The 48,162-nt window shown below is 69.6% G+C and carries 45 protein-coding genes, 3 tRNA genes and 1 pseudogene; 22 read left to right on the forward strand and 27 right to left on the reverse strand.

The window, feature by feature from the left end:
* Positions 1 to 543 (forward strand): SLC13 family permease (locus tag QN152_08135; protein ID MDR7539483.1); only part of this gene is annotated, 543 nt, incomplete at its 5' end.
* Between the two features lie 259 nt (positions 544 to 802).
* Here the strand turns inward: QN152_08135 and QN152_08140 are convergent.
* Positions 803 to 1,546, reverse strand: coding sequence for a DUF881 domain-containing protein (locus QN152_08140; GenBank protein MDR7539484.1), 744 nt, complete (start codon positions 1,544 to 1,546; stop codon positions 803 to 805).
* Positions 1,547 to 1,769: 223 nt separating this feature from the next.
* On the opposite strand from QN152_08140, the gene groL reads away from it, so the two are divergent.
* From groL to QN152_08160, 4 genes are all read left to right on the forward strand, one after another.
* On the forward strand, positions 1,770 to 3,398 hold the full coding sequence (groL, locus tag QN152_08145; GenBank protein MDR7539485.1) for a chaperonin GroEL: 1,629 nt from the start codon (positions 1,770 to 1,772) through the stop codon (positions 3,396 to 3,398).
* A gap of 176 nt (positions 3,399 to 3,574) precedes the next feature.
* Positions 3,575 to 3,651 (forward strand) — tRNA-His (locus QN152_08150).
* An 84-nt stretch (positions 3,652 to 3,735) separates the two neighbouring features.
* The gene (locus QN152_08155) at positions 3,736 to 3,942 is read left to right on the forward strand and encodes a hypothetical protein (GenBank protein ID MDR7539486.1); all 207 of its coding nucleotides are present in this window, start codon (positions 3,736 to 3,738) and stop codon (positions 3,940 to 3,942) included.
* Between the two features lie 7 nt (positions 3,943 to 3,949).
* Positions 3,950 to 4,582: a histidine phosphatase family protein gene (locus QN152_08160; protein ID MDR7539487.1), complete on the forward strand. Its 633-nt coding sequence runs from the start codon at positions 3,950 to 3,952 to the stop codon at positions 4,580 to 4,582.
* Here the strand turns inward: QN152_08160 and QN152_08165 are convergent.
* On the reverse strand, positions 4,579 to 5,382 hold the full coding sequence (locus QN152_08165) for a sigma-70 family RNA polymerase sigma factor (GenBank protein MDR7539488.1): 804 nt from the start codon (positions 5,380 to 5,382) through the stop codon (positions 4,579 to 4,581). The genes QN152_08160 and QN152_08165 overlap by 4 nt on opposite strands.
* 186 nt (positions 5,383 to 5,568) lie before the next feature.
* On the opposite strand from QN152_08165, the gene QN152_08170 reads away from it, so the two are divergent.
* Positions 5,569 to 6,000, forward strand: a complete 432-nt coding sequence (locus QN152_08170; GenBank protein ID MDR7539489.1) for a cupredoxin domain-containing protein — start codon at positions 5,569 to 5,571, stop codon at positions 5,998 to 6,000.
* Between the two features lie 121 nt (positions 6,001 to 6,121).
* Here QN152_08170 and QN152_08175 read toward each other — a convergent pair.
* The 11 genes from QN152_08175 to QN152_08225 all read right to left on the reverse strand — a co-directional run bounded on the left by QN152_08175 (position 6,122) and on the right by QN152_08225 (position 16,002).
* Positions 6,122 to 6,197, reverse strand: a tRNA-Arg gene (locus tag QN152_08175).
* A gap of 46 nt (positions 6,198 to 6,243) precedes the next feature.
* Positions 6,244 to 7,551: a S41 family peptidase gene (locus QN152_08180; protein MDR7539490.1), complete on the reverse strand. Its 1,308-nt coding sequence runs from the start codon at positions 7,549 to 7,551 to the stop codon at positions 6,244 to 6,246.
* A gap of 19 nt (positions 7,552 to 7,570) precedes the next feature.
* Positions 7,571 to 8,554 (reverse strand): VWA domain-containing protein, encoded by a 984-nt coding sequence (locus QN152_08185; protein MDR7539491.1) that lies wholly within the window; start codon positions 8,552 to 8,554, stop codon positions 7,571 to 7,573.
* A complete protein-coding gene (locus QN152_08190; GenBank protein MDR7539492.1) occupies positions 8,551 to 9,618 on the reverse strand; it encodes a VWA domain-containing protein in 1,068 nt (355 codons plus the stop codon). Before QN152_08190 ends, QN152_08185 begins: the two co-directional genes overlap by 4 nt.
* Complete coding sequence (locus QN152_08195) at positions 9,597 to 10,502, reverse strand: DUF58 domain-containing protein (protein MDR7539493.1); 906 nt, start codon at positions 10,500 to 10,502, stop codon at positions 9,597 to 9,599. Before QN152_08195 ends, QN152_08190 begins: the two co-directional genes overlap by 22 nt.
* Before the next feature lie 38 nt (positions 10,503 to 10,540).
* Positions 10,541 to 11,536: an AAA family ATPase gene (locus QN152_08200; GenBank protein ID MDR7539494.1), complete on the reverse strand. Its 996-nt coding sequence runs from the start codon at positions 11,534 to 11,536 to the stop codon at positions 10,541 to 10,543.
* A 144-nt stretch (positions 11,537 to 11,680) separates the two neighbouring features.
* Positions 11,681 to 12,103, reverse strand: coding sequence for a prepilin-type N-terminal cleavage/methylation domain-containing protein (locus QN152_08205; GenBank protein ID MDR7539495.1), 423 nt, complete (start codon positions 12,101 to 12,103; stop codon positions 11,681 to 11,683).
* On the reverse strand, positions 12,100 to 14,127 hold the full coding sequence (locus tag QN152_08210; protein MDR7539496.1) for a DUF4900 domain-containing protein: 2,028 nt from the start codon (positions 14,125 to 14,127) through the stop codon (positions 12,100 to 12,102). Before QN152_08210 ends, QN152_08205 begins: the two co-directional genes overlap by 4 nt.
* Positions 14,128 to 14,225: 98 nt before the next feature.
* A complete protein-coding gene (locus tag QN152_08215; GenBank protein ID MDR7539497.1) occupies positions 14,226 to 14,804 on the reverse strand; it encodes a hypothetical protein in 579 nt (192 codons plus the stop codon).
* A gap of 141 nt (positions 14,805 to 14,945) precedes the next feature.
* The gene (locus QN152_08220; protein ID MDR7539498.1) at positions 14,946 to 15,380 is read right to left on the reverse strand and encodes a prepilin-type N-terminal cleavage/methylation domain-containing protein; all 435 of its coding nucleotides are present in this window, start codon (positions 15,378 to 15,380) and stop codon (positions 14,946 to 14,948) included.
* A 292-nt stretch (positions 15,381 to 15,672) separates the two neighbouring features.
* A complete protein-coding gene (locus tag QN152_08225) occupies positions 15,673 to 16,002 on the reverse strand; it encodes a hypothetical protein (protein ID MDR7539499.1) in 330 nt (109 codons plus the stop codon).
* A 128-nt stretch (positions 16,003 to 16,130) separates the two neighbouring features.
* On the opposite strand from QN152_08225, the gene QN152_08230 reads away from it, so the two are divergent.
* Complete coding sequence (locus QN152_08230; GenBank protein MDR7539500.1) at positions 16,131 to 17,369, forward strand: DUF1116 domain-containing protein; 1,239 nt, start codon at positions 16,131 to 16,133, stop codon at positions 17,367 to 17,369.
* Between the two features lie 21 nt (positions 17,370 to 17,390).
* Positions 17,391 to 18,221 (forward strand): cyclase family protein, encoded by an 831-nt coding sequence (locus QN152_08235; GenBank protein ID MDR7539501.1) that lies wholly within the window; start codon positions 17,391 to 17,393, stop codon positions 18,219 to 18,221.
* A 15-nt stretch (positions 18,222 to 18,236) separates the two neighbouring features.
* On the opposite strand, the gene thrC (QN152_08240) is transcribed toward QN152_08235, so the two are convergent.
* On the reverse strand, positions 18,237 to 19,490 hold the full coding sequence (gene thrC, locus QN152_08240) for a threonine synthase (protein ID MDR7539502.1): 1,254 nt from the start codon (positions 19,488 to 19,490) through the stop codon (positions 18,237 to 18,239).
* A gap of 356 nt (positions 19,491 to 19,846) precedes the next feature.
* Here thrC (QN152_08240) and QN152_08245 point away from each other — a divergent pair, with 356 nt between their 5' ends.
* Positions 19,847 to 20,680 (forward strand): cyclase family protein, encoded by an 834-nt coding sequence (locus tag QN152_08245; protein MDR7539503.1) that lies wholly within the window; start codon positions 19,847 to 19,849, stop codon positions 20,678 to 20,680.
* Between the two features lie 52 nt (positions 20,681 to 20,732).
* Here the strand turns inward: QN152_08245 and thrC (QN152_08250) are convergent, their stop codons facing one another.
* The 5 genes from thrC (QN152_08250) to QN152_08270 form a co-directional block, all read right to left on the reverse strand.
* On the reverse strand, positions 20,733 to 21,812 hold the full coding sequence (gene thrC / locus QN152_08250; protein MDR7539504.1) for a threonine synthase: 1,080 nt from the start codon (positions 21,810 to 21,812) through the stop codon (positions 20,733 to 20,735).
* A gap of 41 nt (positions 21,813 to 21,853) precedes the next feature.
* Positions 21,854 to 22,654, reverse strand: a complete 801-nt coding sequence (locus tag QN152_08255) for a transposase (GenBank protein MDR7539505.1) — start codon at positions 22,652 to 22,654, stop codon at positions 21,854 to 21,856.
* A 194-nt stretch (positions 22,655 to 22,848) separates the two neighbouring features.
* Positions 22,849 to 25,452, reverse strand: a complete 2,604-nt coding sequence (locus QN152_08260; protein ID MDR7539506.1) for an acyl-CoA dehydratase activase-related protein — start codon at positions 25,450 to 25,452, stop codon at positions 22,849 to 22,851.
* The gene (locus QN152_08265; protein ID MDR7539507.1) at positions 25,391 to 27,661 is read right to left on the reverse strand and encodes a BadF/BadG/BcrA/BcrD ATPase family protein; all 2,271 of its coding nucleotides are present in this window, start codon (positions 27,659 to 27,661) and stop codon (positions 25,391 to 25,393) included. The genes QN152_08260 and QN152_08265 overlap by 62 nt, the downstream gene beginning before the upstream one ends.
* Before the next feature lie 35 nt (positions 27,662 to 27,696).
* Positions 27,697 to 27,773, reverse strand: a tRNA-Pro gene (locus QN152_08270).
* Positions 27,774 to 27,917: 144 nt separating this feature from the next.
* On the opposite strand from QN152_08270, the pseudogene QN152_08275 reads away from it, so the two are divergent.
* A pseudogene (locus QN152_08275) lies at positions 27,918 to 28,418 on the forward strand (DUF885 family protein).
* Between the two features lie 273 nt (positions 28,419 to 28,691).
* Here QN152_08275 and QN152_08280 read toward each other — a convergent pair.
* Positions 28,692 to 29,339, reverse strand: a complete 648-nt coding sequence (locus QN152_08280; GenBank protein ID MDR7539508.1) for a hypothetical protein — start codon at positions 29,337 to 29,339, stop codon at positions 28,692 to 28,694.
* Positions 29,340 to 29,489: 150 nt separating this feature from the next.
* On the opposite strand from QN152_08280, the gene QN152_08285 reads away from it, so the two are divergent.
* Genes QN152_08285 through ligD form a run of 3 tightly spaced genes read left to right on the forward strand, consistent with a single transcriptional unit; the run spans position 29,490 to position 33,878 of the window.
* Positions 29,490 to 30,335 carry a Ku protein gene (locus tag QN152_08285; protein MDR7539509.1) on the forward strand — a complete coding sequence of 282 codons (846 nt, stop codon included), beginning with the start codon at positions 29,490 to 29,492 and terminating at the stop codon, positions 30,333 to 30,335.
* 22 nt (positions 30,336 to 30,357) lie between these two features.
* Positions 30,358 to 31,065, forward strand: coding sequence for a DUF72 domain-containing protein (locus QN152_08290; GenBank protein MDR7539510.1), 708 nt, complete (start codon positions 30,358 to 30,360; stop codon positions 31,063 to 31,065).
* A 2-nt stretch (positions 31,066 to 31,067) separates the two neighbouring features.
* Positions 31,068 to 33,878 (forward strand): non-homologous end-joining DNA ligase, encoded by a 2,811-nt coding sequence (gene ligD, locus QN152_08295; GenBank protein MDR7539511.1) that lies wholly within the window; start codon positions 31,068 to 31,070, stop codon positions 33,876 to 33,878.
* Positions 33,879 to 33,900: 22 nt separating this feature from the next.
* Here ligD and rdgB read toward each other — a convergent pair whose 3' ends face one another.
* The 4 genes from rdgB to QN152_08315 are packed head-to-tail and all read right to left on the reverse strand — an operon-like array spanning position 33,901 to position 37,841.
* Complete coding sequence (gene rdgB / locus QN152_08300) at positions 33,901 to 34,539, reverse strand: RdgB/HAM1 family non-canonical purine NTP pyrophosphatase (GenBank protein ID MDR7539512.1); 639 nt, start codon at positions 34,537 to 34,539, stop codon at positions 33,901 to 33,903.
* A gap of 9 nt (positions 34,540 to 34,548) precedes the next feature.
* Positions 34,549 to 35,283, reverse strand: coding sequence for a ribonuclease PH (gene rph / locus QN152_08305; protein ID MDR7539513.1), 735 nt, complete (start codon positions 35,281 to 35,283; stop codon positions 34,549 to 34,551).
* Positions 35,284 to 35,292: 9 nt separating this feature from the next.
* Positions 35,293 to 36,057, reverse strand: coding sequence for an MBL fold metallo-hydrolase (locus QN152_08310; protein ID MDR7539514.1), 765 nt, complete (start codon positions 36,055 to 36,057; stop codon positions 35,293 to 35,295).
* An 8-nt stretch (positions 36,058 to 36,065) separates the two neighbouring features.
* The gene (locus QN152_08315; protein ID MDR7539515.1) at positions 36,066 to 37,841 is read right to left on the reverse strand and encodes an N-acetylmuramoyl-L-alanine amidase; all 1,776 of its coding nucleotides are present in this window, start codon (positions 37,839 to 37,841) and stop codon (positions 36,066 to 36,068) included.
* Positions 37,842 to 37,949: 108 nt separating this feature from the next.
* Between QN152_08315 and QN152_08320 the strand changes: the two genes are divergently transcribed.
* A complete protein-coding gene (locus QN152_08320; GenBank protein ID MDR7539516.1) occupies positions 37,950 to 38,951 on the forward strand; it encodes a TIGR03617 family F420-dependent LLM class oxidoreductase in 1,002 nt (333 codons plus the stop codon).
* Between the two features lie 32 nt (positions 38,952 to 38,983).
* Here the strand turns inward: QN152_08320 and QN152_08325 are convergent, their stop codons facing one another.
* Positions 38,984 to 39,730: a DUF72 domain-containing protein gene (locus QN152_08325; GenBank protein MDR7539517.1), complete on the reverse strand. Its 747-nt coding sequence runs from the start codon at positions 39,728 to 39,730 to the stop codon at positions 38,984 to 38,986.
* Positions 39,731 to 39,903: 173 nt separating this feature from the next.
* Here QN152_08325 and QN152_08330 point away from each other — a divergent pair, with 173 nt between their 5' ends.
* From QN152_08330 to QN152_08365, 8 genes are read left to right on the forward strand one after another with little or no spacing between them, the layout of a single operon-like run.
* The gene (locus QN152_08330) at positions 39,904 to 41,442 is read left to right on the forward strand and encodes a fused MFS/spermidine synthase (GenBank protein ID MDR7539518.1); all 1,539 of its coding nucleotides are present in this window, start codon (positions 39,904 to 39,906) and stop codon (positions 41,440 to 41,442) included.
* A gap of 32 nt (positions 41,443 to 41,474) precedes the next feature.
* Positions 41,475 to 42,161, forward strand: coding sequence for a heme ABC exporter ATP-binding protein CcmA (gene ccmA / locus QN152_08335; protein MDR7539519.1), 687 nt, complete (start codon positions 41,475 to 41,477; stop codon positions 42,159 to 42,161).
* Entirely contained in the window at positions 42,158 to 42,820 is a 663-nt protein-coding gene (locus QN152_08340) for a heme exporter protein CcmB (protein ID MDR7539520.1), read from the forward strand. Before ccmA ends, QN152_08340 begins: the two co-directional genes overlap by 4 nt.
* The gene (gene ccsA, locus QN152_08345; GenBank protein ID MDR7539521.1) at positions 42,817 to 43,482 is read left to right on the forward strand and encodes a cytochrome c biogenesis protein CcsA; all 666 of its coding nucleotides are present in this window, start codon (positions 42,817 to 42,819) and stop codon (positions 43,480 to 43,482) included. The genes QN152_08340 and ccsA overlap by 4 nt, the downstream gene beginning before the upstream one ends.
* Positions 43,479 to 43,637, forward strand: a complete 159-nt coding sequence (locus QN152_08350; GenBank protein MDR7539522.1) for a hypothetical protein — start codon at positions 43,479 to 43,481, stop codon at positions 43,635 to 43,637. The genes ccsA and QN152_08350 overlap by 4 nt, the downstream gene beginning before the upstream one ends.
* Positions 43,634 to 44,029, forward strand: a complete 396-nt coding sequence (locus tag QN152_08355; protein MDR7539523.1) for a cytochrome c maturation protein CcmE — start codon at positions 43,634 to 43,636, stop codon at positions 44,027 to 44,029. Before QN152_08350 ends, QN152_08355 begins: the two co-directional genes overlap by 4 nt.
* Before the next feature lie 19 nt (positions 44,030 to 44,048).
* Positions 44,049 to 46,022: a cytochrome c-type biogenesis CcmF C-terminal domain-containing protein gene (locus tag QN152_08360; protein MDR7539524.1), complete on the forward strand. Its 1,974-nt coding sequence runs from the start codon at positions 44,049 to 44,051 to the stop codon at positions 46,020 to 46,022.
* Positions 46,023 to 46,039: 17 nt separating this feature from the next.
* Positions 46,040 to 46,576, forward strand: a complete 537-nt coding sequence (locus QN152_08365) for a cytochrome c-type biogenesis protein CcmH (protein ID MDR7539525.1) — start codon at positions 46,040 to 46,042, stop codon at positions 46,574 to 46,576.
* A 199-nt stretch (positions 46,577 to 46,775) separates the two neighbouring features.
* Here QN152_08365 and QN152_08370 read toward each other — a convergent pair whose 3' ends face one another.
* Positions 46,776 to 47,594: an HAD family hydrolase gene (locus tag QN152_08370; protein ID MDR7539526.1), complete on the reverse strand. Its 819-nt coding sequence runs from the start codon at positions 47,592 to 47,594 to the stop codon at positions 46,776 to 46,778.
* Between the two features lie 55 nt (positions 47,595 to 47,649).
* Positions 47,650 to 48,162: ABC transporter ATP-binding protein (locus tag QN152_08375; GenBank protein ID MDR7539527.1), on the reverse strand; the 513-nt coding region annotated here is incomplete at its 5' end.

Consider the following 48,162-nt stretch of genomic DNA (forward strand, 5'->3'; position numbering starts at 1 on the left):
GTGGTGCTGACGCTGGCCGGGATGCCGGTGGCGCTGGCTGCAGCGCTAGCCGCCGGCATCATCGTCCTGAGCGGCGGGCTGACCATGGAGGAGGCCTACCACGCCATCGACTGGCGCAGCCTGATCCTGATCGGCGCCATGATCCCGACCGGGGTGGTCATGGAGCAGACGGGCGCTGCATCGTTACTGGCCGCAGCGCTCATCCGCCTGATGGGCGGCAACTCCCTGGGCACGCTGGCTGCCATCCTCCTGGCGGCCACAGCCATCGGTCACTTCGTGCCCAGCCTGATCCTGCCCGTGGTCCTGGCGCCGCTGGCCATCGATGCCGCCTCTACACTGCACACCTCCGCGCTGCCCTTCGCCATGGCCATCATTGCCGCCACGGGGCTGGGGTTGCTCACGCCCTTCAGCAACCCGGTCATGCTTATGGTGATGGCGCCGGGGGGTTACCGCCTGCAGGACTACGTGCGTGCGGGGCTGCCGCTGGTCCTCCTCCTGCTGGCGCTGATGCTGGTCGTCCTGCCACTGGCCTACCCGTTCTAGCCCCGCGCCTTCCGGGCATCATTCCCCCGAGGGGAAGACTTCCCCCTCGTGACCGATTGACAGCAGGGGACGTCCTTGCCATACTGATTTCCCGTCTCGAAGAGGGCTTGACCGCAACGCCGGGGCGATACACCAAGACCACGCAACGCCCGCCCCGGCGCAAGGGCGGTGGTCTCTCCAGGACGGGATTCGGGACCGCGGTCACAACCGCCGGGAGGACAAGTAGACCCCATCCGGCGGGGCCGCGGTTCCGCCATGCTCACCGGGTCGTTGTGGGCCGCGCGTACCGGTAGCGCAGCCCCCCCTGATGTGCGGGCAGCCGGAGCCGGTCGCGGCGCTCCACGGTCACCCGCAGGCCGATCGAGCGCAGCCCCTCGACGAAGCCGCCCCTGAGGTTGAGCGCGGTCTGCAGCGTCAGGGGCTCGCCGATGGCGGCGATGACGAAGGGCGGCCGGACCATCCGCTCCCCCACCACCACAGCGTCGTCGCCATCACGAAACCCCGTAGTGGCCAGCACGCGCACGCCGTTCACTGCCACCGCCTCAGCTCCGGCGGACCAGAGTTCGTTGACCAGCCCCGCCAGGTCGGTTGCCCGGGTCTGCACGGGGAGGATCCCCCCAAGCACCCCTCCGCGCCGCAGACGCACCACCACGCCCGGTCCCTCTACCGGGGTCATGCCGAGGACCAGACGCAGCTGCGCCACCTCCTGAGCCATGGTCTCCGCCGCCCCCCGGCCCTCTCCCACCGCCCGCTGGTAGGACGCCACCCGCTCCCGCAGCCGTCGGATCTCCGCCTCCAGCGCCCGCCGCGCCTCATCCTGCTGCTTGAGCAAGGCGGCCAGCTGCTCCACGCGCTGGGTGGGCAGCTCCGCCTGGGCGCGTAGCGGCCGGCCGGCGCGCCACTGGGACACGGCGAGGAACCCGGTGATCACCAGGATGACGGCCAGAGGAATCTGCCAGGCGCGCATAGCGTTGCCCGCCACCTGATTCGACGCAATCGCCATCTCCTCCTGGAGGGGAGACCACGAAACCACAAGCAAGGGCGAGAAATTCGAAGCAATAATGCGAAATACACCAGACACGGCCCTGAAACCGCCTGAGGTGTCTCTGTGAGCCCTGTTGATTTCCCCATGCGCCCCTCGCACTATTAGGTAAGGAAACTAGCACTCCGCACCCGAGAGTGCTAACTCAGTATTTCCAACTTCACCGACAGGAGGGTTAGGGCAAATGCCGGCAAAGCTGCTGCTCTACGACGAAAACGCGCGCCGTGCGCTGGAGCGTGGTGTGGAGAAGGTTGCCAGCGCGGTGCGCGTGACGCTGGGCCCGAAGGGCCGCAACGTGGTGCTGGAAAAAAAGTGGGGCTCCCCCACTATCACCAAGGACGGCGTCACCGTGGCCAAGGAAATCGAGCTGGAGGACCCCTACGAGAACATGGGGGCGCAGCTGGTCAAGGAGGTGGCCAGCAAGACCAACGACGCCGCCGGGGACGGGACCACCACGGCCACGGTCCTGGCCTGGGCAATGGTGCGGGAGGGCCTGAAGAACGTCGCCGCCGGGGCCAACCCTATGCTGCTCAAGCGCGGCATCGACAAGGCGGTGGACCGCGTGGTGGAGCACCTGAAGAGCAGCTCCATCCAGGTGGAAGGGCATGAGGACATCGCCCACGTGGCCGGCATCGCCGCCAACGATCCCGAGATCGGGGAGATCATTGCCGACGCCATGGACAAGGTGGGCAAAGACGGCGTGATCACCATTGAGGAGGGCAAGGGCATCGAGACCACGGTGGAGGTCGTGGAGGGGATGCAGTTCGACCGCGGCTACATCTCCCCTTACTTCATCACCGACCCCGACAAGATGGAGGCGGTGCTGGAGGAGCCCTTCATCCTGCTCACCGACAAGAAGATCTCCTCCGCCCGTGACATCGTCCCCATCATGGAGAAGGTGATCCGCCACGGCAAGCCTCTGGTGGTCATCGCCGAGGACGTGGAAGGCGAGGCCCTGGCCACGCTGGTGGTGAACAAGCTGCGCGGCGTGCTGCACAGCCTGGCGGTGAAGGCCCCCGGCTACGGCGACCGGCGCAAGGCCATGCTGCAGGACATGGCTGTGCTCACCGGCGGCAAGGTCATCTCCGACGACATCGGCATCAAGCTGGAGAACGTGGAGATGGACATGCTGGGCCGCGCCGACCGGGTGAAGGCCGACAAGGAGGACACAACCATCATCGGCGGCAAGGGGGACCGCAAGGACATCCAGGGCCGCATCGCCCAGATCAAGAAGGAGATCGAGGAGACCACCAGTGACTACGACCGGGAGAAGCTGCAGGAGCGCCTGGCCAAGCTGGCCGGAGGGGTAGCCGAGATCAAGGTGGGGGCGGCCACCGAGACGGAGATGAAGGAGAAGAAGCACCGCTTCGAGGACGCCCTTAACGCCACCAAGGCGGCGGTGGAGGAGGGGATCGTCCCGGGCGGCGGTGTCTCCTACGTCCGCGCTCTGGACGCCCTGGCCAAGGTGGAAGCCCCGGGCGACGAGGCCATCGGGGTCTCCCTGGTCCGCCGCGCGCTGGAGGAGCCCGCCCGGCAGCTGGCGGCCAACGCCGGCGCGGAGGGCAGCCTGATTGTGGAGCGGCTGAAGCACGAGACCGGGCGGATCGGCTACGAGGTCCTCAAGGGCGAGTTCACCGACCTGGTCAAGGCCGGCGTGGTCGACCCCACCAAGGTGGTCCGCCTGGCCCTGCAGAACGCGGCCAGCGTCGCCGGGCTGCTGCTGACCACGGAGGCGCTGGTGGTAGAGAAGCGGGAGAAGAAGAAGGCCGCCCCGCCCACACCCGGTGCGGGCGGCATGGAGGAGGAGTTCTAACCCCCACCCCCCACTCCCCCGGGGGGCGGGCCAGTACGGCCCGCCCCCTGACTTTTGTGGTCGCGGGATTGCCCTGGCTGCGCAAGGCCCACGGCGGCGGTCACGGGCAGGCTCGTTCCGGCCTCCCGCGGCCATGGCCCGGTCCCTCCGCCACGTGATAGAATGAGCCGGACGCGGTGGCCGTAGCTCAGCTTGGAAGAGCGCCTGGCTGTGGCCCAGGAGGTCGCGGGTTCAAGTCCCGTCGGTCACCCCAGTGAACCACCGACGGGGCGTGGCACACGGGCTGCGCCTTTCGCATTCTTCTTCAGGACATGCCTTCCCCGGAGGCAGGTTTCCGATGGACCAGCGAGGGGCCATCGTCAACACCCTGGCCGGGCAGGACGGCTTCCTGCCGGAGAGCACAGATAGGGCCTTCACTTCCGAGGCGGACGCGGTGATCACCGCCACGGGGTTCACCGCACCCATGGGCGATCTGGTGGACCTGGGCCTGCGCAGGTACGGTCCGGGGAGTCCCTCCGGAGGGGTGTCCGGTTTCTGGCACTAGCTGCCCCATGCCTCGCATCCTGCTCATCCGCCACGGGCAGACGGAGTGGAACCGGCGCGGAATCTTCCGCGGGCGGGTGGACATCCCCCTCAGCCCCACCGGGATCAGGCAGATGGAGGCCCTGGCGGCACGCGTGGCCGCAGAACGTCCGGCGCGCGTCTACACCAGCCCGCTGCAGAGGGCTCTCACCAGCGCGCGGATCCTCTGCCCGCCGGATGCGCATCCACCTCGGGTAGTGGAGGACCTGACGGACATGAGTTACGGCGAGTGGGAGGGCAAGCCCGAGGAAACGGTTCGCGCCCAGTACCCGGATCTCTACGCCCGCTGGCTGGCCGAGCCCCACCGGGTCCGTCCGCCAGGAGGAGAGTCGCTGGCGGAGGTGCAGCAGCGAGTCGCCGCCGCGCTGCGGGAGATCGCCCGGTCCCTCCCGGCGGCCACCGTGGCCGTCGTGGCGCACCGGGTGGTGAACAAGCTGCTGCTCTGCGCCGCGCTGGGGATTGGAGCGGAAGGTTTCTGGCGCATCCGGCAGGATACCGGGTGCCTCAATGTGCTCGAGGGGGAAGTAGACCGCCTGGCGGTGGTCCTGCTCAACGACACCTGCCACCTTCAGGGCCTGGAAGGAGACGCGGCAGACTTCTAGCCACCCACTAGCGCCCGCAGCCGGGCCAGGGACTGCGCCAGGATTCGGGATACGTGCTTCTGGGAGATCCCGATGCGTCGGGCCGCCTCCCCCTGGGTCAGACCACCGAAGAAGAGGTAGTAGATCACGCGCCGCTGCAGCAGACTGAGGCGCTCCAGGGCCTGGTAGAGCACGATCTTGTCCTCAATGGGCAGGTGAAACGAGATGTAGGCACGGTGCCGGATGCGCCGGTGGTCGAACTGCACCTGCTCCTCATCGTCTGCGGCGTCCAGGGACACCGTGCGCACCGCCTCGCGCGTCTTCAGCAGCTCCCGCAGACCCTCCTCCCGGATGTTGAGGCGGACGGCCAGCTCCTCCAGACCGGGATACCGCCCTTCCTCGCTCAGTGTGTGGGCCACCTCGGCCTCAATCTGCCGGTTGAGGCGACGCAGCCACCGCGGCTGGCGGATGATGTCCCGCTGGTCGCGGAGGTAGTGGAAGATCTCTCCCCGGATGAGGTGGTTGGCGTAGGTCCTAAACTTCGTCCCCCGCGAGGGGTCGAAGAGCTCCAGCGCAGTGAGCAGGCCGATGTAACCCACCTGGCGGAGATCCTCCTCGGGGGCGCCGGCGGAGGCAAAGTCCAGCAGGGCCCGCTCGATGAGCGGCGCGTAGGCGGCGAGGATGCGCTCACGCAGCCCCGGGTCGCGCGTACGGGCATACTGCGCCGGGAGCAGCTCAGCCCCATGGGGGAGGTAGAGCCGCCAGAGGGCGAGGCGGTCCGCGCGCCGAGGTACTCGGGCTGCCTGCGCGACCGGTGTCATGAGAGGATCGGTGACCATGGGTATATGCCCGGCGCCGCAGCTGCGTAGACCCTTCGACCGGTGCCCTGCGGTTCCTGTCTGGGCCGCGCCCTTTGACACGGCCGTTACAGTCATTCCGTATCTGTGGATCGTCAACGACGGCCCCACGAGACCCGACACCCCACGAGGCCGGACTGGAGGGAGGACATGAGAGTTCGGGGGATCGCCCTGAGTCTGTGCGCCGGGGTGCTGATTCTTGCGGCCATCGCCGGAGTGCCGGCGCAGGCGCAGGCAAAGCGAGTGATCCGCGTAGTGGCCACATCCTACAAGTTCGAGCCGAGCCTGATCCAGGTGCACAGCGGTGAGACGGTGGTGCTGCAGGTGGTTAACGCAGATGCCGAGGGGCGCAACCACAGCATCGCCGCGCAGCTGTTCACGGTGGTGCCGGTGACCGCCCGCGGAGACGTCTTCCGTCAGGGTACCGCCGAGGGGCGGCGTTTCTTTGCCGTGGAGCCAGGCAAGCAGATTGAGGTGGAATTTGTGGCCAGCGTGCGGGGGTCATTCCCCTTCATCTGCGGCGTCTCCGACCATGCGGCCAAGGGGCAAGTGGGCGCCATCAACGTCCTGCCGCCCCAGTAGGTCGGGGCGGGTGATCGCCGTCCCCGCCTGACCAGGCTGTTGGGTACGAACGAGCCGCCCGGCGGCCAACTCTGGGCCCTCGTCAGCGCGGCTGGAGAGGCAGCAATGAGCTCAGCCGGGGTGGCGGGCCCGGAGGGAATCGAACCCCCGCCCAGCCGATTAGAAGTCGGCGGCTCTCTCCACTGAGCTACGGGCCCCTCGGGCCTTCACACAGTATACCATCAGCACCTGGGCCCCCTGGTCTCAGGCAGCCAGCAGCGCAAGGGCGCCCACCCGGGTCTCCAGCCAGCGCCGGGCTGTCTGGATGAGAGGGTCCTCGTCTGTGCCAAAGGTGGCCTCGTCCGTCTCCACTTCCACCTGTGGGACGATCCCACGGCCCTCCACCGGCACACCGCTGGGAGTGAGGTACTGCGCCACCGTCAGCTGCAGCACCGCGCCACCGGGGAGGCGCCGCAGCTCCTGCACCGTCCCCTTGCCGAAGGTGCGCCTGCCCACCACCAGGCGGCCGGCGTCCTGCAGGGCACCGGCTACCATCTCGGCCGCGCTGGCCGTGCGCCCGTCTACCAGGACCGCCACCGGCCCTGTGAACTTGAAGCCGCCGGCGCTGGCATCCAGCCGGGTGCGCCGGCCATCCCTGCCCACCAGTATCGTCACCGGCCCCTGCGGCAGAAAGACGCTGGTTGCGACCACGGCCTCGTCCAGAAACCCGCCGGGATTGCCCCGCAGGTCCAGGATGATCCCGAGCGCCCCGCGGCGTTGCAGCTCCGCGGCAACCGCAGCCACCTCCTCCCCCGCCCCCTCGGTGAACTCCTCCACCCGCAGGTAGCCCACCGTCCCCCACAGGCGGAACGCCGTCTGCCGCAACCCGATGAGCTCCCGCACCAGCGTGACGGTCAGCTCGCCGCCGGACCGGCGCACACGGACGACCACAGAGGTCCCGGGAAGGCCGCGCAGGCGGCTGACCACCTCCTGCGGTGGCATGGTGATGGTGGAGCGGCCGTCGATCTCCAGAATCAGGTCGCCCCGCCGCAGCCCGGCCCGCTGCGCCGGACTGCCCTCCACCACCTCCACGACCACCGGCGGGCGCACCTCCAGGTCCAGGACGACGCCCACCCCGCTGTAGCCTCCGGGCCTAACCTCCCCCCGACCGCTGCCGGGCAAGAGCAGCCGGGTGAAGGGATCCCCCAGCACCCGGAGCATCCCGTCGATGGCGGCATAGCCTGCCTCGCGCTCTGCCGCTGCCGAGCCCAGGCGCCGCCCGACGGCTATCACCGCGGCACGCACGGCCTCCAGGTCGCGGCCGTCCTGCCCGCTGAGGGTGATGGGCTGCGGCGGAAGCCCTCGGTTGCGCAGGTACGCCGCCAGCCCCGCCACCGCGCCCTGCAAGAGGTCGCGGGACGGCACCGGGCGCAGGTACTCCCGGGTGACGAAGAGATAGGCGACCTCGAAGGCGTCGGCGCCCACGTGGCCGCTCTGCGCGACGGCTGGAGCAACAGCCACCGCCCCCAGGGCACCCACCAGCAGGAGAGAGACGATCAGACAGCTCCGCATGCCTTCAGAGCGTAGGCCTTCAGGCCACCCGCCGCACTGCCAGGAAGGAAAGCAGGAGCGCGCTCACCAGGAGGACGCCCGCGCCTCCCGCGGCCAGACCGGTCACCTCGGTGGGGCGGCGCTCCCACCCGATTACTCTGCCCAGATGGCGGTAGGCCCGGCGCAGGGCAGCCGCCGAGGTCGTACGGAAGTACGATCCCCCGGTGATTTCCGCCACTTCCTTCAGGGTCTCTTCGTCCAGGCGCACCCAGATGGAGCGCCCTCCGAGATTGAGGAAGGTCCCCTCCGGCGTGCCCACACCAATAGTGTAGACCTTCACCTGCTGCTCTCGGGCGACCCGGGCCGCATCGTGTGGCAGCGCTCCCCGGTTGCTCTGCCCGTCGGAGAGGAGCACCACCGTCCCCGGCGGGAGCGGCCCGGCGGGCGGCGAGGCAGGCGTGGAGGGGTCAGCCGGGCGGGTGCGGCCGGGCAGCGCCCACACCGCCTCCAGCAGGCCGTCACCGATGGCGGTGGCGAACTCCGTGGCCAGGATGTCGATGGCGTCCAGCACTCGGGCGTGGTCGGCCGTGGGGGCAACGATCAGCGTGGCGTAGGAGCTGAACGTGACCAGGCCCACCTTCAGTCCTGCCGGGAGGGCGCGGACGAAGTCCTTGGCCGCGGCCTTCGCCGCTTCCATGCGGTTGGGGGAGATGTCCTGCGCCAGCATGCTCCGGCTGACATCGATGGAGAGGACCACCGTGTTCTTGGTGGAGGGCACCGGCAGCGGTGCCACCGGGCGGGCCAGGGCCGCCAGGAGGAGGGTCACCGCGCAGAGGTAAAGCAGGGCGGGGAGGTGCCGCCGGATGCCGCGGCCCCGGGCCATCGCCGCCGTCAGCAGCGGGACGTTGGGAAAGGCCACGGGGCTGGGCGCCGGCCGCCGCTGCAGGTGCAGGTAGCCCAGGAGTAGCAGGGGCACCAGGAGCAACCCCCAGAGCAACGCTGGCCAGAGGAAGGTCGGGGTCATGGCAGCCGCCGGAACCACAGCATTGAAAGCAGCCCGCCGCTCAGCATCAGTAGCCCCGCCGCCCCTGCCGCGAGCGAGGTCAGCTCGGTGCGCCGCCGCTCCCAGCCGATGGCCCGGCCGAGCTGCCGGTAGATGCGGCGCAGCTCTTCCAGGTTGGCCGCACTGAAGTATTCCCCGCCCGTCTGACGGGCCACCTCCTGGAGCAGTACGGGATTAAACGGCACCAGCACCAGCTGGTTCTGGTAGGTCATCACCGAGCCGCCCTGCTGCCCCAGGCCGACGGCGTAGATCTTCACCCTGGCCTCGGCGGCGAGTGCGGCTGCGGCACGGGGATCGGCCCCCAGGTTGGACACCCCATCGGAGAAGATAAGGATGGCCGCCGGCGGGAGGTCCTTCACCGAGGGGGGTGCAGTCGGCGGGCCTGGGGTCGGGGTTGGGGTCGGAGCGGGCAGAGGGGACGGGAACAGAGGGTTTGCCTGCGGCACCGGCCCGCGCAGCCGCTCCAGCCGGTCGCCCAGGAACTCCTTGCGCAGCGGCAGGACGCGCAACGCCTCCAGGATCGCCGAGCCCACCGAGGTGGCCTGCTGCGGTTGCAGTCGGTCCAGGGCCTCCACCAGCGCCTGACGGTCGGTAGAAGGGGGAACCAGCACGGTGCCGTAGTCGCTGAAGGCAACGAGCCCGATACGGGCGCCCCCGGGCATGGCCCGGATGAGCTCCCGCGCCGCACCCCTGGCCGCGTCCAGCCGGTTGGGCTTGACGTCCTCGGCGATCATGCTCTTGCTGGTGTCGATGGCCACCACCACCGCCGCACGATTCACCGGCAGGGGGATGGCGGCAATGGGCCGGGCCATGGCCAGGACCAGCAGCAGGACCGCCACCAGGTAGATGCCCACCGGGAGGTGGCGGCGCCAGGGGGGAAGGGGCGTGACCAGGTGCGCCAGGAGCCGGGTATCCGCCAGCCGCTCCCTCATCCGCTGCTGACGGCGCAGCACCCCCAGATAGGCCCACAGCAGCAGGGGCAGGGCCGCCAGGGCCCACAGCATCACCGGCCAGGTGAACGCCATCGTCCTCGCTGCCTCCGGTGGGTGATGAACTTCACCAGGGGGTCCACCATGGTCCCCGCGGTGGAGAGTTCCAGCGTATCCACCCTAGAGCGGCGCAACGTCTCCCTGATCTGCGCCTGCTGCCCCTCTACCAGCTCCCGGTAGGCGGCGCGCACGCGGCGGTCGGAGGTGTCCACCCAGGCCTGCTGGCCAGTCTCGGGGTCGCGGATGGGGATGAGCCCCACGTCGGGTAGCTCCTCCTCCGCGGGATCGCGCACCCAGACGGCGATGACATCGTGCCGTCCTGCCAGGTCGCGCAGCGGACCGTCCCACCCCGGCCGGGAGAGGAAGTCGCTTACGACGAAGACCAGGGAGCGGCGGCGCAGCATCCGGGCGGCATGGCCCAGGGCTGCCCCCAGGTCGGTGAGGCCCCCCTCCCCCGCCGCCGCCCGCTGCAGCAACTGCAGGATGCGCAGCGCCTGCACCCGCCCCGTCCGTGGAGGGATCACCGGCAGGTGGCGGCCGGGAAAAGCCAGGCAGCCTACCTTATCACCGTGTCGGGTGATGATGTAGGCGGCGACCCCCGCGAACTCCGCCGCCACCTCCCGCTTCAGGTGGCGGCGCGTGCCGAAGCCCATGGAGGGGGAAAGGTCGACCAGCAGCCAGGCAGTGAGCTCACGCTCCTCCAGGTACTGCCGGATGAAGAGACGGTTCATCCGGGCGGTGACGTTCCAGTCGATGCGCCTGACCTCGTCACCGGGCTGGTACTCGCGGACCTCGGCCAGGTCCAGGCTGGGCCCGTAGAAGACGCCCCGGTAGTCGCCGAAGAGGAACCCGTCCAGGCGGCGGACGACCTTGAACTCCAGGCGCCGGAGGACCTTCTCCGGCGTTTCCATCACAACCATGGCCACGCTCCGCCGGCTGCAGTCACTGCGCCCCGGGCCTAGCCTGCGGGCGGCGGTACCACCTCGCCGGCGCGCCCCTCGTACGGGTCGCCGATGTGCACGCGCGGTGCGCTGATGGCCTCCAGGATCCGCTCCACCAGCGCGTCCGGGCTGACCTCGTCGGCCAGGGCCTCGTAGGAAAGGACGAACCGGTGACGCAGCACTTCCGGAGCCACGTCCCGCACATCCTCCACCATGACGTACTCCCGACCCCGCAGCAGCGCCAGCGCCTTGGCTCCCAGGATCATGTTCACCGAAGCCCGCGGGCTGGCCCCGTAGGCGATGTACCTGGCGATCCCGGACAGCCCAAACTCCCCGGGGCGGCGTGTGGCTGCAGTCAGCGTCACCGCGTAGTCCATCACCTTGGGGTCGACGTAGATAGTATCCGCCAGCCGCTGCATGGCCATCAGGTCGTCGGCGTGGATCACCGGCTCCAGTTCGGGCAGGCTGGTAGTCACCCGCTCCACCACGTCCATCTCCTCGTGGTAGGAAGGGTAAGTGATCACCACCTTGAACATGAACCGATCCACCTGCGCCTCGGGCAACGGGTAGGTCCCCTCGCTCTCGATGGGGTTCTGGGTGGCCAGCACCAGGAAGGGCTCGGGCAGACGGAAGGTCTGCTTGCCGATGGTGACCTGCCGCTCCTGCATTGCCTCCAGCAGCGCCGACTGCACCTTGGCCGGAGCACGGTTGATCTCGTCGGCCAGGACCAGGTTGGCGAAGACCGGCCCCAGCTCCACGTCGAAGGTACCGGTGTGCTGGTTGTAGATGCGGGTGCCGATGAGGTCGGCCGGAACCAGGTCGGGGGTGAACTGGATGCGCTTGAACTGGCAGTCAATGGCCCGGGCGGTGGTCTTGATGGCCAGGGTCTTGGCCAGTCCGGGGACACCCTCGATGAGGACGTGCCCCCGCGCCAGCAGCGCCACCAGGATGCGCTCCAGCATCAGGTCCTGGCCCACGATGACGCGTTTGACTTCGTAGAGCACCTGCCGCATCGTGGCCGACGCCTGCTGGACGGCAGACAGTGGGGTGGTCACGGAACGCCTCCGAAGATTTGCCTCACTCTAACACTCCCCCCACAGGGGGGTCAAGGCGACCTCGATAGGTGGAACGCGCGGGGAGGCCAGAGGTTCCGCCGCTTAGGGGGTCTGGTAGGTGATGCCGCCGGTGGCGTTGACCGTCACCGTCCCCTCCCCGGTGCTGTTGCGCAGGGTGATGGTGTGGGCGGCGTCCGGCTGCCCGAAGGCGGAGAAGGTGACTAGGTCGTCGTCCGCGGCGGTAACCCCATCCGGCATGGTGGCGTTCTCCACGAACCCGCCGCCGGCGATCGTGTAGGCGGAAGAGTCCTCGACAAACGTGACCGTGTACGGGACCCTGGCCTCCTTGGCCCGCTCCTGGGCCTGCCGCAGTCCGGTGGCCACCTGCACGATCCCGTAGCGCAGCCGCTGCTTCGCCACGTGCCCCCGCCAGGAGCTGAAGGCCAGGCCCAGCAAGACGGCCACCAGACTCAGGACGACGATCAGTTCCAGGAAGGTAAATCCCGCCGCCCGATCCCGCCTCACGGACCGGCCTCCCGCCACACGGGGCGGACCCCGGCCAGACCCTGACTCCCCTGGAAGATCTCAAAGCGGTTGGTGGTGGGGAAGTAGGGGGGCGAGAAGCCACGGCTCATGCGACGGTCATAGCGGAACTCACGCCCGTAGCCGGTGCGCGGGTTGCCCGTGATCGGGTCAAAGGTTCCAAACGCCCCGTAGTACTCCTCGATGAGGCCTCCGATCAGGTAGACCGCCCCCCGGGGCGATCCCGAGTTGTAGTTCTGCACGTTCACCGAGCTGTTGTAGGAGTCGCTGGCGCTTCCGGCCATCAGGACGGCATGAATCTGCAGGTTGTTGGGCGCCGAAGTGGTGATGCGGATGTCCCTACCCGCGGAGTAGATCCCCAGGACGTTCAGCGGGTTATCGTTAGGGTCGGTCACAACCGGGGGGTCCTCGTAGCGCAGGTGGTTGGTGATGTCGATGCGCCCGGAGGCGGCGATGGTGGTCTGCTCCTTCTCCTCCAGCATCCCGGACAGGGAGAGGATGTTTCCCTCGACATAGATGATGGCGGCGTTGTCGCTGCCCGGTCCCTGCCAGCCCTTGGGCACACCGGAGAAGGTGCGGGTCTGGGGGAGCGACCAGGCGCTGTTGGTCACCGTCGTCGTCCCGGCCTGGCGGTCCACGGTCACGGTCACCGTCTGCGAGCCCTGGACCAGGGTGTATACGGCCAGGTTGTTGCTGGGACCGCCCAGGCTGAGCGTGAGCCTGTCCAGGTCGCCCTGGACGTAGATGCCTCCCCCCATGGGCTCGCCGTCCTCCGGATTCTCGTCGCCGTCCGTCTCCGCTACCGGGATGTAGATGCCGTTGGGCACCGGGTTGCCATTGTTTGTTAGCCCGGCGATGGCCCCCCTGATCTGAGAGTTGGTCACGGTGGAGGTGTCGTTGGGGTTGCGCCCGATAGAGACTCCCTTCTGGCTGTAGGCGTTGGTGGGCAGGGGAATGGCTGGCACGCCCCGGGTGAAGTTGGCCGGCGGGTTGTCCGCGTCGTCGGCGTAGTTGGTCGGGGTGCAGTCGGGCACCACCGGCGCGTCGCGGCGCACACCGCCCACCACGTTCTCGTTGGCGTTGAGCTCCCGGGGGTTGCCGTTGTTGTTGAACCAGGCCCGCGTGCTCACGCTGGTGAGGGGGGTGGTGGCGATGCGCGCGGGGTCGCAGGGGCTTCCGGAGTCAGGGGTGCCAAACTTGGGGAAGAAGGCGAAGCGGAACTCCCCGTTGGTGTGCACCGGCCCGTCAAAGCTGGTGCGGCTGGTGAACCAGATCGCGCCCCCGCCCGGCGTCAGGTGCACGTCGGTGAAGAGCGCGTACTGGGCGAAGTTCTGCCGCCGTATCCGGATGCTGAAGTCGCGGCTCAGGGTGACCCGGCGGCGAGCCCGCGGCGGCATCTGGCCGTCGCTGGTGATGCTGTAGGTGAAGAAGTACTCGTACTCGTCCGGGCCGAGCCTGTGGATGTAGCACTCCTCGCCGGGCAGGCAGGATGGGTGGGCCACCTTGCGCCGGGAGATGACCACCGTGGCCGTGTACTGCCCGCTCCCCAGGGCGTTGACCGGTGGTGGGCCGGCGGCCACCTCCAGCTTGCGGTGCGCCTGGGGGAGGTTCCAGTTCAGGTTGAAGGTGAGGGATTCAGTGGACGGGGTGGCCCCGATGGAGTAGCGCTGCCCGTCCAGGACGATGTAGTCAAACAGCCCGAAGGGGTTCTGCGCCGTCGGGTTCCCGCCGGCGAAGAAACCGAGCAGGTCGCCACCGCCCAGCGAGGAGTCCAGTGTGGCCACCCCGATGGGGTCGGCGTTCATCAGCGCCAGGAGGGCGGAACGGGCGCTCACCGCCCCGCCCTCGGCGATGTACAGGCTCTGCGCACCCGCCCGCCGCGCGGCGGTGAGGGCCATCTCCTTCCCCGTAAGATAGAGGACCAGCCCGCTCAGCACCGCCAGCACGAAGATCATCAGCAGCACCGAGGCGATGGCCAGTCCTCGCTGGTCACGCAGCCGGCTCATCCTTCCCTCGCCTCCGTGGAGGCCAGCGCCGGAGCACCCGGAGAATCGCGTGTGATTCTCGGGGAACCTCGCTGCGCCATGTTCTCTCGGGTAGACCCCTATCGCGCCCGCAGGGCGGCGTCGCTGGTGAACACCCGGCTGACCTGGTTCTGGGTGGTGGTCACGGTCAGGCGCACCCGGGCGATGGCTCCCACGTCCGGCGGCGTCGCTCCCAGCGGGGTCCCGCCGGCATCGAAGTACTCGAAGGCCACGCCGGGGCTCCCGTCCTCCTGCACCACCGAGTAGGCCAGCGCCTCCGCCGGCCCGGGCAGCCCCGGCCCGCCGGCGTCGGGGTCGACCTGACGGGTCATGGTCCTGGCCGCGGCGTCGTAGGCGAAGGTCACCGTGTAGGGGCTCGTTGCAGAGAAGGGCGTGTTCTGGGGGATGAGCAGGGTCACCGATGTCCCGCTGGCGGCGGTAACGGTCTGCGCCCAGCGAATCTCGTCCACCACGTTGTCCAGCGCCGCCCGCAGTTGCGCCTGCGTCTGCAGGAAGTCGTTGGTCACGCGGGCCGACTTCCCTCCGGTGGCGACCAACGCGTAGATTCCCCCTACCGCCAGGGCAAACAGCCCCAGCGCCATGACGATCTCGAGCAAAGTCGCTCCCCGGGGGCCTCGCCGGAGCTGCCTGGCGCTCACCGGGCCACCCTCCTTTCGCCCGTGCTGCCCGCGTACAGCATGCCGCACCGCCTCGGGCGGGGTGCCTGAAGGTCCGAAAAGCCGCCATGGATATATGCCCGGATGTGCCCGGCGGCAGACTCCCTGAAAAAGGGGGGGAGGCTACTGGTCATCGAGCACGGTGGTCAGGGTGACGAACGGCGTTATGTCCGCCGGCCGGTAGATCTGCACGCTGGCGGTGGTGAGCGTAAGGTTGTCGTCGCGGGTCACGTCGACCGCCACCTCAAAGACGTGCGGCGAAGGATTGACCACCCCGGCGTAGGGAGCCGGCAGCGGCAGCGGCGTCCGGGGCAGGTCGGTGTACCCCACCATCTCGTAGGGGTTGGCGCTGGCGCGGATCTGCTCCATGATCTGAATGGCCAGGGTCGTCGCCGCGGCGTTTTCATTGGAACGACCGGCGTGGGCCATGCCGCCGATGAACGCCTGCAGGACGAAGAGGGAGACGGCGGCGAACAGTGACAGCGCCACCATCAGTTCCACAAAGGTGAATCCGGCGCTGCGGGGGCGCTTCTGCGCCTTCGCCGGAAACGTGCTCATCCGCTCCCTCTCCCTGCCGCTTTCGCGCATGGCGTCACCGGCTGCGAACCTGCACGCCTGCCGAGTATGCTACAGACCCTATGCCCAGAGAGGCGGGCGTCTTAGACGAAAATGACCCCGACGCTCCTGCAGCTGGCGACCAAGCGGCCGGGCTGGCTGCAGGTGACGCCTCCGCTGCAGCAGTTGGCGCGTCGGCGTGACCTCGGCCCGGGCCGGGTTCACAGATCGAGCTGTGGCTTTGAGCGGCTGGTATAGCTGGCGGAAGACGAGGCGCGCATCATGCGCTGATCAGCTAGCGTGCGCCCGAGCTGCGCAGGGCAGAGAGCCGCCAGCGGCCCACCAGCGCCGCCAGCAGGGCCAGTACCGTCAGGATCAGCATCCCCGGAGCGACACGCCGGTAGAGGGGAAAGGCCAGCAGGTCGGCCAGCCCCAGGATCACTGCGGCGACCATCGCCAGCCGGGTCAGCCCATCCGCCACGACCAGGGTCAGCTCGGCCTCGCTCTGGCGCCGGGGACCCGCGGGCTCGGGACGGGTCCGCAACCGGCGCCGGCAGCGCCGGCAGACCAGCGCGCCCTGGGGATTCTGATAGCCGCAGTTGTCGCAACGCACCATGGCCGCCATCCGGAACACCCTGCCGACTGTACCACCCCCCTTCCTGAGGCGTCAACGCAGGCCCCGTCCTGCCCGACCACCAGGGATTCCCCCGCGGCGGGCGAAGTGTGCATTTGACCCTCTTTGAGGAGGCTGTCATGGCCATCGACCGGGCCAACCAGGAGGCGGTGGCGCGCATCCTGGAGGGCCAGCCCATCCTGACTGATGTCGCCCGGGCCGCCGACGTCATCTCGGGTATGGAGCAAAGCCTGATCCTGCACGCCGGTCCCCCCATCACCTGGGAGCGGATGTCCGGTCCGCTGCGAGGAGCAGTGATCGGCGGACTGTTGTATGAGGGGCTCGCCGGCGACGAGCGGGAGGCCGTGGAGCTGGCAGCGGCAGGAGAGGTGCGGTTTGCGCCGTGCCATGCCCACGCTGCCGTGGGGCCCATGGCCGGGGTGACCACGGCCTCGATGCCTGTTTACGTCGTGGAGAACCGGCGCTTCGGCAACCGGGCCTACTCCACGCTAAACGAAGGCTACGGCAAGGTCCTGCGCTACGGGGCTTACAGCCGGCAGGTCCTGGACCGGCTGCGCTGGATCAATGAGGTGCTGGGACCGGCTGTCGGCGAGGCCCTGCGGGCGATGGGCGGCCTGGACATGAAGAGCCTGATCGCCCAGCAACTGACTATGGGAGACGAGGGGCACAACCGGAACCGTGCCGGATCCGCCCTCATGGCGCGGATGCTGGCGCCGGCGCTGGCCGAAACCGGCCTGGATCGCCGGGAGCTGGCCCGGGTGCTGCGCTACTTCGCGGAGACCGATCTGGCCGTGCTCAATCCGGTCATGGCCACCTGTAAGGCCCTGCTCGACCCGGCCCACGGCATCCCCGGGAGCACCGTGGTCACTGCCATGGCGCGCAACGGCACCGACTTCGGCATCCGGGTCAGCGGGCTGGGTGACCGCTGGTTCACCGCGCCCGCCGAGATTCCGGTCGGCCTCTTCTTCCCCGGCTTCAGTCAGGAGGACGCCAACCCCGACATCGGCGACTCCACCATCACGGAGACGGCCGGAATCGGGGCTTTCGCCATGGCCGCGGCCCCGGCCATCGTCCAGTTCGTGGGGGGCACGCCAGAGATGGCCCTGGCCGCGACGCAGGAGATGTATGAGATCACGGTGGCGGAGAACCCGGCCTGGACCATTCCCGTCCTGGGCTTCCGGGGCACGCCCACCGGCATCGACATCCGCCGGGTGGTCAGGACCGGGATCACCCCGCGGGTGAACACCGGCATCGCCCACAAGGAGCCCGGGATCGGCCAGGTGGGGGCGGGACTGGTCCGCCCTCCCATGGCCTGCTTCGAAGCAGCCCTGGAAGCCGCGGCGCAGATGCGCACCTGACGTAAGGGGGGTGAAGACGATATGAACATGGTGGACCTGAGCAACGTGCGCGTCCTGGATCTCTCCCAGAACTTCAGTGTGGACTCGCCGCCGTTTGCCTACTACGACGGTCCGACGATCAAGTGGGTGAAGAAGCTGGCCTTTGAGGGGGTGAACGCGCAGCTCATCTCCTCCACCAACCACATCGCCACCCACCTGGACAGCCCGCTGCACTTCCACGATCCGGGTCCCGACGTCTCAGGGATCCCCATCACCCAGCTGGTCGGGCCCGCCTGCATCGTCGACCTGCAGCAGTTCGGTATCGGGGACTACGACATCTACGGACCGGAGCACTTCGAGCGGTGGGAGAAGACCTACGGCATCACCATCGCCCGCGGCGACATCCTGGTGATCCACACCGGTTACCACGCCTACTACAATGAGGACTGGTCCCCGGCCACGCGGGAGCACCACCCCGACGCCGGGCCCAACCTGCCCCGTTCGTTCCTGAAGCACCCCGGCCCCCGGGCGGAGTTCTGCCAGTGGGTGCTGGACCGTGGCATCCGCTGGCTGGCCGTGGACGCCATCTCCACCGACCATCCGTTCAACACCAACGTGCGCCGCGCCCGTCCCGACCTGGTGCCGGAGGTGGAGGCCAAGATCGGCATGCCCCTGGACGAGGCCTTCCCCTGGCCTCGGGACTACCAGGCCACGCACACGCTCCTGTTCCCCAAGGGTGTCTACCACGTGGAGAACGTGGGCGGGGAGATCGACCGGGTACTCAACCAGCGGGTCTGGGTGGGCTGCTTCCCCTTCCGCTTCAAGGGCGGAGAAGCCGCCTTCAGCCGCTTCGTCGCCTTCGTGCAGGCGTAGGGTCAGCCCCGGACCTTACCCTTCCACCGGGGCCGCGGCGCGTGCCTCCAGGGCGGGCAGCACCGCGGCCTCGATGTCGTCCAGGGTGGCCCGCACCCGCACCGCCGGCCGCAGGGTCTGCTGCACTGCCTCCTGGGTCTTCAGGCCCATGCCCGTCAGGTAGACCACAACCGTCTCGTCCGGCGCGAACCTCCCCGCGGCCGCCAGGCGGCGCAGCGCAGCCAGCGTTACGCCGCCGGCGGTCTCAGTGAAGATCCCCTCCTGCTCGGCCAGGGCGTGCACCGCAGCTACCGCTTCGGCGTCGCTGACCGCCACGGCCGCACCCCCGCTGCGGCGGATGGCCTCCAGGGCGTAGCGCCCGTCGGCGGGGATACCGATGGCCAGCGAGTGGGCCAGCGTCTGCGGCCGCACCGGGGTGACCACCTCCGCCCCGGACTCATAGGCGGCCACAATGGGGGCGCAGCCGGCGGCCTGCGCCCCGTGCACGCGCACCCGATGGGGGGGAACGACGCCAAGGGTGACCAGTTCGCGAAACGCCTTCTCGATCTTTAGGAGGAGGTTGCCGGAGGCCAGTGGGACCACCACATGGTCCGGCAGCATCCAGCCCAGCTGCTCCGCCACCTCATAGCCCAGGGTTTTGGCCCCCTCGCTGTAGTACGGCCGCAGGTTGACGTTAACAAACCCCCAGGGGTACTCGTCGGCGACCTGGGCGCAGAGGCGGTTGACGTCGTCGTACGTCCCGTCCACCTCGACGATGGTGGCTCCGTGTACCGCGGAGAGGACCTGCTTGCCAGCCTCCAGGCCTCGGGGGACGAAGACGACCGCCCGCATCCCGGCCCGGGCCGCGTGAGCGGAAACGGAGTTGGCCAGGTTACCCGTGGAGGCGCAGGCGAGCACGGTGAAGCCGAAGCGGCGGGCCGCCGCCGCACCCAGCGTGACCACGCGGTCCTTGAAGGACCAGGTGGGGTTGCACCCGTCGTTCTTCAGGTAGAGGCGGCGCAACCCCAGGGCGGCCCCCAGGTTGCGGGCCGCAAGCAGCGGGGTCAGGCCTGCACCCAGGTCGGCCGCGGCGTCGTAGGGCAGCGGCAGGAGGTCGGCATAGCGCCACAGAGTGCGCGGCCCGCGCTCCACCCGCGCCCGAAAGGTGGCCGCATCAGGCAGAGCCCCTAGCTCCGCCTCCAGCGGACCCAGACACTCCTCGCAGACGTAGGCGGCGGCCAGCTCATAGGCCCGGCCGCAGACCCGGCAGCGCAGTCTCTCCGCGACCATCTCCCCCTGCCCTCCGCTCCCTGCAGAAATAGAAGCGCCCGCCTCCACATCAGGAGCACGGGCCTTTAACGCAGACAGAAGTTGCCGCCGTGCAGGTTAACCTGCCGGGGCCGCATCCCCGCTGGACGCGGGAGGCACCTTGGCTGTCTGTCCCAGGTTGCCGGGTCCGCCGATGCAGCAGACCGCTCCCGATGCGGGCCTATCTTCACACATCGGAACCGGAACCGTCAAGCCCTGCGAGGCATGACCACAGGGCAGCACAGAGGTGCGCACGTGCAGGCAGGGGAAGGGGCGCGGATGGCCAATATAAGGGGCTAAATCTCAGAACGCTTCCCACAGACAAGGAGGGAACGGGCATGTGTGGACCCCTGGTCATGGACGCGGTACATGCTGAGCTCAGCCGGAGGGGTTTCCTGCGGCTAGCTGGCGCGGCAGCCGTCACCGCCGCCGGCGCGCAACTGCTGGGAGCGACCCAGGCCCTGGCCGCCCCCGCCACCCCGCGCTTCCGGCGGGTGGTGGACCTCACACACACGCTGAAGCCGACCTTTCCCTCGTTCTTCGGCCGGCCGGTCTTCAAGTCCGACGTGGCCGTCACGGTAAAGAAAGACGGCTTTTATGCTATGAACATCTCCTACTTCGAGCACATCGGTACCCACATGGATGCCCCGGCCCACTTCGGCGATGGAGCGCCCACGGTGGAGCGGCTGGGCCCCGGGGTCCTCATTGCTCCGGTGGCGGTGATCCACGTGCACGAGCGAGCGGCGCGGGATCCCGACACCCGCGCCACCGCCGACGACATCCGCGCCTGGGAGCGCCGCTACGGCCGGCTGCCCCGGGGCGCGGCGGTGTTTATGCACAGCGGCTGGGAGTCGCGCGTCGGTAGCTCCCAGGCCTTCCGCAATCCCGACGCCTCAGGGACCATGCACTTCCCCGGCTTCCACCCCAACGCCGTGGAGTTTCTGCTGGCGGAGCGCGACGCGGTGGGGATCGGCGTAGACACCCTCAGCCTGGACTTCGGCGCCTCCAAAGACTTCAAGACCCACGTGACCTGGCTGCCGGCCGGCCGCTGGGGGCTGGAGAACCTGGCGAACCTGGCCAGGATTCCTCCAAGCGGCGCATGGGTCTTCGTGGGCGCACCAAAGGTCGCCGGCGGATCGGGAGGCCCCTGTCGCGTCTTCGCCATGTGGTAGCGGGGCGGCGCGGGGATCTGCGATGCGCCCGGTCAGCACAGCAGCCGGGGGCTCACCCCAGCAGTGACAGGACGGCGCGGCCGACCGCCTCCTCCGTAGGGGGCACCGGCGGGGGGAGCGCCGCGGCACGGGGCAGGGCCTGGGGGTCCTTCAGGCCGTGCCCGGTGAGGACGCAGACGACGATCCCACCGCGGGGCGGCTCGGCCTCAGCCAGCTCAAGCAGCCCGGCCACCGCGGCCGCCGAGGCGGGTTCCACCAAGACGCCCTCCTCGACAGCGAGCCGCTCCTGGGCTGCCAGGATGGCCTCATCGGTCACCTTGATGAATCGCCCGCGGGACTCACTGGCCGCGGCCACCGCGCCCTGCCAGCTGGCCGGATTGCCGATGCGAATGGCGCTGGCCACAGTCTGAGGGCACTCCACCGGACGGCCGTCTACCAGCGGCGCCGCCCCCGCGGCCTGCACTCCCACCATGCGGGGAGGCGCGGCAATGCGGCCTGCGGCCTGGTACTCCAGGAAACCCCGCCAGTAGGCGGTGATGTTACCTGCGTTACCCACCGGCAGGACCAGCAGGTCCGGGGCCGACCCGAGGACGTCGCAGATCTCAAAGGCCGCCGTCTTCTGCCCGGCGATGCGGTGCGGGTTCACCGAGTTCACCAGCGCCAGCTCCAGCCGTGCGCTGACCTCCCGCGTCACCGCCAGGGCCACGTCGAATCCTCCCTCGACCGTGACCAGCCGCGCTCCGTGGGCGAAGGCCTGCGCCAGCTTGCCCGCCGCCACCCCCGCGGCCGGCAGGACGATCAGGCAGGGGAGCCCTGCACGTGCGGCGTAGGCCGCCGCCGAGGCCGCGGTGTTGCCGGTGGAAGCGCAGATCACGGCGCGGCTGCCCGCCTCCAGCGCCTTGGAGACCGCCACCGTCATTCCCCGGTCCTTGAACGACCCGCTGGGGTTCGTGCTCTCCAGCTTGAAGAGCAGATGCACCCCTAGCCGCGGCCCCAGCCGGGCCGACTCCACTAGCGGCGTGTTCCCCTCCAGCAGAGTGATCACCGGGGTCTGCGAGGTCACCGGGAGGAAGGGACGGTAGCGCTCGATCACACCCGGCCAGGCATGAGTGTCCACTCGGCGGTGTAGCAAAGACATCCCGGCAGGATGTTCACCCGCCGCCTGCTCAAATCCTACACCGTCGCCCCTACGGGGCTCCTCCCGGGCTCCGGGACATCGGCTGGGGTAGCGCCGGACCAGACCGGATCCGGTACAGGCGCCCCCTCGGGCGCAGGCGCACTCACCGTGCGGTAGAAGACCAGCGCCCCTCGCTCCCCAGCCGCATCGCCGGCTCCATCCAGGGTGGGGCGGCCAAGAGTCCCCGCCCGCAGCGCCTGAAGGTAGGTCTTGCGCACCGCGATGGCCGTGCGCACCTTCTTCCAGAGGCGACGGGGGAAACGGTAGAACGCCAGGTGCGCCGCCAGTTCCGCCTCCAGCCCCTCCACCACCCTGTGGTCCCGATGCCGCCAGCGCAACCGCCAGGCGCGAAAGCGCGCGACCGCGGTCTCCAGGTCGGGCGCGGTGAAGATGCGCCGTACCTCGGCCAGCCACGCGGGACGCGCGCCCTCGGTCTGCCGGGCCCAGGCCAGCAGCCGGTGGGTCACGCTCACCTGGATGTAGGTGCGTGGGTAGGTCTTCCTGAGAGCCCTGCACATGGTGGGCTGCCCAGACGCGCAGACAAGCAGCGGGCGATCCGCCATCACCGCCGCCAGGCGGGCGAGGAAGGCGCGCCACGCCTCTTCCTTCTCCTCTTCGGCCACCTCCACCGCCAGGAAGCGGCGCGTCCCGGCGGCGCTGAGGCCGAGAGCGGCCAGGACGACCCCCTGCGACGCAGGGGGAGGTGCCGGGAAGCTGTCCAGGAGCACAAAGGGTGCGGCCACCCGCACCGGCGTCTCGCCACAGCCGTCCACCACCCTGTCCACCAGCGTCCGCATGGAGAGGCTCCCCCCTGGCATCGGCCCGTCAACTCTTGCACGGGTTATGCCCGGTCCGCCCCATTCTTAGACGAAGATTGCCGCGGATTTTCGCGGGGCAGCCGCAGGGAATGCTGCACCCAACCTTCCCGGATCCTCCGGGCAGGCCAGGTGGGCCTGCCCACATGGGATGCGCACGGCGAGGTCGGGTGGAATCAGGCGACGGCGAAGCGGCGCCGGCGGACGCCTCGGTGCAGCGCGTTCACTGCGGCGCCGATGGCCCGGCGGCGGGCGACCTCCCGGGCCCTGGCCCTGCGGAAGCCTTCCTGCCCTCCGGCAGCAAGCTCGGCGATTCGGGCGTGCAGCAGCACGGCGAAGGTGGCGACCTCGGTCTTCACCCGCTCGATCTCCAGCTCCCGGTTGAACGAGAGCGGAAGGTACGGAACGCCGTAGAGGCGGCAGACCTCTGCCAGCGCCAGCCGGGCGATACCCTCGGGCATGCACTTGAAGGGAAAGAGGTGCACCACCCCGTCCACCCCAGCCTCCACCAGCGTCCGGGCCTGGGCCACGGAGAGGTCTCCCTCTCCGCCCACCCTCACGTTTATGAAGGGGCGGGCCTCCCGGCCCTCGTCGGCCCGGTGCAGCAGCAGGACGTTGCGCGCCCACAGCCAGCGCAGCACAGAACGCAGCGGGCGGGCATCGGCCCACGTGCGCCGGCGCAGCTCCCGGAGGGCGGAACCGATGAGCTTGCCCAGCGTCGTGCCTTCCACTACCTCCACCCGATGCTGCCCGAGGAGGTTGTCCACCACACCCCGGTTGGCGTAGGATGCCTGCACCACGTAGATCTCGCCCACCACAGCCACCCGCGGCCGGATGGCCCCATCCTGCGGCACCGCTCCCAGCGCCGCCAGCGCGGCCTGGCGGGCGCGGCGGATGTCTGCCACCGTGTGCGCCGCGGCCAGGGCGGCCAGACCCTGCCGGTAGGCCGCCGTGGTCGCTCCCCGCACAGTCTCGTGCGCCCGCACCAGCAGCGCCCGGGCCCGTAACGCCTCTGCGGCCTCCAGCTTCGCCCGTGCCGTGACGGCGAGCGTGGCGATTGTCTTCCACAGGCGGCGCCGCATAGCCAGGTGGCGCCACCAGGGGAGACGGGTGAACGTGCCGTCGGCGCGCATGCGCACGTAGTCGACGATCGGACCCAGACGCCGCCGATTACCCAGCGCGGCCAGCTCCCCCACAAACTCAGCGACGTTGGCCAGCCCCAGCGAGATGAACTCCAGAGAGTGGCCGCCTCGCTCCAGGGTAGCGCGGAGCTGTTCCGGCAGCTCCCTGGCCTGGGCGGGCAGGTAGAGCCCCAGCGTGCAGGGTCCTTCCCCCCGGGCCATGAGCGCCACGATGCGTCGTGGGGGCCCGCTGGGACGGGCGCGGAAGTGTTCGCTGAGGGTCTCCACCAGGCTGCCCGTGCTGAAGGCATAGGGACAGCAGGACTCCGCATACCTGTCCCCCGCCAGCTCCAGGGTGAGGTCGCTGACAGGGCGGGGAGGCTGCACGTACTCCTGCAGCCCCGCCTGGTAGGCCAGCTCGCCCACCACCAGATCGATGGTGTCACTCATGTGAGGCCAGATGATGAGCGGCTTACGCGCCCGGTCAGCTGTGGGGCCGTTCCCGTCCTTGGCAGAAGCGCCCCGGGCATTGCTGCCGGCCCCGGTCCGGAAGGCCGACCGGTCCGCCTCAGCCAGCCTTCGATCGCGTCGCATCTCCAGGAAGCGCATGATGGTCTCATACCGGGTCTGAAAGCCCGCGCTGCCCGCCTGCTCGTCATAACGCAGCAGCCACGCCGGGATCCCCCGCCGGCGTACCCGGTCGAGCAGGAACTCCAGGATGAAGGCATCGGGGTGGCAGCCGAAACAGCCGGCAAAGACGAAGCCGTCCACATAAGGGGCCACCAGCTCCACGAAGGCGTCGAAGTGCCAGTGGGAATCATAGAAGGCCCACGCCGCCTCCGGACCCGCCGGCATGTCTTCCGGCCAGACGTCACCTGGCGTGATCACCCGTGCCCCCGCCTTCAGGAACCAGGCCTTGAGGTCAGCGGTGAGCAGCGGTTCGGCCAGCAGATAGTCCCGCGCCACGATGGCCAGCCTGACGGCGCGGTCCTGGGCCAGGAAACGCTGCAGGCGGTGCGTGTCGTGCTGCATCACCGAGTCGTACGCTTTGGCAAAGGGCTCCAGGCAGCGCTGCAGATGGGGGGCGAGGACCCGCCGCAGCGGTGCCGGCACCAGCGGCTCTCCCACCCGGAGCGGCCAGGGGACGCCGAAGATGTCGCAGTACAGCCCAAAGCACGTACTGAGCATGGGCAGGCGACGCAGGGACCAGACGTAGGGCTGCAGCAGGATGGGGAAGCGCGCGCTGTCGGGAGCGGCCAGGCCCGCAGCCTGGAGGAGGGTGTCGGCCCGCAGCCGGACCCGCCCGGAGGCATGCTGCCGCAGGTATCCCAGCACGGACGTCAGGGAGCGCAGGGCAACACCACCCGCGTCCCGGTACTTGGAGCAGCTGTTGCGCCGCTCGTCCTCGCGGCAGAGGTTGGGTACCAGGATGAAGTCCAGGTCGGGATGGTGCGTGATCAGGTGGTGCACGTGTCCGATGAGCATGCGCAGGGAGAGACAGTAGTCGGCGCTGCCCAGGGTTGTGCCCGCCGCGTGGATCTGCGGCGTCGTCCTGGGGCTTAAGACGACGGTTGCGCCAGCCTCCCTCAGAAAGCGCTCAAGGATGCGGGAGGACCGATAGTGGTAGGTGAGGGCCCGCGGGATGCCGACCCGTGGCATCCTGGTCACCGTCCTTGCTCACCCGGCGGCTGAGCAGAGCCCGCATGTGGGCCTCCACGCGCCGCGAGGTAATCCTTCCCTCGAACATGCCCAGGGGACAGTCGATGGACCGATACCCGGCGATGGGAACGCCCTCCTCCAGCAGCGCGACCACACCCGTGCACCGCCGGGGACACTCGGGGTGCCGGCATTCCAGGGAGACGGTCTCGTACCGCCGGGTGGCGACGGCGGAGAATCCTTTGAACGCCGTGGTCAGCCCTTCCTCATACCTGGCCCGCGCCAGCAGGGCAGCGCCCAGCGCACCCGCGCCGATGACGAAACGGGGATCAGGGTGGCGGATGAACTGTTCCTCCCCCAGCCCGAGTACCTGGCGGAAGGCGGCAAGAACCGCGTCGTTGAGGAAGGCGCCCCCCTGGGCCACAACCGGCAGGCTGAGTTCCTTGCCCCGGCCCACGTCGGAGAGGTAAGTGCGGCAGATGGCCAGGGCCAGTCCCATGAGCAGGTCGGGGGTGGGGTAGCCCAGGCGGGACTTGTGCACGATGTCCGACTCGCCAAAGACCGCGCAGCGGCCGGCGATCCGGGCGGGATGGGCGGCCCTGCAGGCCAGGGCCCCGTACTCCTCGATGGGCACGGAGAAGCGCTTGGCCACCGCCTCGATGAAGGCACCCGTGCCTGCGGCGCACTTGTCGTTCATGGCGAACTCCAGCGCGCCGCCCCGGCGGACGATGATCTTGGCATCGTTCCCGCCCAGGTCCATCACGGTGCCCACAGCGGGATACAGCCGCGCGGCCCAGGCGAAGTGCGCCAGGATCTCGGTGCTCAGGTAGTCGGCGCAGTCCCCGGCAGCGGCGCTGACCATGTCCCGCGCCAGCTCGCCTGCGCTGCCAGTGGTCCCCACCCCGGCGAGCGTCGCCCCAGCCGGCAGGAAACGGCTGATCCCTTCCACCGCGGCCTTCACTGCGCCCACCGCATCGCCGCCGGTTTCCAGCACGCCCACACCCAGCACATCCAGACGGTCCGCGTCGCACCGGATGACGGCGTACTTGGTGCCACGCGACCCCCCGTCGATACCGGCGAAGTACAGACCGCGAGCCTGCCGCACCCGGGGGCGGAGGGCGAAAATGTCGAAGGACGCTACCCCGGGCGCCTCCATGCGCATGGGCAAAGTCAGTGGCCGCAGGGGAGGCGGTCGATCGTGGAGGTTCCGCGGGTCCTGCGAGCGCTCGCACCGGCCCCCCAGGCGGTCAAGGACCCGGCTGGCTCCGGCCGGAGTTCGCTCCAGCGCTTCAGTGATCTCGCAGGTGTTGTGGCAGCCGTTACAGAAGCGGATGCAGCTCTCGATGGTCTTCTCCAGGAAGGCGTCGTCGAAGGACTGATGTCCTGCGCCCACAACCTCCGTGGCCACGGTGGCGGCCATACCGATGGCCCCCAAGACCGCATGATGCGGCGGGACGATGACCGGATAACCCAGGCGCGCCTCCAGGGCAGCGCGAACCCCGACGTTGCCAGCCACGCCCCCCTGGAAGAAGAACGGCGGGCGCAGCTCCGCTGTGCCCACCACGTTCCGCACGTAGTTGGCGGCCAGTGCCTGGCAGATCCCCATCAGGCGGTCGGGCAGTGGCACGCCCTTCTGCGTCAGGTGGCGGAAGTCGCGTCGGCTGAAGACGGTGCAGGTGGCGTCGATCCGGGCAGGATACTTCGCCTGCAGGGCGATGCTCCCTATCTCGGTCACGGGCAGCCCGATCTCATCGGCCAGCTGCTGCAGGAACTCTCCCGTACCCGCCGCGCAGATGCTGTTCATGTTGAAGAAAATGGGGACGCCGCCAGCCAGGACGATGACCTTGGCGTCCTGGCCTCCGATCTCGATGATGGTCCCGGGGACTGGCGGCGGCCATCCGAGCAGCCCCCGGTCCAGAATGGTCAGCAGGCCTACAGCCTGCGCGAAGATCTCACTGCGGGTGAGCTGGGCGCGCAGGATGTGTCGGGTGAGCTCACGGCCGCTCCCGGTCGTCCCGCTGGCGGCGATCTCCCACCCCGCAGGCAGGGTGCGCCGGTACTCGGTGAATGCAGCCTTCAGGGCATCAACGGGAGAGGAGTACGCGGCGATGCGGGCGTAGACCGGCCGGCCCACCAGATTCCGCTCGGCGTCGGCGCCCGCGACGTTGACGCTGGCCGACCCCACATCCACGCCAACATAGACGGCAGGCATGGCGCCGCCTCCAGCCTGGCTGAACGCGAGGGAACTGGTCGGGGCGGGCGGATTCGAACCGCCGACCTCCTGGTCCCAAACCAGGCGCGCTCCCAGGCTGCGCCACACCCCGACCGGGTTCACGCTACCACGGGCGCCGCTGGCCGGTCAAACCGGGTGGGTCAGAGCGGACAAAACGCCGCGGGCCCATCCCGGATGGGCCACAGGAGAAGGATAGCAGTCCGCGGAAAGGGCCAGTGCCCCGACCGGCTGCCTCTCGCCGCAGGAGGAGCTGGACCTGGCGCTGGTGGAGCGGTCCATCCGGTGGGAGCTCTACGAGTGGACGGAGCTGCGCCACCACGAGCGCATCCCCCTCTGCTACAGCTCGCTGCTGCATGTGAGCAACTACATCAAACGCAGCTACGCTCCCCTGGCTGAACGGGTGCAGGCGCTGACGGCGCACCTGGAGACTGTGCCGCGGGTGCTGAGGCAGGCCCGGGCGAATCTGGTCGCAGGGCGTATCCCCCGGCCGCACCCGGAGACGGCGCTGGACGTCTACGCCGGGCACCTCGCCTTCTACGAGGAGGCCCTGCCCGCAGCGCTGGCCCACCTGGAAGGGCGGGCCCTCTACGAAGCGTTCCTCCGCGGCAGCGAGGCGGCCGCGGAGGCCGTCCGGGCATTCCTGCGCTGGCTGCGGGAAGGGGTCGCCCCGCAGGCCACCGACGACTTCGCCCTGGGGGAGCGGCTGTCGTGCCGCATGCTGGATGCGGTGAGCTGATCGACCTCCCTCTGGAGATGATGCTGCGGGTCGGCCAGGAGGAGCTGCGGCGGAACACGGAGGCGCTGCATCAGCTGGTGCGTGAGATCGATCCCGCCGCCTCCCCGGCGAAGGTGGTGCGGCGTATCTCCCGGGAGCACCCCCGGAACAGATGCTCCTTCAGGAGACCAGCCGCATGCTGGAGGACCTGCGGGGCTTCATCGTCACCCGCGGGCTGGTGACCATCCCCACCGAGGTCCGGTCCCTGGTGGAGGAGACGCCGCCAGGGGCGCCCTACCCCTCCCCGGCCGCTTCTCCGCCCCGCCTTGCGGCGGGGGGAGCTGGAGCTGCTGCGGCCGCCGTCGGACCTCCCGCCACCGCCGTCGCGCGGGCCAGCCCGGAGTCCCGAGCCGGCCTGGCCTCGCGGGCCAGCTCTGTGGTCCGCGGCGGGCGGGCCTCCTCCTGACCCAGGAAGTCCGCGGTGAGGTGACGGCGCAGGTAGTCCCGGATCTCGTGGATCCTGTTGGCGTCGCCGGCGCGGCCCTGCTCCACCGCCTCGCGGTTCACCCGGTAGGTCACCAGGCGCCGCCCGTCGGAGACCTGGATGAACGGGTGGCCCCTGGAGTCCTCCAGGACCAGCGCCCGCGCGGTGATCCCCAGGTCGTGCAGGACCGTGGCCACATGGTCGTGGACCCACTGCCGCTTGGCGTCCATCCGCTGCCCCGGACTCTGGAAGGTCTGGGCGATGGTCCTGCCCCGCAGCGGGTTCGGGTCGAGCCGCGGCCGGGCAGGCGAAGATACGGTCGCCCGCTTCTTCCGTACCTGCTCCTGCAGGTCGACCACGACGTCGACAATGGCGGCCAGGAAGGCGAAGAGGTAGATGACGAAGACCGCCAGCGTGAGCGACCAGTACCGCAGGAACGGCTTGAGGAATTCCGGCATGCCCGCCGCTGCCCCCTCCGTAGGCGAATCGGCCACCCGCCGGCGGGACGTTCCCGGAGCGAGACGCCGCCCGACGGAGTTGCCACCTGTCCCAGGGGAATTATAATGGGATAACGCCGCTTGACGAGCCCTGCAAAGGGGGAAACCTCCATGGCGCGGCCGATCTGGAAGAGGTATCTCACCTTCGGGCTGGTGACCATCCCGATTAGGATTCTGGTGGCGGAAGACCCCAAGGACGTCCGCTTCCGCCTCCTGCACAAGAGCTGTGGCACGCCCATCCAGAACCGGCGCTGGTGCCCGCACCACGAGACCATCGTCTCCGCCGAGGACACCGTCCGCGGCTTCGAGTACGCCCGCGGACGGTTCGTCATCGTGACCGAGGAGGAGCTGGAATCCGCCGCCGTCGAGACCACTGAGAACCTGACCATCCTGGAGTTTGTTGACCCGCGGGAGATCGACCCCCTGTACTTCGACAGATCCTACTACCTGGCCCCCGACGAGGGGGGAAGCAAGGCCTTCGCCCTCCTGCGGGACGCCATGCGCGAAGCGGGCAGAGTGGCTGTGGGCAAGGTGGTGATCCGGGAGAAAGAGCACCTGGTGACCGTGCGCCCCTTCAACGGTGCCATGGTCATGTCCACCCTCTTCTACGCCGACGAGGTCCGCCGCCTGGAGGAGGTGGAGGAGCTCCGCGGGGAGGTGAAGATCCACCCCAACGAGCGCAAGATGGCCATGCAGCTCATCGAAGGGCTCTCCGGCGAGTTCCGCCTGGAGGAGTTCCGGGACGAGTACCGGGAGAAGCTGCTGCGGGTGCTGCAGGCCAAGGCGGAAGGCCAGGCCGTGGCGGCCGCCCCTGCCCCCCGGCCGGAGAAAGTCGTCGACCTGATGGACGCGCTGCGGCGCAGCCTGGAGCTGGCGCGCAAAGGGAGGCCGCAGCCGGTCCGCCGCGGCGCGTCGCGGGCGCAGGCCGCGGCGGCCATGCGGGAGCGGCACCGCTAGCTCCTCGCGCCCCTTCCCGCCCATGCCCGCCCGTCTCTACGCCGGGACCTCCGGGTTCAGTTATCCGGAGTGGCGGGGGAGCTTCTATCCGGAGGACCTGCCTGCTGCAGAGATGCTGCGCTTCTACAGCCGGGTCTTCCCCACGGTGGAGCTGAACACCACCTTCTACCGTTTCCCCCGGGACGCGCAGGTGGAGGCGTGGCGCAAGGCCACGCCGCGAGGGTTCCGCTTCAGCATCAAGGCCAACCGCCTGATCACCCACACCCGCCGCCTGCGGGACGTGGACGAGCTGGTCCGCCTGCAGCTGGAGCGCGCCGCCGCCCTAAGGGATCGCGCCGGCCCCCTGCTCTTCCAGCTCCCCCCCTCCCTGCGCCGTGACGTCCCTCTGCTGCGCGAATTCCTCCACCTGCTGCCGCCACTGCCCCGGGCCGTGGAGTTCCGCCACGCCTCCTGGTACACGGAGGAGGTGTTCGCCCTGCTGGAGGAGCAACACACCGCCCTGGCCATCATGGAGTCCGACGAGGACGAGCCGGTGCGACAGTTCGTCGGACCTTTCCTCTACCTGCGGCTGCACCGCTCCACGTATACACCGGAGACCATGCGGGCCTGGGCCGGAGAGGTGGGGCGGCAGATGGCGCGCGGGCGGGACGTCTACGCCTACTTCACCCACGAGGAGGGGACTCCCGGTCCCGCCTACGCGCAGCAGCTCCATGCGCTGGTGCTGGGGTAGCCGTGCCGCCGGAAGCGTACCGCCGCCGACGGCGCTTCGCCCGCTCCCCCGAACCCCCGCGTAGGGCGCGGCGGCGTCGCGGGCCGCTGCGCTTCGTCATCCAGGAGCACCACGCAACCCGCTTCCACCACGACTTCCGCCTGGAGATGGCCGGGGTGCTGCGCTCTTGGGCGGTGCCCAAAGGGATATCCCTGGACCCGGCACAGAAGCGCCTGGCCGTGGCCGTGGAGGACCACCCGCTGGAGTACCTGGACTTCGAGGGGGTCATCCCCGAGGGCAACTACGGCGCGGGCACCGTGATGGTCTGGGACCTGGGAACCTACGAATCGCCGCAGGGCGATCCGGACGAGGGGTTTCGCCGGGGCAAGCTCACCGTGGTCCTGCACGGGCAGAAGGTGCGGGGAGAGTTCCACCTGGTGCGGACACGCATGGGAAGGCGTAGCGGACGGGGTGAGGAGACCCAGTGGCTGCTGTTCAAGACGAAGGACGCCGACGCCGTCCCGGGGTGGTCACTGCCCCAGCCATCGCGCTCGGCGACCTCGGGCCGCACCATCGAAGAGATCCGGGGGGAGGCGTCGGCTGGCCCCATCGCCTCGCCTGCGGCCCCGCCGAAGGTCCCCTCCCGGCTGCGCCGCCTGGGCCTGCACCGCCCGGGGCGTGACCCCATGTCGGAACGGGTACCCCCCATGCTGGCTAAGCCGGTCGGCCGGGCGTTCGACGACCCCGGGTGGCTCTTCGAGCCCAAATGGGACGGGGTGCGGGCCATCGCCCTGGTCCGGTGGGAGGGCCCGCGGCAGCACGTGCTGCTGCAGAGCCGCAGCCTCAAGCTCATCAACGACCGGTACCCGGAGGTGGTAGAAGGCCTGGCTGCCGCCGGCCTGCCCGATGTGGTCCTGGATGGCGAGATCGTCGCCCTGGACAGCGCCGGCCGCCCCAGCTTCCAGCGCCTGCAGCAGCGGATCAACCTGCGCGGCGCGGAGGTGGACACCGTCCGCGCCCAGGTCCCCGTCGTCTACTACCTGTTCGACATCCTCCACTACAACGGCCATGACCTGACGCGCCGTCCGCTGGAGGAGCGGCGGCGCATCTTAGAGGCGGCGGTGCCCGCGGGGCCCACCCTGCGGCTCACCGAGGCCTTCCCGGGCGAGGGCCAGGCCTTCTACCGCGTGGCTCTCCAGCACGGACTGGAGGGCATTGTGGGCAAGCGCCGCGACAGCCCCTACGAGCCGGGCAGGCGCAGCGGGGCCTGGGTGAAGGTGAAGGCGCGCCGCAGCCTGCACGCGGTGGTGGGCGGGTACACGCGGGGACGGCGCGGCCGCCGCAGCCAGTTCGGCGCCCTGCTGCTGGGGCTGTACGACGACCGGGAGCTGTTGCGCTACATCGGGCATGTGGGGGGAGGGTTCAGGGAAGAGGAGCTGCGCCAGGTACTGGAGGCCCTCCGTCCACTGGAGCGGCCCACGTCGCCGTTTTCCCCCGTCCCCAGGACCAACCAGCCGGCCACCTGGACTGAGCCGCGGCTGGTGGTGCAGGTGGAGTACCTGGAGTGGACGGAGGAGGGGTCCCTGCGCTTTCCCGTCTTCCAGGGGATTGCGCCGCAGGTCGACCCCAGGAGCTGCCGCCTGGAGGAAGCGCAACCCCGCCGGGCTCGCCGCCGCACCCGGGAGGGGCCTCCACAGGGGGCTCGGGTTTCCCCTGCGGAAGGAGCAGCGACACTGGGGCGCCTGAGGACAGGCAAGGGCAAGCTGCCCGCTCTGGAGGCTGAGCTGAGCAGGCGGCGTCTGCCGGTGGAGTTCACCAACCTGGACAAGGTCTACTGGCCGGAGCGTGGGCTGACTAAGGGGGACCTGGTCGCCTACTACCTGGCCGTGCACGACGCCATCCTTCCCTACCTACGCGACCGCCCGCTCACCCTGCGCCGCTTCCCCGAGGGCATCCACGGGGCGGACTTCCACCAGAAGGACTACCCCGACGCCCCGCCCCATGTGACCATCGCCCGCATCTGGGCCGAAAGCGGCAGAGGGGCCAACGCCACGCCGGTATGCAACGACCTGGCCACCCTGCTCTGGCTGGCCCAGCTCGGCACCATCGAGATGCACCCCTGGTTCAGCAGGATCACGCCGCCCCGGCGCGGCGAGGGGCGCGGGGAGCCGCCGCACACCGACTTCGCCTCGTCTGAGGAGGCCCTGCGCGCCAGCGTGCTCAACTACCCGGACTACCTGGTCTTCGATATCGACCCGTACATCTTTCCCGGGGGGCAGCAGCCGCCCGCGGGCAGGGGGGAGAGGGACCCGGTGTACTCGCCCGCCGGCTTTGCCGCGGCCACGGAGGCGGCGCTGCTGCTGCGGGAGCTCCTGCAGTCCCTGGGGCTGGAGGGGTTCATCAAGACCAGCGGGAAGACAGGGCTGCACATCTACGTCCCCATCGCCCGCGGCTACACCTTCGAGGAGACCCACGCCTTCGCCAAGACCCTCTGTCAGTACCTGGCGGCGCGGCATCCACACCGCCTGACCGTGGAGTGGGCGGTGGACAGGCGCGCCGGCAGGGTCTTCCTCGACTACAACCAGAACCGCCTGGGCGCCACCCTGGCCAGCGCCTACAGCCTGCGCCCCACGGTGCAGGCCACCGTCTCCATGCCGCTGGCCTGGGAGGAGGTTGAGCGGGGCGTCGACCCGTTGGCCTTCACCTGCACCACCGTCCCGCAGCGCCTGCAGCAGCGCCCGGATCCCTGGAGGGAGATGCGCGGGCTGCGGCAGCGGCTGGAAGAAGCGCTGGCCGCCACGGGTGCGGGGGGCGACGGAACCCGCCCTCGTTGAGGCACATTTCCAGGGAGGCCTCCTACCCGGTATCCACCGCCTCTGGCGGCGGGGCCTCCCCTTCCGCCAGCGTGGCCAGATACGCCCGGGCCGCCCGCACCGCCTGGGCCCGGTGGCTGATCCGATCCTTCACCTCGGGCCCCAGCTCGGCCATCGTCCGGCCGTACTCCGGGAGGAGGAAGATCGGGTCGTAGCCAAAGCCATGCCCCCCCGCCGGCCGGTCGGCGATAAGGCCCTCCACCACACCTTCGAAGGTGCGCACCGTCCGGTCGGGGAGAGCGACCGCCACCACTGCGCGGAAGCGGGCCGTCCGACGCTCCGGGGGAATGCCGCGCAAGCGATCCAGCACGGCTTGGTTGCGCTGAGCGTCGCTCGCCTCCTCCCCCAGCCAGCGGCTGGACTGAGGGCCGGGCGCGCCTCCCAGCGCGTCCACCTCCAGGCCGGAGTCGTCGGCCAGCGCCGGCAGCCCGGTTGCCAGCGCCACGGCCAGGGCCTTGCTGGCCGCGTTGGTGGCGTAGGTCTCCCCCTCCTCCGGGAGCGGCCCGATCTGGGGAAAGTCGAGGAGGGAGCGCACCTGTACGGGAAGGTCTGCCAGCAGCGCCGCCAGCTCGCGCACCTTGCCGGGGTTGCGGGTGGCCAGGACGATCACCAGCGAGGTCACACCCAGAGGTCAGTGCGGGATGGCCGCCAGGACGTCGGCCAGGACCCTGCGCTGCTCGGCGATCAGGGCCTTGATCCCTGTCTCCGCCAGTGCCAGCAGGGTGAGCAGCTCCTGACGGGAGAAGGGCAGCCCTTCCGCCGTCCCCTGGATCTCCACCAGACGGCCCGATTCGGTCATCACCAGGTTCATGTCCACGCGGGCGCGTACGTCCTCCTGGTAGTCCAGGTCCAGAAGAAGCTCGTTGTCCACGATCCCCACGCTGGTGGCAGCGATGAACTCCCGCAGCGGCCACCACCCCAGCGCGCCCGTGCGCCGGAGCAGGTGCAGGGCGTCCACCAGGGCGACGAAGGCGCCGGTGACAGCCGCGGTGCGAGTCCCACCGTCTGCCTGAATCACGTCACAGTCGACCAGGATGCTGCGCTCCCCCAGCTTCTGCAGGTCCACGGCCGCCCGCAGGGAGCGGCCGATAAGGCGCTGGATCTCCTGCGTCCGCCCGGCCTGCCGGCCTGTCTCCCGTGGCGTGCGCTCCGGGGTGGCCCGCGGCAGCATGCCGTACTCCGCGGTGATCCACCCCTGTCCCCCACCGCGCAGCCACGGCGGCAGGCGCTCCTCCACGGTGGCGGTGCAGACCACGCGGGTGGCACCCAGGGTGATGAGGACGGAGCCCTCGGCGTGGGGAATGAAGTGACGGGTGATAGTAACCGGCCGCAGCTCGTCGGGCCGCCGGCCCGCCTGACGGGGCATAGGCTCCCTCTAGACCTCGTAGGTGTGCAGTTCTTGGGCGATGAGGACCTGGCCGCCGAATTCCTTCGCCGCCGCAGCCCTGGCCTCCTGGGTGTAGTCGCCCGCCGGCGTGAAGAAGTGGGTCAGCAGCAGGCGGCGGACGTCTGCCTGGACGGCGATGCGCGCGGCCTGCCGGGCGGAGAGGTGCCCCACCTCCAGGGCGTGTCCCTCCTCCCCCGGCGGCAGGGTGTTCTCGCAGAGAAACAGGTGCGCCCCGTCCGCCAGGGCGGTGACCGCAGGTGAGGGGGCAGTGTCGGCGGAGTAGCTCAGGATCCGCCCCTCCGCCTCCACCCGCACGGCAAAGCAGGGTATGGTGTGCGCGGCAGCGGCGAAGCGCAGCACCAGAGGGCCGATGCGGGCCGCAGTGCCAGCCACGAGGGGCAGGAAGTGGAAGCGCGCACGAAACGCCTCCCGGGACTCCTCCGGCATCCAGGCGGGAAGGGCCTGCGGCGCCTCCGGCGGGCCGAACAGGCGCAGGGGCGGAGCGACCTGGGGGAAGCGGCCGAACTCCAGCGCCTGCTTGAGGACGAAGACGTCCAGGACGTGGTCGGGGTGCAGGTGGGTGATGACCACCGCGGTCAGCTCGAAGATGGAGGCGATGCTCTGAAGGTTAGCCAGCGTCCCGGTCCCGCAGTCCAGCAGCAGGCGCTGCCCGGCGGCTTCCACCAGGTAGCCGGGGCAGGCTCCCCCCGCAGGAGGGTAGGGACTCCACCGCCCCAGCACGGTAAGACGCACTGGCGTGCCTACAGCCCCGCAGGGACGGGGTAGATGGCCAGGAACCGCCTGATCCCCCGGGCGACGGCCGCCGCGATCCGCGCGCGGAAGGCGTCCTCCCGCAGGCGCGCCTCCTCCTGGGGGTGCGAGATGAAGGCGACCTCCACCAGCACGGAGGGGATGCTGTTCTCGCGCAGCACCAGGAAGTTCGCCGTCTTGATCCCCCGGCTGGGCAGCCCCAGACTGCGGGTGAGCTCATCCTGGATCATCTGGGCCAGGGAGAGGCTGACCGGCGACAGGTAGTAGGTCTCCGACCCGTTGACCGTGGTCTGGGCGTTGGCGTTGGCGTGGATGCTGACAAAGACTGTTCCCCCGCGCTCCCGGCCCAGACGGGGCCGCTCGGCCAGGTCGATGAAGACGTCCGTCTCCCGCGTCATGATCACGCGGATCCCGTCCTCCACCAGGAGGCCGCGCACGCGCAGGGCGATATCCAGGGTAACGTCCTTCTCCATCAGCCCGGTGGGTCCGATGGCCCCGGGGTCCTTGCCGCCGTGCCCGGGGTCCAGGACGACGGCGTGTCCCCGCAGGGGTGCGTCCACCACAGAGATGACCAGGGTGCTCCCTCCGGCATCGGTGCTGATGCTATAGGGGACTTTGCGCTTCAGCGTGACCACCACGCGGGCGATGTCGGGGTTGGCCTGGAACTGGGCGGCGCGTACGTTCTCCACCGCCGGGCTGTTCACCGGGATCTCCTGCTTGACGGGGATGAAGACGGCGTCCGGCACGTCGACCACCAGGCGGTCGGGCTCGACCAGCTCGCGCACCACGTACTGCATGGAGGCAGTCCCCTCAACCAAGATCCGCGTCATCCCGCTTGCCTGCTCCAGCCGCACCTGCATGATCTTCAGGCGCTCCCCAGAGGGCGTGCCTTGCGCCGGGGAAGAGGTGGAATCGCCGGCCGGCGCGCCGGCGCCGGGGTCAGCGGGCGTGACAGGCGAGGCGGAGGGTACTGAGGTTGGAGCGGGGACCGGTGCAAAGACGGCACCCTGCCGGTGGGTCTCAGGTCTGCGCGGGCGCACATCGATAGTCAGGTCGAAGGAGGTGGGGCTATCTTGGACCCGCACGTCCACCGGCTGCGTCAGGTCCAGGACGATGCGGGTGATGGGCGGCCGCGCCTGGAACTGGGCCACGCGGACCCGCGCCACCCCGGCCGCGTTGACGGCCGTCTCCTGGTCGGGGAGGCGGAAGACGGCCTGGCGCAGGTCGATGACCATGCGCTCGGGGTTGGTAAGCCGCCGGGTTTCCGCCTGCACCGGCCCGCTGGCCTGTACCGTCAGCCGGAGCATCCCCCCGGGCCGCTGCAGGGTGATGCCGCTGACCACGGAGCTGACGCGCAACGCGCGCTCCTCCTCGTCGAACTTGACCCACGCCCCCAGCAGGCCGAAGACCGCAGCAGCTGGAATAAAAGGGATGTCCCGCAGGAGCACGGGGGCGAAGGGTAGCAGGCGCTGATCGCTGCCCACCAGGGCGTAGGGATCGTTGATCCGCAGACGGATCAGGGCACGGGTGCGGTTGCTGATGACCACGGCCTGCTCCTCGGGGAGCCAGACGGCGGAGGAACCCAGAGGCTCGAAAACACCGGGCAGGGGGATCATGAGCACACCGTTATACGCGATGGGGCTGGCGACCAGGGAGACCTCCTGGCCGTTGACGATCAGGCGGAGGGGAGACGATTGTCCGTCAGCGCTACGACTCAATGACGCCAGAAGCGTCACCGTCAGGAGCAGCGCTCCTGCGTGCCTCATTCAGCACCTAGTTGTCTTCCCGTCGCCTCTCCCGACGGTGAACAGAGGTTCGAGTCGGGCAGGGCCAAATCCTGCCGCACCTGGTCCGAGGGAGGTCTGATTGCGCTAGTGCACCTGGACGCCAGCATCCACTTCTCCGACCTGAGCGCCGTCCCCCACCTGGCCCGCGCCGCGGAGGCGCTGGGCATCCAGGGACTGTGGTTCAGCGAGATCGCCCATGATCCGTTCCTGGGGGCGGCGCTGGCGGCTGAGCACACCACCCGGGCAACTGTGGGGACCGCCATTGCCCTGGCCTTCGTCCGCAGCCCCACCTCCCTGGCCTACCTGGCCTGGGACCTGGCCCGGCTCTCCGGAGGCCGCTTCGTCCTCGGCCTGGGGACGCAGGTCCGGGCGCATGTTGAGCGCCGTTTCGGGATGTCCTGGGAGCATCCCGCGGCGCGCCTGCGCGATGTGGTGGCTGCAGTGCGCGCGGTCTGGCGCTGCTGGCGCGAGGGGACGCCACTGCGCCACCAGGGTCCCTTTTATTCCCTTTCCCTGATGACCCCCTTCTTTACCCCTCCACCGTTTGCCGGGACGATCCCCATCTACCTGGCGGCGGTCAATCCGGCCATGTGCCGCCTGGCCGGTGAGGTGGCCGACGGCCTGCACGTGCACCCGCTCCACTCTGCGGCCTACCTGCGGGAGGTGGTCCTGCCGGCGGTGGACCGTGGGCTGGTCCGCAGCGGCCGGACACGGTCGGCCTTCGGCGTAGCCGCCAGTGTGTTCATCGTCAGCGGCGAAGGGGCATCACGGGAGCGCAGCGCCGAGCAGGCCCGTCAGAGCATCGCCTTCTACGCGTCGACCCCCGCCTATCGTGGCGTGCTGGCACACCATGGCTGGGCGGACGTGGGTGAGCGCCTCAGCCGGCTGGCGGCGGCCCAGCGGTGGGAGGAGATGCCCGCTCTGATCTCCGACGAGATGCTGGCCACATTCGCCCTCCTGACCGAGCCGTCCAGTGTGGCCGACCGCCTGCAGGAACGCTATAGCGGCCTGCTTGACCGCGTCAGCCCCTACCAGGCCTTCGACCCTGATGACCCTCTCTGGGCGGCGCTGGCCCGTGCCTTACGCTGACCCCTCGCGGCCAGTCCGGCGGCAGGCCACCTTCAGGAGCCGGACTCCAGCAGCTCCCGCAGCCGCAGCGCGTTGCGCACGGCGTATGCGTTGTAATCGTTGTTGAAGTAGATGTACGCTGCCCGTCCCTCGGCCAGAGCGGCGATCCGTCCGGCCCAGGCGCGTAGCTCCCGCTCGGGATAGCTGCCGTGGTAGCGTGCCCCGCTGGGCCCGTGGAAGCGGACGTAGAGGACATCGCTGGTGCAGCGGTCCTCGCTGGGCCGGCTGGGGTCGCTGACCACACACAGCCCCACCCGGTGCTCCTCCATCAACGCGTAGACCTCAGGGACGAACCACGACCGGTGGCGGAACTCCACCACCCAGGGCGGCCGGGGCGGGAGCAGGCGGAAGAAGGCGCGCAGCCGCGCCAGGTTTTCCTCGGTGCGAGAGAACGAGGCCGGGAGCTGCACCAGCACCGGCCCCAGGTGCGGACCCAGGGGCTGCACGATCTGCAGGAAGCGGCGCAGAGGAGCGGCCGGGTCCTTCAGCCTCCTGATGTGCGTGATGAAGCGGTTGATCTTCACCGCGTAGACGAATCCCTGCGGCGCCTGCTTTTGCCAGCGCAGCACCGCCGTCTTTCCGGGCAGCCGGTAGAAGGTGTTGTTGATCTCCACCGTGGGGAAGTAGCTAGCGTAGTACTCGAACCAGTGGGCCTGAGGCAGGCCGGTGGGGTAGAATCGCCCCCGCCAGTGCGGGTAGACCCAGCCCGACGTGCCCACCAGGTAGCTCGGGCGTGCCATCAGCGTCCCCAGCGGCTGCGCCGCCCGCTGCCACCAAACCCGCTCTGGCGCATGCTCACTATCCATTCTATGCTAGTGCCGCCGCGTTCGGCGTGGGAGCACCATGCTGCGGTCGGCGCTCCAAGAGGAGCGGTAAGGAGTGTCAGAGCACCGGCAAGAGGGGAGGCAAAGGCGTGGTCCTGAAGGTGGTAGTCTTCGGTGCCGGTGCGGCGCTGATGGGCCTGGAGATCGTTGGCAGCCGCGTGCTGGCCCCCTACTTCGGTTCGTCGGTCTACGTCTGGGGAAGTCTTATCAGCATCTTCCTCGGAGCGCTCTCGCTGGGCTACTACGTCGGCGGCCGGGTGGCCGACCGCTGGCCGCGCCCCGCGGTGCTGGCCACCGCACTCTTCGCCGCCGGAGTGCTGATCATCTTCCTCCCCCTCCTCTCCCGCCCGATCCTGGAGCGCTTCGCCGACTGGGACCTGGGCCCGCGGATGAGCCCCCTGGTGACATCCACCATCCTCTTCGCGCCGGCCAGCGTGCTGCTGGGGATGACCTCCCCCTTTGCCGTCAAGCTGGCGGCCACCGACCTCTCCACGGTGGGTAACGTGGCGGGCCTCCTCTACGCTATCTCCACCGCCGGCAGCATCGCCGGCACGCTGCTCACTGCCTTCTTCCTCATCCCCACCTTCGGCGTGCGGGCGATCCTATACATACTGGGCAGCTCCCTGGTCGTCTTCTCCCTGCTGCTGCTGGCCGGAGTGCGGGCCCCCCGGGCCATGCGTCAGGCTGTCGCCGCCCTGGTGGCGGTGGTGCTGCTGGCCGGACCGGGGCGGGCGGCCGTGCCTGCCCCATCGCCCGCAGCCGAACCCAAGATCGTCTTCGAGAAGGACAGCGCCTACCACCGCATCCGCGTGGAGGATTACAGCACCGTCCGCTTCCTCCGGTTCGACCGCTCCTTCCAGGGGGGGATGTACCTGCACGACCCGTTCGAGAGCCCCTTCAAGTACACCGACTACGCCCACCTGGCCTGGGTCTTCCACCCCGACATCAGGCGGGTGCTGGTGGTTGGGCTGGGCGCAGGGTCCATCCCCAAGCGGTTCTGGCGCGACTACCCGGGGGTGACGGTGGAGTCGGTGGAGCTGGACCCGGTGGTGGTGGACGTGGCCAGGCGGTTTTTCGAGGTGAAGGAAGACGCGCGGCAACGGGTCAGCGTGCAGGACGGCAGGGCCTTCGTGCGGCGCAGTGACGCCCGCTACGACCTCATCGTCATGGACGCCTACTACGCCGAGGGGATCCCTTTCCACCTGGCCACGCGGGAGTTCTTCGAGCTGGCCCGCAGCCGGCTGACGCCCCAGGGGCTCATCGCCGCCAACATTGTGGGCGCCCTGGAGGGCGGCGAGAGCAAGCTCTTCCGCGCCCTCTACAAGACCTACGGCCAGGTCTTCGCCGGCCTCTACCCCTTCCCCGTGGCCTACACGCCGCAGCGGGACGGCACCGCCGTGCGCACCATCATCCTTCTGGCCACGCCGCGCAGCGGACTGACCCGGCCGCAGATCCTGCAAGCCGTTCTGCAGCTCCGGCGGAGCCGAAAGGTCACCCTTCCCCTGCACACTTTTGTCGACGACTACTACGACCGCCCCATCCCCACCTCCGACGTGCCCGTACTTACAGATGACTACGCCCCGGTGGACATCCTTCCCGTGTGGGGCTGGGAGCCGGAGCGCCGCTAGCCCGGCGGCAGGCCCGAGCGCCCGTGCACGTAATGGGACTCCAGGCGGAGGGGCTCTCCCGGCGCTTCCACCTCCAGGTCGCGCTGCGCGACATCTCCCTGACTCTGCCCGCAGGATCGGTGCTGCTGGTCGTGGGCCCCAACGGGGCGGGCAAGACGACGCTGTTGCGCCTCCTGGCCACCGCTCTGCGGCCTACTGCCGGGTGCGCCACCGTCTTTGGCCACGACCTGGTCCGCGCCGCCGACAGGGTGCGGCAGATCACTGCCTTTGTGGGCACGGCCCACGGGATGTACGAGGAGCTCACCGCTGCCGAGAACCTGGCCTTCGCCGCGGCGATGAGCGGCCGGCCTGACCGGACCGCCGATGCGCTGGCCCGGGTGGGCCTGGCGCAGGCCGCAGGCGCCCCCGTGCGCACCTTCAGCCACGGGATGAAGCGGCGCCTGGCCCTGGCCCGCGCCTGGCTGCTGGCCCCGCGGATGCTACTGCTTGACGACGCCTTCAGCGGCCTGGACGCCGAGGGGGCCCGGCTGGTGGACGCGCTGGTGGCCGAGGTGACCTCCACCGGCGGGTGCGCCGTCCTGGCTACCCACCAGTGGGAGCGAGGGCTGCACCTGGCTCGCCTGGTGGCCGGCCTGTGCCGCGGGCAACTGGTGGAAGTCTCGGACGTGGCCAACGTCCCGTTGCCACGGCTGCACGCACTGGCGGGAGGCCGGACGTGAACGCCTGGCGGCGTATGTCGGCGCTGGCGCGAAAGGACCTGCTGCTGGAATGGCGCGGGCGGGAGACCATCACCGCCATGGCCGCCCTGGCCCTGCTGGTGGTTCTGCTACTGGGGCTGGTCCTGGGGTCCGAGACGTCGCGCGCCCCCGGCATCCTGTGGGTGGCCCTCCTGCTGGCGGCGACACTGGGCATCTCCCGCTGGACGCAGGCTGAGGCGGAGCAGCAGGCGCTGGAGACGCTCCTCCTCTATCCGGGGAGCCGCGAGCACCTCTACTGGGGGAAGTGGGCGGCGCTGACCCTCCTGCTCACGGTGTTGCTGGGGCTGCTGCTGGCTGTCCTGGGCCTGCTGTTCAACGTGAACCTGTGGTCGCGGCTCCCCCTCCTCCTGGGCGCCGGGTTCCTGGGCATCGTCGGCGTCTGCGCCATCGGGACCCTCTTCGCCGCCCTGCTGGTCCACGTTCGCGGCCGAGAGCTGCTCATGCCGCTGCTCCTGCTGCCCGTGGTGCTGCCGGTGCTGCTGGGCGGGGTGCGCCTGACGGAAGCCATCCTCATCGGCGCGCCCGGCGGGCGGCTGTGGCTCGGTGTCCTGGCCGTCTTTGATATCCTGTTCCTGCTGGTCGCTCCCGTGCTCTACACGGTAGTCCTGGAGGAGGCATGAGGTCGCCCGCCACCATCCTCGGCGCTGCCGCTTCTGTCCTGCTGGCGGCAGGGCTGTACGCCGGGCTCGTGGCTTCGCCCCCCGATGCCTTCCAGGGTGACTATGCGCGGATCATGTACGTGCACGTCCCCAGCGCCTTCGCCGCATACCTGGCGGTGGGCACCGTCTTCGTGGCCAGCCTCCTCTACCTGTGGCGCAGCCGCCTCCTCTACGACCACGTAGCGCACAGCGCCACCGAGCTGGCGACGCTCTTCACCGCCCTGGCCCTGGCGGGAGGGATGATCTGGGGAAAGCCGGTGTGGGGGACATGGTGGGCATGGGACGCGCGGCTGGTCACCACCGCCATGCTCTTCCTCATCTTCGCCGCCGCCCTGCTGGTGCGCGAGCTGGTCGAGGACCGGCAGCGGGGCGCGCGCCTGGCCGCCGTAGTGGGGATCATCGGCGCGCTGGACGTCCCGCTCATCCACTACTCCGTCGTCTGGTTCCGCACGCTGCACCAGGCGCCGTCGATCACCCGCGGGGAGATCAAGATGGCCCCACCCATGGTTGCCGCGCTGCTGGTGAACCTTCTGGCGTTCACGTTGCTCTACCTCTACCTGTTGCTGCAGCGCGTCCGCCTGGAGCGGCTGGAGGCCGCCCACAGCGCCGGGATCGAGCCGTGACGCCGCCTGTGGCCATCGCCCTGGCCTACGGTATTACCGCCGCCGCGCTCTTGCTTTACCTGCAGCGGCTGCGTCGCCGTCTGCGGCGCCTGGAGGCCGACCTGCAGGTGCAGCGCCGCTCCCCCCGCCCAGGAGGAACAGTGCCCTCGCCATGAGGCGGATACGCCTCCTCCTGGCGGCGGCTCTAGTCCTGGCGGCCCTGGCCTATGTGGTCGCCGGCGGGATCCGGGGCGCTGTGGTCTACTACCTAACCCCCAGCGAACTCCTGGCCCAGGGGGAGCGGGCGGCGCAGCGGGCGGTCCGCGTGGGCGGCCTGGTGGTGCCCGGGTCGAAGGTCTGGGATCCGACCGCCCGCCGGCTGGAGTTCAGCCTCACCGACGGCTCCACCACCGTGACCGTCCAGTACGTGGGCACCCCACCCGGCCTGTTCCGCGAGGGGCAGGGCGCCATCGCCGAAGGGATCTGGGAACCCGGTGGAGTGCTCCGGGCGCGCTCCATCATCGTCAAGCACTCGGAGGCGTACGCGCCGCCCTCCTCCGGGCCGTAGCCGGCGGCGCCATCAGCGTATGATCTCCTTCCTGGGCACAGCCGCCATCGCTACCGCCCTGCTCTCCGCGCTGGCCGGGCTGGTCTACCTGCTGCGCGGGCGGGCCAGGGAAGAGGTGGATCTGGTCCGCCGCGGGCATCGGGCGGTGGCGGTACTCTTTGTAGCCCTGACCGCCGCCGTCGCCCTGCTGGAGGCCGCGCTCGTTGGCCGTGACTTCTCCGTCCGGTACGTGGCGGCCAACATCGACCGGGCCACGCCCCTGCCCTTCCGCATCATCGGACTGTGGGGGGCCCTGGAAGGGTCAATTCTGCTGTGGGCATGGGTGCAGGCCGGCTACGCCGCCCTCGTCTCCATCCGCTACCGCAGCCGCCATACAGGGGTGCCCCTGGCCGTGGCCGTGATGGTGGGGATCACTTCCTTTTTCCTGCTGCTGATGCTCGGTCCGGCCAACCCGTTCGCCCGAATCTTTCCTCCGCCGCCAGACGGACGCGGCCTTAACCCTCTGCTGCAGAATCACCCGCTGATGGCCGTGCATCCCCCCTTCCTCTACCTGGGCTACGTCGGTTTCTCGGTCCCGTACGCCTTTGCTACCGCGGCGCTGCTGTCACGGAGCATGCGCGACGAGTGGATGGCCGTCACCCGACGCTGGACCGTGGCGGCGTGGTCCTTCCTCAGCGCCGGCATCGTCCTGGGCGCCTGGTGGTCCTACGAGGTACTGGGCTGGGGCGGCTACTGGGCCTGGGACCCCGTGGAGAACGCGGCCCTGATGCCCTGGCTGGTGGCCACGGCCTTCCTGCACTCGGTGATGGTGCAGGAGCGGCGCCGCCTCCTCCGCCTGTGGAATCACACTCTGGTCATCGTCACTTTCCTCCTCACCCTATTCGGCACATTCCTCACTCGCAGCGGCATCCTCGGCTCAGTGCACGACTTCACCCAGTCCCTGGTCGGCCCGATCTTCCTCCTGTTTATCGGCGCGGTCCTGATGTTTTCTGCAGGAGTTCTGCTACTGAGGCGAGACGAGCTGCGCGACGAGGGAACACTGCCCGCCTACCTCAGCCGGGAGAGCCTCTTCCTCCTGAACAACGTGCTGCTGTTGGTACTTGCCGCGACGGTCTTCATCGGAACGACCTTCCCTCTCCTGGCGGAGGCTGTGGCCGGCGTGCGCCTCAGTGTGGGCCCCCCGTACTTCAACCGGCTGGCTTTCCCGCTGGCGCTGGCCCTCCTGGTGGTGATGGCGGTGGCCACCCCCCTCCCCTGGGGGCCGGTCCCCCGGAGCGCCCTCCGCCGGTTGGCCCTCCCCGGGGCGGTCAGCCTGGTCTGCCTCCTGGTCCTGGCCGGAGCCGGGGTGCGCGGGGCCGCCCTGGGGGCGTTCGGTGTACTGGCCTTCGCGGCCGCGGCCCAGATCTCCGAATTCCACCGTGGAGCCCGTGAGCTCAGCCTCGCCACGGGGCGCCCCTGCCTCCTGGCCCTGCCGGCCCTCTTCGTCGTCAACCGCCGCCGCTACGGCGGCTACCTGGCGCACCTGGGGCTGGCGCTGGCCCTGGCCGGCGTCACCGCGTCCTCCGCCTACCGGGTAGAGAGCGACCACACCGTCCGGCGAGGCGACACCTTCCACGCCGGGAGCTACCTGCTGCGCTACGACGGTGCAGCGCTCCTGCGCCGGCCGGACAGGCTGGAGGTGATGGCAGCGATCTCCATCCTGCCGTCCGGCGCCATGGAGGCCTCACCCGGGCGCCCGGCGGCGGCGGTCCCGGCTGTGGTCACGCTATACCCGTCCGAGCGACTCTACCCCCAGCAACGCACGCCCATCCCCACTCCCGCGGTGCGGTCCACCTGGCGCGGCGACCTCTACCTGGTCCTGCTGGCGGTCGGCCCGGAGGGGGTGGCGGTGGTGAAGGCTATGGTCAACCCCCTGGTGTCCTGGATCTGGACCGGCGGGCTGCTCATGGCCCTGGCGGGCGTCATCAGCATATGGCCCAAGCGGCGCGGGTAACGCGGACGAGGTGGATAGTGCGGGCGGGGCGGAAGGTAGTGGCGCTGCGGATGCCGCGACCGGCTGCGCTCGCCATCCTGCTGGCGGCAATGGCTTCGGCCACCGCCGCGGCGCCGGTCGCCGGGCAGACGCCGGAACTGAAGTCCCGTGCGCCGGGGGCGGCCCAGAGGCCTGCGCTGGAACAGCGGGTGCCGGTGGCAGTGCAGACGCCCGGACTGGAACACCAGGTACGGGCAATCGCCTCCCGCCTGCGCTGCCCTGTCTGCCAGAACGAGAGCGTCGCCGATTCCCCCTCCCAGCTGGCCGGCCAGATGCGCGCCCTCATCCGGGCCAGGCTGGAGGAGGGGCAGTCTCCCCAGGAGATCATCGCCTACTTCGTCAGCCGCTACGGCGAGTGGATCCTGCTGGATCCGCCGCGGAAAGGGGTGGGCTGGATTCTCTGGAGCGCACCCGTGGCGGTCCTCCTGGCCGCCCTGGCGGCCGCAGGGGCCTTTCTCCGCCGCACCGTGCGACCGCAGAAGGCAGCAGACCGCCTGGAATCCGGCGCGCGCTAGCGCACCCCGGAATGTCGCTGCCACGCATTCTTGGGGTATCTGGTGATGCTGTGCGGGAACCCTTAAGTATCCGCAGTCTAGCAGGTGTTACAGAACTCGTCATGCTGAGCCAAGCCTCGGCACCGTACCTTTCGTCACACGTCCTCGCTCCTCCTCCAGGCGGCGGCTTGGCCCCCTCCATCTGCTCTCGCGCTCAGGGTCAGCCTGGCTGCGCACGGCCCGTGACCAAGGGAAGTACCCCCCTCAGATCGCAGATCACCGCGTCCGGCTCCTCCGTGTCCGCTCCGCTGTCCGCCCGGTCGGTGAGGAACGACCTGATCTTGATGACCAGTCCGTAACCGGCACGTCGCGCGCCGACCACATCGCGCGACACCGTGTCGCCCACGAACGCGCAGGCCGCTGGCGGGAGATCCAACCGTCGGGCGGCTTCCAGGAAAATCTGGGGGCTGGGCTTGCGGACACCCACGACCGAACTCACAACGACATGCTCGAAAAAGTGAGCTACCCCGTAGGCCCGGAGGTTTGCAGGGACCAAGCGGCGGCTGACGATGTTGGAAACCACCGCCAGGCGAAACCCGTGTTCCCGGAGGGCCTCTAGGACCGCAGGGGCCTCGGGACGGAGCCGTCGCACGTACGCGTGGTTCTCGTAGAAGAACGCCAGGTCTTCGGCCACCGCAGTCAGCCGGTCCCGCGGCAGCCGCCCGCCAGCACCGTCCGGGAAGACAAACTCCGTCCAGACGCGCTCAGCCTGTAACTCCAGGTCCGTCTCCTGGCGCCAGTGCTGGTACGCTGCCAGTCCCGCCTCAATGACCGCGTGCAGGTCCTGGGGGCTCAGCCCGGGGTGCAGGTCATGCCGCTCCAAGAGGGCCTGGACACCCCGAGCGGCCTCCCGCCGGACCCGGTCATCGTAGTAGATCTCTTCTAGCGTTCCGCCCAGGTCGAACACAACTGCGCGGATCGGGACAGGAGCCGGGTGGGTCAGCCTGCCCGGAGGGAAACTCGCCGGGATGTCCGCCACCTCCTCGCTTATCGCTCTCCTATCTGTGCGGGTTGCTGGGCCGTGGGCGCAGCCATCACTCTCTAGCGAGAACCCTCTTCAGCCATGGGACGCGTCGCCCGTCTCGAGAAAACAGGATGAAATCTTCAGCTGAGGCCCAGCACTGAGATGGTCCCACGCGTGGCTCCGCTAGGCAGGAGGCGTAGAGAAGTTCTCCCAGAACGCGGACGCCCACGATCCACGTCGCACCTGTGGGCATGACGGTCTCTACGTTGCATTCCGCAACCCATGCCCCCTCCGCTGCGTTCATCCCCAATCTAAGGGCTTCTGGTCTGATCCCCACCGCCCATGCTTCCGCTGCTCCCCCCATGGTCCGCTCAACAAACGCCAGCAGAGCGGAACCCAAAACGCTAACCCTATCGCCTCTCACTTCGACGATATTGATGGGCGGACTGCCCAGGAACTCAGCAACAAACCGATTGACCGGTTCGCGGTAGACCTCCATCGGTTCTCCTACCTGCTCCACCACACCTTCCCTCATCACTCCAACCATGGTGCCCAGGGTCATGGCTTCCAACTGATCGTGAGT

Source organism: Armatimonadota bacterium (genome assembly GCA_031459715.1).
In the GTDB taxonomy this organism is placed as follows: Bacteria; Sysuimicrobiota; Sysuimicrobiia; order Sysuimicrobiales; family Humicultoraceae; genus Humicultor; species Humicultor tengchongensis.

Excerpts from the sequence above, each read along its gene's own strand:
- thrC (MDR7539502.1), bottom strand. The coding sequence starts at position 19,490 with ATGGTCGCGGAGAGACTGCGCTGCCGGGTCTGCGGCCGGGCCTATGAG.
- ccsA (MDR7539521.1), top strand. The coding sequence starts at position 42,817 with ATGAGGTCGCCCGCCACCATCCTCGGCGCTGCCGCTTCTGTCCTGCTG.
- QN152_08210 (MDR7539496.1), bottom strand. The coding sequence starts at position 14,127 with ATGAGCCGGCTGCGTGACCAGCGAGGACTGGCCATCGCCTCGGTGCTG.
- ccmA (MDR7539519.1), top strand. The coding sequence starts at position 41,475 with ATGGGACTCCAGGCGGAGGGGCTCTCCCGGCGCTTCCACCTCCAGGTC.
- QN152_08170 (MDR7539489.1), top strand. The coding sequence starts at position 5,569 with ATGAGAGTTCGGGGGATCGCCCTGAGTCTGTGCGCCGGGGTGCTGATT.
- QN152_08260 (MDR7539506.1), bottom strand. The coding sequence starts at position 25,452 with ATGCCACGGGTCGGCATCCCGCGGGCCCTCACCTACCACTATCGGTCC.
- groL (MDR7539485.1), top strand. The coding sequence starts at position 1,770 with ATGCCGGCAAAGCTGCTGCTCTACGACGAAAACGCGCGCCGTGCGCTG.
- QN152_08235 (MDR7539501.1), top strand. The coding sequence starts at position 17,391 with ATGAACATGGTGGACCTGAGCAACGTGCGCGTCCTGGATCTCTCCCAG.
- QN152_08290 (MDR7539510.1), top strand. The coding sequence starts at position 30,358 with ATGCCCGCCCGTCTCTACGCCGGGACCTCCGGGTTCAGTTATCCGGAG.
- QN152_08185 (MDR7539491.1), bottom strand. The coding sequence starts at position 8,554 with ATGACCCCGACCTTCCTCTGGCCAGCGTTGCTCTGGGGGTTGCTCCTG.
- QN152_08360 (MDR7539524.1), top strand. The coding sequence starts at position 44,049 with ATGATCTCCTTCCTGGGCACAGCCGCCATCGCTACCGCCCTGCTCTCC.
- QN152_08195 (MDR7539493.1), bottom strand. The coding sequence starts at position 10,502 with ATGGTTGTGATGGAAACGCCGGAGAAGGTCCTCCGGCGCCTGGAGTTC.
- QN152_08165 (MDR7539488.1), bottom strand. The coding sequence starts at position 5,382 with ATGACACCGGTCGCGCAGGCAGCCCGAGTACCTCGGCGCGCGGACCGC.
- QN152_08225 (MDR7539499.1), bottom strand. The coding sequence starts at position 16,002 with ATGGCGGCCATGGTGCGTTGCGACAACTGCGGCTATCAGAATCCCCAG.
- QN152_08315 (MDR7539515.1), bottom strand. The coding sequence starts at position 37,841 with ATGAGGCACGCAGGAGCGCTGCTCCTGACGGTGACGCTTCTGGCGTCA.
- QN152_08355 (MDR7539523.1), top strand. The coding sequence starts at position 43,634 with ATGAGGCGGATACGCCTCCTCCTGGCGGCGGCTCTAGTCCTGGCGGCC.
- QN152_08220 (MDR7539498.1), bottom strand. The coding sequence starts at position 15,380 with ATGAGCACGTTTCCGGCGAAGGCGCAGAAGCGCCCCCGCAGCGCCGGA.
- QN152_08160 (MDR7539487.1), top strand. The coding sequence starts at position 3,950 with ATGCCTCGCATCCTGCTCATCCGCCACGGGCAGACGGAGTGGAACCGG.
- QN152_08190 (MDR7539492.1), bottom strand. The coding sequence starts at position 9,618 with ATGGCGTTCACCTGGCCGGTGATGCTGTGGGCCCTGGCGGCCCTGCCC.
- QN152_08140 (MDR7539484.1), bottom strand. The coding sequence starts at position 1,546 with ATGGCGATTGCGTCGAATCAGGTGGCGGGCAACGCTATGCGCGCCTGG.
- QN152_08230 (MDR7539500.1), top strand. The coding sequence starts at position 16,131 with ATGGCCATCGACCGGGCCAACCAGGAGGCGGTGGCGCGCATCCTGGAG.
- QN152_08280 (MDR7539508.1), bottom strand. The coding sequence starts at position 29,339 with ATGCCGGAATTCCTCAAGCCGTTCCTGCGGTACTGGTCGCTCACGCTG.
- QN152_08265 (MDR7539507.1), bottom strand. The coding sequence starts at position 27,661 with ATGCCTGCCGTCTATGTTGGCGTGGATGTGGGGTCGGCCAGCGTCAAC.
- QN152_08200 (MDR7539494.1), bottom strand. The coding sequence starts at position 11,536 with ATGCGGCAGGTGCTCTACGAAGTCAAACGCGTCATCGTGGGCCAGGAC.
- QN152_08255 (MDR7539505.1), bottom strand. The coding sequence starts at position 22,654 with ATGCGGACGCTGGTGGACAGGGTGGTGGACGGCTGTGGCGAGACGCCG.
- QN152_08245 (MDR7539503.1), top strand. The coding sequence starts at position 19,847 with ATGTGTGGACCCCTGGTCATGGACGCGGTACATGCTGAGCTCAGCCGG.
- QN152_08155 (MDR7539486.1), top strand. The coding sequence starts at position 3,736 with ATGGACCAGCGAGGGGCCATCGTCAACACCCTGGCCGGGCAGGACGGC.
- QN152_08285 (MDR7539509.1), top strand. The coding sequence starts at position 29,490 with ATGGCGCGGCCGATCTGGAAGAGGTATCTCACCTTCGGGCTGGTGACC.
- QN152_08325 (MDR7539517.1), bottom strand. The coding sequence starts at position 39,730 with ATGGCACGCCCGAGCTACCTGGTGGGCACGTCGGGCTGGGTCTACCCG.
- QN152_08180 (MDR7539490.1), bottom strand. The coding sequence starts at position 7,551 with ATGCGGAGCTGTCTGATCGTCTCTCTCCTGCTGGTGGGTGCCCTGGGG.
- rph (MDR7539513.1), bottom strand. The coding sequence starts at position 35,283 with ATGCCCCGTCAGGCGGGCCGGCGGCCCGACGAGCTGCGGCCGGTTACT.